Source organism: Oceanimonas sp. MB9, assembly GCF_011319775.1.
In the GTDB taxonomy this organism is placed as follows: Bacteria; Pseudomonadota; Gammaproteobacteria; order Enterobacterales; family Aeromonadaceae; genus Oceanimonas; species Oceanimonas doudoroffii.
In genome coordinates, this window is record NZ_VFBE01000005.1 from 847,434 (window position 1) to 903,558 (window position 56,125).

The 56,125-nt window shown below is 61.6% G+C and carries 51 protein-coding genes and 2 tRNA genes (1 of these 53 running past the window's edge); 29 read left to right on the forward strand and 24 right to left on the reverse strand.

Translation table 11 applies throughout. The features are described 5' to 3' along the window. A protein-coding gene (locus OJHNALOF_RS07245; RefSeq protein WP_094199759.1) for a tellurite resistance TerB family protein crosses the window boundary here: on the forward strand, positions 1-191 show its end. Its footprint begins 451 nt before the window's first position; only the last 191 of its 642 coding nucleotides appear in the window; its start codon lies beyond the left edge, outside the window; it ends in the stop codon at positions 189-191. 46 nt (positions 192-237) lie between these two features. On the opposite strand, the gene OJHNALOF_RS07250 is transcribed toward OJHNALOF_RS07245, so the two are convergent. The 7 genes from OJHNALOF_RS07250 to OJHNALOF_RS07280 all read right to left on the reverse strand — a co-directional run bounded on the left by OJHNALOF_RS07250 (position 238) and on the right by OJHNALOF_RS07280 (position 3,600). After that, a tRNA-His gene (locus tag OJHNALOF_RS07250) sits at positions 238-313 on the reverse strand. A gap of 221 nt (positions 314-534) precedes the next feature. Next, positions 535-1,020, reverse strand: a complete 486-nt coding sequence (locus tag OJHNALOF_RS07255) for a hypothetical protein (RefSeq protein WP_094199758.1) — start codon at positions 1,018-1,020, stop codon at positions 535-537. 1 nt (position 1,021) lies between these two features. After that, complete coding sequence (locus OJHNALOF_RS07260; RefSeq protein WP_165661603.1) at positions 1,022-1,582, reverse strand: GNAT family N-acetyltransferase; 561 nt, start codon at positions 1,580-1,582, stop codon at positions 1,022-1,024. Beyond that, positions 1,582-1,935, reverse strand: a complete 354-nt coding sequence (locus tag OJHNALOF_RS07265) for a hypothetical protein (RefSeq protein WP_094199756.1) — start codon at positions 1,933-1,935, stop codon at positions 1,582-1,584. The genes OJHNALOF_RS07260 and OJHNALOF_RS07265 overlap by 1 nt, the downstream gene beginning before the upstream one ends. Positions 1,936-2,002: 67 nt before the next feature. Continuing rightward, entirely contained in the window at positions 2,003-2,617 is a 615-nt protein-coding gene (locus OJHNALOF_RS07270; protein WP_165661604.1) for a phage tail protein, read from the reverse strand. A 25-nt stretch (positions 2,618-2,642) separates the two neighbouring features. After that, entirely contained in the window at positions 2,643-3,245 is a 603-nt protein-coding gene (locus OJHNALOF_RS07275) for a phage tail protein (protein ID WP_165661605.1), read from the reverse strand. Between the two features lie 278 nt (positions 3,246-3,523). Then, a tRNA-Arg gene (locus tag OJHNALOF_RS07280) sits at positions 3,524-3,600 on the reverse strand. Positions 3,601-3,751: 151 nt separating this feature from the next. Here OJHNALOF_RS07280 and folD point away from each other — a divergent pair. Continuing rightward, a complete protein-coding gene (gene folD, locus OJHNALOF_RS07285; RefSeq protein WP_094199753.1) occupies positions 3,752-4,609 on the forward strand; it encodes a bifunctional methylenetetrahydrofolate dehydrogenase/methenyltetrahydrofolate cyclohydrolase FolD in 858 nt (285 codons plus the stop codon). A gap of 18 nt (positions 4,610-4,627) precedes the next feature. Further along, complete coding sequence (locus tag OJHNALOF_RS07290; protein ID WP_165661606.1) at positions 4,628-5,449, forward strand: ion transporter; 822 nt, start codon at positions 4,628-4,630, stop codon at positions 5,447-5,449. Positions 5,450-5,500: 51 nt separating this feature from the next. Here the strand turns inward: OJHNALOF_RS07290 and OJHNALOF_RS07295 are convergent, their stop codons facing one another. The 3 genes from OJHNALOF_RS07295 to cysS form a co-directional block, all read right to left on the reverse strand. Further along, the gene (locus OJHNALOF_RS07295) at positions 5,501-5,899 is read right to left on the reverse strand and encodes a variable large family protein (RefSeq protein ID WP_165661607.1); all 399 of its coding nucleotides are present in this window, start codon (positions 5,897-5,899) and stop codon (positions 5,501-5,503) included. A gap of 252 nt (positions 5,900-6,151) precedes the next feature. After that, entirely contained in the window at positions 6,152-6,430 is a 279-nt protein-coding gene (locus OJHNALOF_RS07300) for a hypothetical protein (RefSeq protein ID WP_165661608.1), read from the reverse strand. A 116-nt stretch (positions 6,431-6,546) separates the two neighbouring features. Continuing rightward, positions 6,547-7,926 (reverse strand): cysteine--tRNA ligase, encoded by a 1,380-nt coding sequence (cysS, locus tag OJHNALOF_RS07305; RefSeq protein ID WP_165661609.1) that lies wholly within the window; start codon positions 7,924-7,926, stop codon positions 6,547-6,549. A gap of 153 nt (positions 7,927-8,079) precedes the next feature. Between cysS and OJHNALOF_RS07310 the strand changes: the two genes are divergently transcribed. The 6 genes from OJHNALOF_RS07310 to OJHNALOF_RS07335 all read left to right on the forward strand — a co-directional run bounded on the left by OJHNALOF_RS07310 (position 8,080) and on the right by OJHNALOF_RS07335 (position 14,498). Continuing rightward, positions 8,080-8,577, forward strand: coding sequence for a peptidylprolyl isomerase (locus OJHNALOF_RS07310; RefSeq protein WP_094199731.1), 498 nt, complete (start codon positions 8,080-8,082; stop codon positions 8,575-8,577). Positions 8,578-8,647: 70 nt separating this feature from the next. Next, the gene (lpxH, locus tag OJHNALOF_RS07315) at positions 8,648-9,379 is read left to right on the forward strand and encodes a UDP-2,3-diacylglucosamine diphosphatase (RefSeq protein WP_165661610.1); all 732 of its coding nucleotides are present in this window, start codon (positions 8,648-8,650) and stop codon (positions 9,377-9,379) included. A gap of 5 nt (positions 9,380-9,384) precedes the next feature. After that, the gene (locus OJHNALOF_RS07320) at positions 9,385-9,756 is read left to right on the forward strand and encodes a diacylglycerol kinase (RefSeq protein ID WP_165661611.1); all 372 of its coding nucleotides are present in this window, start codon (positions 9,385-9,387) and stop codon (positions 9,754-9,756) included. Positions 9,757-9,980: 224 nt separating this feature from the next. After that, complete coding sequence (locus tag OJHNALOF_RS07325) at positions 9,981-11,192, forward strand: M24 family metallopeptidase (RefSeq protein WP_094199723.1); 1,212 nt, start codon at positions 9,981-9,983, stop codon at positions 11,190-11,192. 302 nt (positions 11,193-11,494) lie between these two features. Next, positions 11,495-12,958 (forward strand): sodium:solute symporter, encoded by a 1,464-nt coding sequence (locus OJHNALOF_RS07330; RefSeq protein WP_094199722.1) that lies wholly within the window; start codon positions 11,495-11,497, stop codon positions 12,956-12,958. Positions 12,959-13,115: 157 nt separating this feature from the next. Further along, a complete protein-coding gene (locus OJHNALOF_RS07335) occupies positions 13,116-14,498 on the forward strand; it encodes a DASS family sodium-coupled anion symporter (RefSeq protein ID WP_240919648.1) in 1,383 nt (460 codons plus the stop codon). A gap of 13 nt (positions 14,499-14,511) precedes the next feature. On the opposite strand, the gene OJHNALOF_RS07340 is transcribed toward OJHNALOF_RS07335, so the two are convergent. Both OJHNALOF_RS07340 and OJHNALOF_RS07345 read right to left on the reverse strand, forming a co-directional pair. Further along, the gene (locus OJHNALOF_RS07340; RefSeq protein WP_165661612.1) at positions 14,512-15,750 is read right to left on the reverse strand and encodes an FAD-binding oxidoreductase; all 1,239 of its coding nucleotides are present in this window, start codon (positions 15,748-15,750) and stop codon (positions 14,512-14,514) included. A gap of 210 nt (positions 15,751-15,960) precedes the next feature. Next, positions 15,961-17,382 (reverse strand): sodium:solute symporter, encoded by a 1,422-nt coding sequence (locus OJHNALOF_RS07345; RefSeq protein WP_165661613.1) that lies wholly within the window; start codon positions 17,380-17,382, stop codon positions 15,961-15,963. A gap of 145 nt (positions 17,383-17,527) precedes the next feature. Here OJHNALOF_RS07345 and OJHNALOF_RS07350 point away from each other — a divergent pair, with 145 nt between their 5' ends. After that, positions 17,528-18,469: a LysR family transcriptional regulator gene (locus OJHNALOF_RS07350; protein ID WP_165661614.1), complete on the forward strand. Its 942-nt coding sequence runs from the start codon at positions 17,528-17,530 to the stop codon at positions 18,467-18,469. A gap of 22 nt (positions 18,470-18,491) precedes the next feature. Here OJHNALOF_RS07350 and OJHNALOF_RS07355 read toward each other — a convergent pair whose 3' ends face one another. Further along, on the reverse strand, positions 18,492-19,349 hold the full coding sequence (locus OJHNALOF_RS07355; protein ID WP_094199717.1) for a LysR substrate-binding domain-containing protein: 858 nt from the start codon (positions 19,347-19,349) through the stop codon (positions 18,492-18,494). 95 nt (positions 19,350-19,444) lie between these two features. Next, a complete protein-coding gene (locus OJHNALOF_RS07360; protein WP_206063581.1) occupies positions 19,445-20,827 on the reverse strand; it encodes a DEAD/DEAH box helicase in 1,383 nt (460 codons plus the stop codon). A 205-nt stretch (positions 20,828-21,032) separates the two neighbouring features. Between OJHNALOF_RS07360 and OJHNALOF_RS07365 the strand changes: the two genes are divergently transcribed. The 6 genes from OJHNALOF_RS07365 (at position 21,033) to OJHNALOF_RS07390 (ending at position 28,562) form a co-directional block, all read left to right on the forward strand. Next, a complete protein-coding gene (locus OJHNALOF_RS07365) occupies positions 21,033-22,463 on the forward strand; it encodes a sigma-54-dependent Fis family transcriptional regulator (protein ID WP_165661616.1) in 1,431 nt (476 codons plus the stop codon). Between the two features lie 213 nt (positions 22,464-22,676). Then, positions 22,677-23,747, forward strand: a complete 1,071-nt coding sequence (locus OJHNALOF_RS07370) for a TRAP transporter substrate-binding protein (protein ID WP_094199715.1) — start codon at positions 22,677-22,679, stop codon at positions 23,745-23,747. Positions 23,748-23,806: 59 nt separating this feature from the next. Beyond that, on the forward strand, positions 23,807-24,403 hold the full coding sequence (locus OJHNALOF_RS07375; protein ID WP_094199714.1) for a TRAP transporter small permease subunit: 597 nt from the start codon (positions 23,807-23,809) through the stop codon (positions 24,401-24,403). A gap of 2 nt (positions 24,404-24,405) precedes the next feature. Next, a complete protein-coding gene (locus OJHNALOF_RS07380) occupies positions 24,406-25,776 on the forward strand; it encodes a TRAP transporter large permease subunit (RefSeq protein ID WP_165661617.1) in 1,371 nt (456 codons plus the stop codon). 26 nt (positions 25,777-25,802) lie between these two features. Then, the gene (locus OJHNALOF_RS07385; protein WP_165661618.1) at positions 25,803-26,582 is read left to right on the forward strand and encodes a 3-hydroxybutyrate dehydrogenase; all 780 of its coding nucleotides are present in this window, start codon (positions 25,803-25,805) and stop codon (positions 26,580-26,582) included. Between the two features lie 9 nt (positions 26,583-26,591). Continuing rightward, positions 26,592-28,562, forward strand: coding sequence for an acetoacetate--CoA ligase (locus OJHNALOF_RS07390; RefSeq protein WP_165661619.1), 1,971 nt, complete (start codon positions 26,592-26,594; stop codon positions 28,560-28,562). A gap of 17 nt (positions 28,563-28,579) precedes the next feature. On the opposite strand, the gene OJHNALOF_RS07395 is transcribed toward OJHNALOF_RS07390, so the two are convergent. The 3 genes from OJHNALOF_RS07395 to OJHNALOF_RS07405 all read right to left on the reverse strand — a co-directional run bounded on the left by OJHNALOF_RS07395 (position 28,580) and on the right by OJHNALOF_RS07405 (position 30,259). After that, positions 28,580-28,843, reverse strand: coding sequence for a DksA/TraR family C4-type zinc finger protein (locus OJHNALOF_RS07395; RefSeq protein WP_094199710.1), 264 nt, complete (start codon positions 28,841-28,843; stop codon positions 28,580-28,582). Between the two features lie 81 nt (positions 28,844-28,924). Beyond that, the gene (locus tag OJHNALOF_RS07400) at positions 28,925-29,737 is read right to left on the reverse strand and encodes a class III extradiol ring-cleavage dioxygenase (RefSeq protein ID WP_165661620.1); all 813 of its coding nucleotides are present in this window, start codon (positions 29,735-29,737) and stop codon (positions 28,925-28,927) included. A gap of 57 nt (positions 29,738-29,794) precedes the next feature. Next, the gene (locus OJHNALOF_RS07405; RefSeq protein ID WP_165661621.1) at positions 29,795-30,259 is read right to left on the reverse strand and encodes a DoxX family protein; all 465 of its coding nucleotides are present in this window, start codon (positions 30,257-30,259) and stop codon (positions 29,795-29,797) included. Positions 30,260-30,379: 120 nt separating this feature from the next. Here OJHNALOF_RS07405 and OJHNALOF_RS07410 point away from each other — a divergent pair, with 120 nt between their 5' ends. Then, positions 30,380-31,261, forward strand: coding sequence for a LysR family transcriptional regulator (locus OJHNALOF_RS07410; RefSeq protein ID WP_165661622.1), 882 nt, complete (start codon positions 30,380-30,382; stop codon positions 31,259-31,261). 51 nt (positions 31,262-31,312) lie between these two features. Here the strand turns inward: OJHNALOF_RS07410 and OJHNALOF_RS07415 are convergent, their stop codons facing one another. After that, positions 31,313-32,548 carry an MFS transporter gene (locus OJHNALOF_RS07415; RefSeq protein WP_094199706.1) on the reverse strand — a complete coding sequence of 412 codons (1,236 nt, stop codon included), beginning with the start codon at positions 32,546-32,548 and terminating at the stop codon, positions 31,313-31,315. A gap of 97 nt (positions 32,549-32,645) precedes the next feature. Between OJHNALOF_RS07415 and OJHNALOF_RS07420 the strand changes: the two genes are divergently transcribed. Further along, positions 32,646-33,419, forward strand: a complete 774-nt coding sequence (locus tag OJHNALOF_RS07420) for a helix-turn-helix transcriptional regulator (protein ID WP_165661623.1) — start codon at positions 32,646-32,648, stop codon at positions 33,417-33,419. Between the two features lie 82 nt (positions 33,420-33,501). On the opposite strand, the gene OJHNALOF_RS07425 is transcribed toward OJHNALOF_RS07420, so the two are convergent. The 4 genes from OJHNALOF_RS07425 to betI form a co-directional block, all read right to left on the reverse strand. Continuing rightward, positions 33,502-34,101 carry a 2-hydroxychromene-2-carboxylate isomerase gene (locus OJHNALOF_RS07425; RefSeq protein WP_165661624.1) on the reverse strand — a complete coding sequence of 200 codons (600 nt, stop codon included), beginning with the start codon at positions 34,099-34,101 and terminating at the stop codon, positions 33,502-33,504. 224 nt (positions 34,102-34,325) lie between these two features. Then, positions 34,326-36,008: a choline dehydrogenase gene (gene betA / locus OJHNALOF_RS07430; protein WP_165661625.1), complete on the reverse strand. Its 1,683-nt coding sequence runs from the start codon at positions 36,006-36,008 to the stop codon at positions 34,326-34,328. A gap of 21 nt (positions 36,009-36,029) precedes the next feature. Further along, positions 36,030-37,493, reverse strand: a complete 1,464-nt coding sequence (gene betB / locus OJHNALOF_RS07435; RefSeq protein WP_165661626.1) for a betaine-aldehyde dehydrogenase — start codon at positions 37,491-37,493, stop codon at positions 36,030-36,032. After that, a complete protein-coding gene (gene betI / locus OJHNALOF_RS07440) occupies positions 37,484-38,089 on the reverse strand; it encodes a transcriptional regulator BetI (RefSeq protein WP_094199701.1) in 606 nt (201 codons plus the stop codon). The genes betB and betI overlap by 10 nt, the downstream gene beginning before the upstream one ends. 248 nt (positions 38,090-38,337) lie before the next feature. Between betI and fdhA the strand changes: the two genes are divergently transcribed. From fdhA to fdhF, 4 genes are all read left to right on the forward strand, one after another. Next, on the forward strand, positions 38,338-39,525 hold the full coding sequence (gene fdhA / locus OJHNALOF_RS07445; protein WP_306763660.1) for a formaldehyde dehydrogenase, glutathione-independent: 1,188 nt from the start codon (positions 38,338-38,340) through the stop codon (positions 39,523-39,525). A gap of 143 nt (positions 39,526-39,668) precedes the next feature. After that, positions 39,669-40,160, forward strand: a complete 492-nt coding sequence (locus OJHNALOF_RS07450) for a formate dehydrogenase subunit gamma (protein ID WP_165661628.1) — start codon at positions 39,669-39,671, stop codon at positions 40,158-40,160. Beyond that, positions 40,160-41,701 (forward strand): NADH-quinone oxidoreductase subunit NuoF, encoded by a 1,542-nt coding sequence (locus OJHNALOF_RS07455; RefSeq protein ID WP_165661629.1) that lies wholly within the window; start codon positions 40,160-40,162, stop codon positions 41,699-41,701. The genes OJHNALOF_RS07450 and OJHNALOF_RS07455 overlap by 1 nt, the downstream gene beginning before the upstream one ends. Then, positions 41,701-44,556: a formate dehydrogenase subunit alpha gene (gene fdhF / locus OJHNALOF_RS07460; protein WP_165661630.1), complete on the forward strand. Its 2,856-nt coding sequence runs from the start codon at positions 41,701-41,703 to the stop codon at positions 44,554-44,556. The genes OJHNALOF_RS07455 and fdhF overlap by 1 nt, the downstream gene beginning before the upstream one ends. 187 nt (positions 44,557-44,743) lie before the next feature. Here the strand turns inward: fdhF and OJHNALOF_RS07465 are convergent, their stop codons facing one another. Continuing rightward, positions 44,744-45,556, reverse strand: coding sequence for a helix-turn-helix transcriptional regulator (locus tag OJHNALOF_RS07465; protein ID WP_165661631.1), 813 nt, complete (start codon positions 45,554-45,556; stop codon positions 44,744-44,746). Positions 45,557-45,745: 189 nt separating this feature from the next. Between OJHNALOF_RS07465 and OJHNALOF_RS07470 the strand changes: the two genes are divergently transcribed. Then, positions 45,746-47,143, forward strand: a complete 1,398-nt coding sequence (locus OJHNALOF_RS07470) for an aspartate ammonia-lyase (protein WP_094199696.1) — start codon at positions 45,746-45,748, stop codon at positions 47,141-47,143. 78 nt (positions 47,144-47,221) lie between these two features. Here OJHNALOF_RS07470 and OJHNALOF_RS07475 read toward each other — a convergent pair whose 3' ends face one another. Further along, positions 47,222-47,932: an aspartate/glutamate racemase family protein gene (locus OJHNALOF_RS07475; RefSeq protein ID WP_165661632.1), complete on the reverse strand. Its 711-nt coding sequence runs from the start codon at positions 47,930-47,932 to the stop codon at positions 47,222-47,224. A gap of 271 nt (positions 47,933-48,203) precedes the next feature. On the opposite strand from OJHNALOF_RS07475, the gene OJHNALOF_RS07480 reads away from it, so the two are divergent. The 6 genes from OJHNALOF_RS07480 to OJHNALOF_RS07505 all read left to right on the forward strand — a co-directional run bounded on the left by OJHNALOF_RS07480 (position 48,204) and on the right by OJHNALOF_RS07505 (position 56,108). Beyond that, positions 48,204-49,121 (forward strand): LysR substrate-binding domain-containing protein, encoded by a 918-nt coding sequence (locus OJHNALOF_RS07480; RefSeq protein ID WP_165661633.1) that lies wholly within the window; start codon positions 48,204-48,206, stop codon positions 49,119-49,121. Continuing rightward, positions 49,118-50,794, forward strand: coding sequence for a transporter substrate-binding domain-containing protein (locus OJHNALOF_RS07485; RefSeq protein ID WP_165661634.1), 1,677 nt, complete (start codon positions 49,118-49,120; stop codon positions 50,792-50,794). Before OJHNALOF_RS07480 ends, OJHNALOF_RS07485 begins: the two co-directional genes overlap by 4 nt. Beyond that, on the forward strand, positions 50,791-52,212 hold the full coding sequence (locus OJHNALOF_RS07490; RefSeq protein WP_370462300.1) for a sigma-54-dependent transcriptional regulator: 1,422 nt from the start codon (positions 50,791-50,793) through the stop codon (positions 52,210-52,212). Before OJHNALOF_RS07485 ends, OJHNALOF_RS07490 begins: the two co-directional genes overlap by 4 nt. 316 nt (positions 52,213-52,528) lie before the next feature. Further along, positions 52,529-53,806, forward strand: a complete 1,278-nt coding sequence (locus tag OJHNALOF_RS07495; RefSeq protein ID WP_094199693.1) for a dicarboxylate/amino acid:cation symporter — start codon at positions 52,529-52,531, stop codon at positions 53,804-53,806. A 374-nt stretch (positions 53,807-54,180) separates the two neighbouring features. Further along, the gene (locus OJHNALOF_RS07500) at positions 54,181-55,350 is read left to right on the forward strand and encodes a BCCT family transporter (protein ID WP_094199692.1); all 1,170 of its coding nucleotides are present in this window, start codon (positions 54,181-54,183) and stop codon (positions 55,348-55,350) included. 104 nt (positions 55,351-55,454) lie between these two features. Continuing rightward, the gene (locus tag OJHNALOF_RS07505; RefSeq protein ID WP_165661635.1) at positions 55,455-56,108 is read left to right on the forward strand and encodes a thiopurine S-methyltransferase; all 654 of its coding nucleotides are present in this window, start codon (positions 55,455-55,457) and stop codon (positions 56,106-56,108) included. Positions 56,109-56,125 lie beyond the last annotated feature (17 nt).

Genomic DNA, 56,125 nt, shown 5'->3' on the forward strand with positions numbered 1-56,125 from the left:
CCATGAGCGAGATAGTGGCCTCGGCCAGGGGCCCGGAGCAGGCGGCGGAGCTGTATCTGGCTTCCCGGCTGGTGATCGATCCCGATCAGGCCGCGGAGCGCGTTTATCTGGACGCGCTGGCCCACCGGCTGCAACTGCCGGCCGAGCTGGTGGCACACCTGGAACAACAGGCCAGAAAGGGGCTGGAATAAAACATTAAGAAATATTGAAATTGCGTGCGAATAACGCAGGGAGAAATGGGGTGACCGACGGGGCTCGAACCCGCGACAACCGGAATCACAATCCGGGACTCTACCAACTGAGCTACGGTCACCATTGTGGCGGGCGTTGCAGGCGTTTATGTCCCCGGGCGGGGTAGCCTCAAACGCAGATGAACGGTGAATGCTGGCACGCCAGACCAGAGGTTAACAGCCGGTCCGCTCATCGAGTGGCGCGCATACTAGCACCCTGTTTTTGCATTTTCAACCAGAGTGGCAAAAAGTTACGGCCGCCCGTCGTGCCGGCGGGCGGCCGGGCATGGGAGGGGGATGGCGCTCAGGCCGGTCTCAGCCAGTGGCACATGGCCGGAAAGCCGGTGTCCCTCTCTTGGTCCGGTGAGTCCGTCATACCGAAATACACCAGCAGGGGCACTCCCAGGCGGCCCTGCCGGCTTTCCCGGAAATGCTCCCTCAGCCAGGCCGCCTGGCCCCGGTAGCCCTGCTCGTGAAACAGCACTTCCAGGGGCAGCGACAGCGACTCGGCGGCGGCATAGGACCAGGCGATGGCCGCCATTTCCTCGCCACCGTCGCTGCTGACATCGCCGTCCGCTTGTAGCCGCTGGGCCGGTGCCATCACCGCCAAGTGGCCCGCCTCGTGCAGCAGGTCGCCGGGATGGCTCAGCCTGGCGGTGTCCACCACCAGGCCGCCGCCGCGAATGGCGATGCCGGGCAGAAAGCCGGCGATCACCTCGCCCTCGTGCACGGGCAGGCCGAGGTCGCGCAGGAAGCCGACGATGCGATCAACGAGATGCAGGTCCGCCATGTCAGAGGGTGCCGCCGCCGGCGGTCCGGGGCCGAATGTCGGCGCCGCCGTGCATCTCCGCCTGGTTGGGAAACCAGATCATGCGGGCGTAAACCGAGTCGGAGAGTTGTTCCTCCTCCACGAATCCGTAGCGGCGCAAAAAGGTCATCAACCCGGTGAGATCCCGGCGGGTGGGGGCTACCAGGGGTTTGCGGGTCTGGGCCGCCGCCTTCATCACCCACAATATGATGGCCGGGCCAAAGCCCTTGTCCCGGGCCTTGGGAATAAAGGCGAGATCGATGATGCGCAGCTCGACCGGCCCAATGTCGAGGGTCAGCTTGCCGATGCGGCTGCCGTTTTTCTCCAGGATCAGGTAGATGGCGTTGGGAAACTGGCCGCCATAGCCCTGGGTCTGGGCCTTGAGCTGCAGTTCAAGGGTCATTTCGATGAAGTCCTGCTCCGCGTTCAGTTGGGTCAGCTCGGGCCGGCTGTCCTTGTGCAGCGTGGTCAGAAATGCCTTGTCCGCCGGCCGGGCGGGGCGCGCCGTGATGCCGTGAGGCAGCTGAACATTGCCTGCAATCATCAGTTGAATACCGCTTGGAAATAGACCCCTGGTCCCATGCCCACCGGACGCAACACCCGGGTCAGCATGATGCCGTCGGCGAGGGTGTCTGACGCGTCATTCAGCGTGACCAGCAGGCTCTGCACTTGCTGAAAGGGATGCTCCGGCAGATCGTCGGCCCGAAACAACAGACTAAAGGGGACTCGGGTGCTGTCGGGGCCGGCCGCCTGCGGGTTTTCCCGGCACTGGGCCAGGGTAACGGTGAGGCGGATATCCCCGTTCACCAGCTCGAACGGGACTTCGTCAACCCGCCCGGCAAACTGCGCCGCGTTGAGCGCCGCCAGGGCACCGGCCTGATCGCTTGCGTGTTCCATGGTTTTTCCTGTGAATTCGTTGGGTGTCGTGCATGACGGCGTCCGACCCGGACGCCGTCATGAGTCCTCAGCTGCGTGACGGATAGATTCCATCCATGCAGATGCAGTAATTGATCACCTGGTTGGGCTGTTCGAGTGACACATCGCCGTTGTCGCCGGAAACGTCAATCGTCAGGCCAGCGTTGATGAAGCCTTGGCCGGGATCATCGACCAGGCTATTCACGGCGACCAGGGGCTGTGAATCGGCCGGTGCAAACAGGTTGCCGGCCGGGCGGCCCCGCCGAGACGGCCCCGCCAGATAGTCGCCGGTGGAGGGGGCATCCTGGCTCCCGAGCTGGCCGGCCACCTGTACATCAATGCTCCCGTTTTGCCCGCCGTAAGCATGGCCGTGGCTGTGCACGGGCAGCATCGATATAGGAAGATTTCCACCTTCCAGGCCCAGGTGCTGGCCTATCATACGAGTGCTGAGGCCGGGGCCTTGGAACTGGCCCACCGGAACGCGGCCCCGCATATCGGGCAAGGCGAAGACGGTTCTGTCATCACCGCCGTAAATACTGCCCAACAGGGAGTACAGCGCCGTGTTTTGTTGAATGGGGATGAGGCCGCCGGCGCAGTAGCCCCAGTTTTCGGGGGCGAACTGAAACCCCAGCGCCTGAATGACGCCCATATATGAATCAAACATGTGTCATGCTCCTTGGCCAATCGCCTCAGCTGCGCTGCGGGAATATACCTTGCGTGCAGATACAGAAGTTCACCACCAGTGAAGGCTGCATGATGGGGAGCGGCTGACTGCCGCCGGCGTTTTGGATTGCGAACTGGCTGTTGTCGAAGCTGCCACCGCCGGAAACGCCGCCGAGGGAGACGGTGGCGGTGACGTCACTGGCGGGCAGATACATGTTGGTCCCCGCCACGCTGGCGATCACGTCGCCGTCCTCCGGCACGGCGCGGGTGCCGGGGTCGGTGCTGACCCGAAGAGTGGCCGCGGAGGCCGGGCCGGAGCCGGCATAGGAGTGAGTATGGGTGTGCGCCGGCATTTGGGCTTCGGTCAGGGTGACGGTTTCCGCGCCCAGTCTCTGGCCAATGACACGGTTGGTTAGACCCGGGCCCTGGAACTGGCCCATTGGAGTGCGGCCGCGCAGATCGGGCAGGCCGAAGCTAGTGTGGCCGTCGCCGCCGTAAATGTCGCCCAGTAAGGCGAACAGGGCCTGGTTTTGGCTGATGGCGATAACGTTGCCGTTACAGTAACTCCAGTTCAGCGGGGCAAACTGAAACCCCAGCGCCTGAATGACGCCCATATAACCCTCGTTCATGGCTCCTCCTTGAGTGTGAACCCTTCCTGTGAAATGGACTCTATTGATTCCAGAATGGGGTGGGCTTGTCAAACCGAATAACCGTTTATCAAGGCGATGACCGCGGATGTTTGCCCTAACCCATGCCTGGGGGGTTGGCCTTATGAGGAGCAGGTGGCGGAATAGAGACTGCGTACGGGATTTCTGGGGACGCAAGACGAGCGCAAGGATGACCGACGGGCGAACGAGCCGGGGAATCAATGGATGAAGCGAACGATGAAATAAAGCAGGGAGAAAGGTGGCGCGCCCTGCAGGACTCGAACCTGCGACCATCCGCTTAGAAGGCGGATGCTCTATCCAGCTGAGCTAAGGGCGCATGTTGCGTGGCATGGCCGAAAGCAACGGGGCGGGATAATACCGATTTGAGCCCGAGGGGTCAACGGCTTTATCCGCGCGGCGCTTGCTTATCAAAGCCTCGAAAAAATGCGACAATCGCCACAGGTTTATAAAGGTGAGAAATAACGCAGATGTCAGCTCAAATAATCGATGGAAAAGCGATTGCACAGGCGGTGCGCAACCAGGTGGCCGAGCGGGTGAGCGCCCGCAAAAGCGCCGGCAAACGGGCCCCCGGCCTGGCGGTAATACTGGTAGGTGCCAACCCGGCCTCTCAGGTGTATGTGGGCAGCAAGCGCCGGGCCTGTGAGGAAGTGGGCTTTGTGTCCAAGTCTTACGACCTGCCCGAGCAAACCAGCCAGCAGCAGTTGCTGGATCTGATCGATGAGCTGAACCGGGACGGCACCATAGATGGCATTCTGGTGCAGCTGCCGCTGCCGGCCCACATCGACACCACCCTGGTGGTGGAGCGCATTCATCCCCATAAAGACGTTGACGGCTTTCATCCCTACAACGTGGGCCGGCTGGCCCAGCGCATCCCGGCCCTGCGCCCCTGCACACCCAAGGGCATCATGACCCTGATTGAGCGCAGCCACATCAAGACCCACGGTCTCAACGCCGTGGTGGTGGGTGCCTCCAACATCGTGGGCCGGCCCATGACCCTGGAGCTGTTGCTGGCCGGCTGTACCACCACCACCTGTCACCGCTTTACCGAAGATCTGCGCGGCAAGGTGGAAGGGGCCGATCTGCTGGTGGTGGCGGTGGGCAAGCCCAACTTTATTCCCGGTGACTGGATCAAGCCCGGTGCCGTGGTGATTGATGTGGGCATCAACCGTCTCGACGACGGTCGCCTGGTGGGCGACGTGGAATACGCCGTGGCCGCCGAGCGTGCTGCCTATATCACTCCGGTGCCCGGCGGTGTGGGCCCGATGACGGTCGCCTCGCTGATTGAAAACACCCTGATTGCCTGCGAGCGTTATCACGACAACTAAACCACACAGGGGAATGGCATGAAGTGGCTCGACAAGGATGTCCTGTACACCGTCATTTTCGGCACCGAGACCCCGGCGGGGCGTCGTTTTGACATTGCCCTGATCGTTGCCATTCTGCTGTCCATGGTGGTGCTGCTGCTGGATTCCATCGGCAGCATTCGTGCCCAATACGGCCCCTGGTTGTATGGCCTGGAGTGGGGCTTTACCCTGCTGTTTACCGTGGAGTTCGGCCTGCGCATCTGGTGCGCCCAGAGCCGGTCGGCCTATTTGCGCAGTTTTTACGGCATTATCGACCTGCTGGCGGTATTGCCCACCTACCTTGCCATCTTCATTCCCGGCGCCAGCTTTCTGCTGATGGTGCGCCTGCTGCGGGTGCTCAGAGTGTTTCGGGTGCTCAAGCTGATCCGCTATGTGGACGAAGCCAACCTGCTGATGCGCTCGCTCTACCAGAGCCGGCGCAAAATTCTGGTATTTTTCAGCAGCCTGTTCATTCTGGTGACCCTGTTTGGCTCGTTGCTGTATGTGGTGGAAGGACCGGAAAACGGCTTTACCAGCATTCCTACCGGTATTTACTGGGCCATCGTCACCATCACCACGGTCGGTTTTGGCGATATCACGCCGCAAACCTGGCTGGGCCGGGGCATCGCCGCCGTCACCATGCTGATGGGCTATGCCATTATTGCCGTGCCCACCGGCATTATTACCGCCGAGCTGGGCCGGGAAATGCGCCGGGAGTATTCCCGCCGCCACTGCCCCCAGTGCGATCGCAGCGGCCACGAGCGGGATGCGAAATTCTGCAACCACTGTGGCGCCGAGCTGGAACCACCGAATAATCAGTGAGGTATAAAAAAGGGGAGCAGTCGCTCCCCTTTTTACAGTTCCGTTTGGCGCTTATTGCTGGCCGTCTTCCACCAGCTCGTTGACCTTGCGCTCGGCTTCGTCGGCCGCTTCGGCCATGGCGTCGGCGGCGGCATCGGCCTGCTCTTCAGCGGCATCGGCGGCGTTGCTCAGGGCTTCGCCGGCGGCATCGGCCTGTTCACTGGCGGCCTGGGCGGCTTCGTCCATGGTTTCGTCAATGGACTCGCCCAGTTGTTCCATGGTGCCTTCTTCTTCCATGCCCAGGGCTTCCTGAGCCTCGTCCATGGTTTGCTCGGTCTGCTCCTGTACCTGCTCCACGGCGTTATCCACGTTTTCACCGGCCTGCTCCGCCGGCCCCTTGTTGTCACAGGCAGCCAGGCCAAAGGCGGTGATGGAAGTAAACAACAGAATATTCAGCAGTGACTTGTTCATAGGTTCTCCCAGTTTTCTGTAGTGGGGTGCGGAAAATTCCGCCTTTCGGTAATGACATAAACAGTAATAGTTCATGTCCGGCCCTGGCAATAGCGAACGACCTGCCCGGCTTGCCGCCCCATCATTAAAAACCTTTTTAAATCAAAAGTTAACAGAAAAAAGCGAAACAGGCTGACGCAACGAGCATTGTCTTGGGTGCATCGTATATGACGAAGTCTGTCCTGAAGTGGTAATTGTTCATCCGCTTTGTCGTCAGCCGGCCGGCTGTGTGGCCTCGAGAATGTCGGCCAGCCTGTTTTCCGCTTCCTGCGAGGCCTGCTCCACCACTTGCTGGTGCTGCTTTTTCTGCTGCTCGATCACCTCGGGCTCGGGGCGGGCCTCGGCGGGCAGCTTGGGAGAAGGCTCGGTGTTGAAGCCGGCTTGCACCACTTCATCAATATGGTCTTCCACGTCGGCGGCGGGGCCTTGCGGCTCGCAGCCGGCCAGCAGGGCAAGGGACAAGGTGAGGGCGGTAAGGGTCAGAGTTTGCATATTCAGGCTCCTGTAAACTGCACATCGGCCACGGTCATTCCAGTCAATAACCGTCGGTATATAAACATCAAGGGCACCATATTGGTGCCCTTGGCGCAAATTTCAACCGTTTTGCCTTATTTACGGCGCCAGCGGGTACCTTCGGGTCCGTCTTCCAGCACAATGCCCATGGCGGTAAGGCTGTCGCGGGCGGCGTCGGCGGCGGCCCAGTCCTTGGCCTTGCGGGCATCGAGGCGGGCCTGGATCAGGCGCTCAATCTCGGCGACCTCATCGTCGGCACCGGCATTGCCGCGCAAAAAGGCCTCGGGCTCCTGCTCCAGCAGGCCCAGCACGCCCGCCAGCTCGCGCAGGCGGCCGGCCAGGCCGGCGGCGGCGGTGTCGTCCTTACCCTTCTGGCGGTTGATTTCCCGGGCCAGATCAAACAGCACCGAGTAGGCCTCGGGGGTGTTGAAGTCGTCGTCCATGGCGGCAGTAAAGCGGGTGACAAAGTCGTCGCCACCGGCGGCGTGAACCTCGGGCAGATCCCGTAACGCGGTGTAAAGCCGCTCCAGGGCGGTGCGCGCCTGTTTCAGGTTTTCGTCCGAGTAGTTCAGCTGACTGCGATAGTGGCCCGACAGCAGGAAGTAACGAATGGTCTCGCCGTCGTAATGGCCCAGCACGTCACGAATGGTAAAGAAGTTACCCAGCGATTTGGACATTTTCTCCTGATCCACCATCACCATGCCCGAGTGCATCCAGGTGTTCACGTAGGGGCTGTGGTTGGCGCAGCAGCTCTGGGCGATTTCGTTTTCATGGTGGGGAAACTGCAGATCCGAGCCGCCGCCGTGAATGTCGAAGTGTTTGCCCAGGTGCTTGCCGTTCATGGCCGAGCACTCGATGTGCCAGCCCGGGCGGCCCGGCCCCCAGGGAGATTCCCAGCTGGGCTCACCGGGCTTGGACTGCTTCCACAGCACAAAGTCGAGGGGGTTGCGCTTGGCCTGCTCCACTTCCACCCGGGCGCCCGCTTGCAGCTGCTCCAGGTTCTGGCCCGAGAGCTTGCCGTAGTCGGCAAAGCTGTTGACCTCAAACAGCACATCGCCGTTGTCGGCCACATAGGCGTGGCCGTCTTTGATCAGGGTGTCGACCATATTAATGATTTCGGCAATGTGGTCGGTGGCCTTGGGCTCGATATCGGGGCGGGCAATGTTGAGGGCATCAAAGTCCCGGTACATTTCCCCGGTCAGGCGCTCGGTCAGGGCCTGCCAGTCTTCGCCGTTTTCGGCGGCGCGCTTGATGATTTTGTCATCAATATCGGTAACATTGCGCACAAAGGTCAGATCGTAACCGGCGTAGCGCAGGTAACGGGTGACCACGTCAAAGGCCACAAAGGTGCGGCCGTGGCCGATATGACAGAGATCGTAAATGGTCACACCACACACATACATGCCGACCTTGCCGGGCACCAGGGGTTTGAATTCTTCTTTTTGACGGGTCAGGGAATTGTATATTTTCAGCATGTTTCCGTGTCTTGGTGGTGGTGAGTGGTATATCAAGATAGCGCTTATTGAACCGTTTATGGCCACTCTGTGCAAGCCCGGCGGCGCGGGGGTTCGCTATCGCCGCCGCTTGCGCTAAACTCGGCACCTGAACTCACTACGGAATGAACGAACATGGTTACACTGCACACTACCTACGGCGACATTACCCTTCAGCTGTTTGCCGACAAGGCGCCGGAAACCGTTGCCAACTTTCTGCAATACTGCCGCGACGGCCACTACGACAACACCCTGTTCCACCGGGTGATTGACGGTTTCATGATTCAGGGCGGCGGCTACGGTCCCGGCTTTGAAGAAAAGGAAACCCGTGCCGCCATCAAGAACGAAGCCGACAACGGCCTGACCAACAAGGTGGGCGCGATTGCTATGGCCCGTACCATGGAGCCGCACTCGGCCACCGCCCAGTTCTTTATCAACGTCAACGACAACGACTTCCTCAACTTCAAGTCTGCTACCACCCAGGGCTACGGCTACTGCGTGTTCGGTGAAGTGAGCGAAGGCATGGACGTGGTCAACAAGATCAAGGCTGTGGCCACCGGCACTCGCGGTTACATGCATCAGGACGTACCGGTAGACGACGTGTTGATCACCGGCGTCACCGTCAGCGAATAAGACGCTCGGCCGTTTGTTGCAATGCCCGCCTCGGCGGGCATTGTTGTCTTTGAATCCCGGATTTTCATTCATGCCCCATACCCTGTTTATTGCCGATCTGCACCTGAGTCCCGGCCGGCCCGACATTACTCATGCCTTTCTTGCCTTTATGCGTGATGAAGCGCCCGAGGCCGACGCCCTTTATGTGCTGGGCGACCTGTTCGAGTTCTGGATTGGGGACGATGAGCCGAGTGTGCTTAACCGGCAAGTGGCGGCGGCATTCCGGGCCTGCAGCCAGGGCGGCACGCCGGTGTATTACATTCACGGCAATCGGGATTTCATGATTGGCCGGCGTTTTGCCGCCGAGGCGGGCATGACCCTGCTGCCCGAGCATAAGATCATTGACCTTTACGGCACGCCTACGCTGATCATGCACGGCGACTCCCTGTGCACCGACGACGCCGGCTATCAGCGCTTTCGCCGCATTACTCGACTCGGCTGGCTGCAATGGCTGTTTCTGCGCCTGCCATTGAAAAAACGGATGGGCATTGCCGAAGGCATTCGTGGCCGAAGCGCGCGCTCCAAGCAGGAAAAGAGCCTGACCATCATGGATGTGAATCAGGGAGAGGTAGAGCGACAACTGCGCAATGCCGGCGTGCAACGGCTGGTGCACGGACACACCCACAGGCCGGCCATTCATGAATTTGCGCTAGACGGCCAGCCCGCACAACGCCTGGTGCTGGGAGACTGGTACACTCAGGGCAGTGTGTTGCGTATCGGTCCTGCCGAGGCCGAGCTGCAAAGCCGAGAACTGGAGGGATAAACCAGATGAAACCGGGTAAAAGCGGACTGCAACGGGTGCTGGCGGCACTGGGTTATTCCCGCCAGGGGCTGGCCAGTGCTTACCAACACGAGGCGGCCTTTCGCCAGGAGTGCTGGCTGGCGCTGGTGCTGGTGCCCTTTGCCTTTTGGCTGGAGTTGCCCCTGGATCACACCCTGTGGCTGGTGGCGAGTATGGTGATGGTGCTAGTGGTAGAACTGCTGAATTCCGCCATTGAGGCGGTGGTGGACCGCATTGGCCCTGAGCACCATGAGCTGGCCGGCCGGGCCAAGGATACCGCCTCGGCGGCGGTGCTGCTGACCCTATTGCTGGCGGTACTGATCTGGGGTTGTGTGTTGTGGCACCATTTTCTGAGTTGAGGCCCCCTGAAGGTCGCCAGGGCAATAGGCACCATATTGGGGCCCAGCGAGGTGGCAATTGCGCCAATGTGGTTACATTGCATTAACAATCCAAATGCGGTGATTTAAAGTATTCATTTCTGTTATGGGCGGCCAGCCTCTAGCATCAGGGACATGCGCTAATCAGCCATTCATGGGGCGCAGTTAACAACCCTGTTACCAAGCTAGAAGGAAGGAGCCTTACCATGCAGATGCCCAACACCCTGACCATTCCCAACGGTGAAAAAGTTCGCGGCATGTTTTCCGAGGCGGAAATGCGTTCCCGCCAGCAGAAGCTGCGCCAGTACATGGCCGCCAACGACGTGGACGCCGTGCTGTTCACTTCCTATCACAACATCAACTATTTCAGTGATTTTGTGTACTGCCGTTTCGGTCGGGATTATGGCCTGGCGGTGACCCAGGACATTCACACCACCATTACCGCCAACATCGACGGTGGCCAGCCTTACCGCCGCAACGCCCTGGGCGACAACCTGGTGTACACCGACTGGCAGAAAGACAACTTTTTCCGGGGCGTGCAGCAGCTGATCGGCGGCGCCCGCCGCGTGGGGGTGGAATTTGACCACCTGAGCCTGCAGAACCTCGACAAGCTCAAGGCTGCGTTGCCGGAAGCCGAGTTTGTGGACATCGGCGTGCCCACCATGAAGATGCGCATGATCAAGTCCGCCGAAGAAATTGCGCTTATCAAGCAGGGAGCCCGCGTGGCCGATGTGGGCGGTGCCGCCATTCGTGACGCCATTGCCGTGGGCGTGCCGGAATACGAAGTGGCCCTGGCCGGTACTCAGGCCATGGTGCGCGAAATTGCCCGCACCTTTCCCCATGGCGAGCTGATGGACACCTGGGTGTGGTTCCAGTCCGGCATCAACACCGACGGCGCCCACAACCCGGTCACCAGCCGCAAAATCGAGGCCGGCGACATTCTCAGCCTGAACACCTTCCCGATGATCGGCGGCTACTACACCGCGCTGGAGCGGACCCTGTTCAGCGAGCACGTATCCGACCGCCACCTGGAGCTGTGGGAAATCAACTGCAAGGTGCACCGCCGCGGCCTGGAGCTGATCAAGGCCGGCAACCGCTGCTGCGACATCGCCGCCGAGCTCAACGAGATCTTTGCCGAGCACGACGTGCTGCAGTATCGCACCTTTGGCTACGGTCACTCCTTCGGCACCCTGAGCCACTACTACGGCCGTGAAGCGGGCCTGGAGCTGCGGGAAGACATTGAAACCGTACTGGAGCCGGGTCATGTGGTGTCCATGGAGCCGATGATCATGCTGCCAGAAGGCCTGCCCGGTGCCGGTGGTTACCGCGAGCACGACATTCTGGTGATCAGCGACAGCGGTGTGGAAAACATCACCCGCTTCCCCTTCGGCCCCGAGCACAACATTATCAAGGGCTGATAAAGAGCAGGCTCGCCGGTCCGGTGAGCCTGTCTTGTTTCAACGGCAATGAAGGGAACATTGTTGCCGTCTACTTCTGGTGAGGCCGGCCACGGCCGGTGGAATCAGTGCCATTAAACCCGCTTCGCAAGAAGCCGCTCAAAGAGGTAGCAGTCATGTTGATTGAATCCTGGACCATGGAATGGTTTGCCTATCTGAACGCCATCATTCTCGCATGGGCCACTCTGGCTTACGTCTACCGGCAACATGCCGGCAAAAGCGACCGCTGAGTTAACAGACCCCACGATCAAAGGGAACGAGTGATGGAAAACTATTCATTGTTGAACTGGGCCCTGCTGTTGGGCTCCTTCGGTGTGCTGATCCTGATTGGTTACCTGTCCAGCCGGGTAGTCAAAGACAGCGACGAAACCGGCTTTCTGGTGGCCGGCCGCAGCCTGGGGCCCTTTGTGGGCGCCGGCACCATAGTGGCCACCGGCTTCAGCGGCTGGGGCTTTATGGGCTCCCCCGGTGTGGCCTACGAGTTTGGCTCGGTGGAAGTGCTGGGCAATTTCTTTTTCGCCCCGGCCATGGTGATCGCCGTGCTCTATTTTGCCCACTTTCTGCGCCGGCGCGCCGAGGAGCTGGGCAGTTGTACCATTCCCGAGTATGTGTCTCAGGTGCATGGCGGTGGCGACCGGCTCGAACGCTGGGTCAAGGGTGTGGCGGCCACCATTACCATAGTGCTGCTGCTGGTGTTTCTCACCAGCCAGATCAAGGCGGTGGGCCTGCTGGGCGCTTCCTGGCTGGGCATTGAACTCACCGAAAGCGCCTTGCTGATGATCTCGGTGATCATTCTCTACACCATGCTCGGTGGCCTGGCCGCGGTGGCCTGGACCGATACCCTGATGGTGGCGGGCATGGGCATCGGCGCCGTGGTGATGATGGTGCAGATCTTTACCGACATTAGCCTGAGCGAGATGATTGACCGTCTCAATGCCATCGATCCGGCGCTGCTCAACCCGAGCACCTCGGCGCCTTACGGCGAAAGCAAGGGCTCGGTGTTTCTGGTGTTGCCCTATGCCTTTCTGTTTACCGCCGTGTTGCCTTATATGGCGGTGCGCTTTCTGGCCTTTAAACCGACCGTGAAGATGCACCAGGTGGCGATCTGGGTGGCGCCCATGGGCTGTTTGCTGAGCCTGGTGCCCATCGTGGGCATGTATGTGCGGGTGGCACACCCTGAGCTGGCGGAAGCGGATCAGGCCATGCCGGTGTATCTGGCCAACTTCCTGCACCCGGCACTGGCGGGCGTCATCACCCTGTTTATTCTGTTCGCCATGAAGTCCACCGCCAACTCGCTGTTGCACACGGTGTCGAGCGCCGCCTCCCACGACCTGCGTACCGCGCTGTTCCCTCACAGCACCGCGTCCGGCGCCCGTATTCTGTGGATCAACCGTATCTGGGTGGCCATTCTGGGCTTTGTCGGCTTTTTGATGATGCTGTATGCGCCGCCCTTTATGCTGTCCTGGCTGGGTATTCTTGGCTCCGGCACCCTGCTGGCGGTGATGATAGGTCCGGTATTCATCTCCTCCTTCTGGCAGGGCAATGGTTACGGCGCCCTGGCCGCCATGGTCACCGGCTTTGTCACCAGCGGCAGCTTCCTGCTGTTGACCGATGTGGGCTGGGTGGAAGGCCCGCTCTACGGCTGTCTGGCCTCGTCCGTCATCTATGTGGCGGTGAGCAAGCTGACCCAGGGCGCTACCGCCGGCACCCTGGCCCGCAGTTGCTGAACCGTGGTCGAAACATAGCTGTAACAAGGCCCGGCATGTCCGGGCCTTTTCGTGCCTGGCGGCGGCGAACAGCGGTGGCCAGGATCACGTTTTGAGCATCGTCGTATATTCCTGCCGCTTGGCTTTCTGATAAGCTCCCGCGCCTTATTTGAAACCCATGGCAGATGAACGTATGGTTAACGACGCCCTTCAGCAAGATAATAAACTGAGCATTAAGGGGTGGATATTGCTGGCCGATATCGCCCTGTTTGTCCTTTTACTGATGTTTCTGCCCTTTGAGCCCGGTGTCAACAAGGGCCTCAGCCTGCTGATCTTCATTGCCGTGCTGTGGCTGACCGAGGCCGTGCACATCACCATTACCGCGCTGATGGTGCCGCTGCTGGCGGCGGTGATGGGCATATTGTCCACCGGGGCGGCGCTGGGCAACTTTGCCAACCCCATTATCTTTCTGTTTCTGGGGGGCTTCGCCCTGGCCGCGGCCATGCACAGCCAGGGGCTGGACAAGCTGATCGCCAGCCGCATTCTGCGCCTGGCCAACGGCCGCCTGAGCCTGGCGGTGGTGTTGATGTTTCTTACCGCCGCCTTTTTGTCGATGTGGATCAGCAACACCGCCACCGCTGCCATGATGCTGCCCCTGGCCCTGGGACTGCTCAGCTGCCTGGATCAACAGCAGCACAGGGCCACCTATGTGTTTGTGCTGCTGGGCATTGCCTACAGCGCCAGCATTGGCGGCATTGCCACCCTGGTGGGCAGCCCGCCCAATGCCATTGCCGCCGCCGAAGTGGGCCTGAGCTTCAGTGACTGGATGGCACTCGGCCTGCCCATTACCCTGATGCTGCTGCCGCTGACCATCGTTATTCTTTACCTGTTGTTCCGCCCGCAGCTCGGCCAGCGAATCGAACTGCCCGAGGAAACGGTCAGCTGGACCGGCAAGCGGAAAATCACCCTGGCCATCTTTGCCGTCACGGTGGCGCTGTGGATTTTCTCCACGCCCGTTTCCGCCGCCCTGGGCGGACTGGCGGGCTTCGATACCCTGGTGGCACTGCTGGCCATCACCCTGATTGGCCTGAGCCGGGTGGCCGAATGGCAGCATATTTCCAAGCATACCGACTGGGGCGTGCTGCTGCTGTTTGGTGGCGGCCTGACCCTGAGCAGCGTATTGCGTGATACCGGCACCAGCCTGTTTCTGGCCAACGTGCTGGCGGATCTGCTGGAAAACGCCAGCCCCTTTGTGATCCTGCTGACCGTTACCGCCTTTGTGGTGTTCCTGACCGAACTGGCCTCCAACACCGCCAGTGCCGCGCTGTTGGTGCCGGTGTTTGCGGCAGTGGCCGAAAGCCTGGGGCTGACCCCGGTCATGGTGGCGTCGGTGATTGCGGTGGCGGCCTCCTGTGCCTTTATGCTGCCGGTGGCCACACCGCCCAATGCCATCGTGTTCGGCAGCGGCCTGATCCGTCAGGGACAGATGATGAAGGCCGGTTTTGTGCTGAACCTGGCCTGCATTGCCGTGCTGGCCTGTTACTTCTACCTGCTGGGCTGAGCCAGGCCACACCTTAGAGAAAGCGCGAGGGGGACAGGCTGGCAAGCAGCTTGTCCGTCTGTCGGCCGGCCACGCAGTCGGCCACCAGCCGACCGGTGATGGCGGCCAGGGTCATGCCCAGGTGGCCATGGCCAAAGGCCAGCGTGATCCGTTTGTGCCCTGGCAGCTGGCCGATGACCGGCAGGGAGTCCGGCGTGCTGTGGCGCACCCCCATCCACTGTGACGACACCGACACCGGCTGGCCAAACAGGCTGGCGGCCCATTCCTGCATGTGGCGGTAGCGACGCTGCGCGGCGGGGGCGTCGGGCCGGGCAAACTGGGTGGTGCCGGCGATGCGAATGCCCTGGTCCATGGGAGTGGCGTAAAAGTAACGGGAAAGCCAGCCCACGGGCCGGTTCAGCGTCACCTGTTGCCGGTCCAGCATCAGGTGATAACCCCGCTCACTGACCACGGGCAGATTTACGCCAAGGGGGGCCAGCAGCGCCTGGTTGCCCAGTCCGGCACAGAGCACGACGGCATCGGCACCGAGTGTCTGGCCGCCGGCCAGCACCTGTACCCTGTCTTCGTACGGCGTCAGCCGGTCCAGCTGCGACGGCACATATTCCAGCCCCCGCCGCTGCAACTGCCGAAACAGCCGGACACAGAGACCTTGCGGATCGCGCAATGACCAGGTGTTGGAATACCAGAGCCCGCCGGTCAGGCCCTGCGCGTTCAGCGCCGGCTCCAGTGCCAGTACGGCCTTCGGCGCCAGCGCCTCGCAGGCCACGCCATCCCGCCGTTTGGCGTCGGCCAGGGCGGCCAGTTGCTGCTCCGTTATCGCCGAATCCCGAAATATCTGCAGGCAGCCGGTTTGCTGGTACAGCCCGGGCGAGTTCAGGCTCTCCAGCAGTCCTTTTTGCAGTGCCGTCCCCCTTGAAACCAGGTCCACCAGGGTTTGCTTGTTGTTGTTAAAGGCCTCGCTGGCCATGGCCTGCAGAAAGCGCTGGCCAAAGCCGCCGAGGGCGGCCAGGTAGCGGGGCTTCACCGTGAGCGCGGGCCGGCGGCGAGTCAGCTCCCGCAGCATGGCGCGCAGGCTGTCGGGGTTGGACAACGGCGTGGTGGCATAGTCGGCGATCAGCCCGGCATTGCCGGCAGAGGTGCCGGAGCCGGGGGCGTTGGCGTCCAGCAGGGTAACCCGGCAGCCCTGCTCCAGCAGGGCGTTGCAAACGGCCAGCCCCACAATGCCGGCACCGGCCACAATAATATGTTGCATGGTAAATTAACCACTCAAATGAACCGAAGAAGACAATGTTCCGGCCGGGCGTGCCGGCCGGTTCACGAGTCTGGGTGAGGCAGGGGGAGTGCATCTCCCTGCCGGTCAGTTGTCCTGGTAAAAGCGGTAAGACATGACCCCCACCGCCAGGGCGGTCAGAATGCAAATGGCGGATGTGGCATAAATAACGAGTTCAAACCAGTGCATAACTCAGCTCCTTGCCCAGTCGTTGGCGGTGTGCAGCTTGCCCCGACGGGACTTGCAGATGTGGTAGATGATAAAGAAGGTCAGCAGGTTGGCGGAGACGCCGGCCACCAGCGCCGAGAGTCCGGTGACGTCGGCCAGAGGCCAGGGACCCCATTTCCACACCAGGGTGACCAGGGCACCGGCGAGAATGGCGCCGATGGCCGATTTGCTGCATTTCAGATCCAGCAGCACACCCAGCACAAAGGGAACCAGAATGGTGGGGGCCCACAGTGAGTAGCTGAGCAGCAGGGCGTCGATAATGGAGGTGGCATAAAGGGCAAAGACTATGGCACCGGCGCCGATCAGCAGGTTCATCAGGCGTTCAATCCACAGCTTTTTCCGTTCATCCACCTCGGGGTTGATAAAGCCCTGGTAGATATCCCGTACAAAGATCACCGTGGCCGAGTTGAGATAGGAATCGGCGGTCGACATTACCACCGCCAGCAGCGAGGCGAGCACCAGGCCGGTAATGCCCAGGGGCAGGGCGGTACGGATCAGCTCGGGCATGGCCAGATCCGGGCTGATGTTCGGGTAGAGAATAAAGGCAACCAGGCCAATGGTGGAGCTGACGAAGTAAAACAAAAAGCCGAACAGCCCGGAGACGGTATAGCCAATTTTGGCATGGCGGGAGTCCGGAGCCGACAGCGCCCGCTGGGTATAGGGAGGCACCAGGGTCTCACCCAGCAAAAAGGCGATAAACAGGCTCAGGAACATGCCCGGACCGTAATCGCCCATGATGCTGAAATGGCCGTCGGGCAGGCGGGCGATCAGGGCTTCGGCACCGCCAACTTCATGCACTCCAATCAGCAGGGTTACCGGCATAAAGATGGCCAGCATCAAAAACTGCACCACGTCGGTCTGGATCACCGCCCACATGCCGCCGATGGTGGAATACAGCAACACCACCCCCATGCCCAGCAAAATGCCGGTGGTGATATCGATACCGAGAATGGCGTTGAACACGGTACCCACGGCCAGGGCCTGGGCACCCAGAATACCCACGCAGAAAATCAGTGAAAAGATACCGGTGATCAGCCGGGAGTAGCGACCGAAGTGGTATTCCATGATATCCCCCACGGTCTGGGCGCCGATATAGCGCTTCAGCCGGGGAGCGATGAAGATGCCGGTTAGCACGGTGGCGATGGGAAAAGCGCTGGCGGCAAACATAAAGGCATAGCCGTGATCAAAGGCCTGACCGGCTCGGCCCATGGAGGCGCCGCCACCGAGAAAAGAGGCGGCCAGGGTGGCAAACAGCACGGGCCAGATGATGCGGTTGCCGGCCACGGCAAAGTCGTCGCTGGAATTGACCTTTTTGATACTTCGGTAACCTATGTACCCCAGCAGTATGAAGTAGGCCAACAGGCCTGCTACGTCCAGGTAATGCATAACAATCTCCTACGTCCGTTGTTTGTTGCGAGAGTGTGCTGATTATGTTAATCGTGAGGTCATAAAATCAAATAATGCTTTTTGATGGATGTATAAATGAAATTTTTACCCAACTGGCATGAACAAGGACGCGGAGAAAGTTGCCATGAACCCCAAGGTCAATGCGAAACAACTGCACATTTTTCAGGAGGTGATCCGCAGTGGCAGCATCAGCAAGGCGGCACGCCGGCTGGGGCTGACACAGCCGGCCGTGAGCACCGCCATAGCCAACCTCGAAAGTGACATGGGGTTTATGCTGTTTCGGCGCAACCACTACGGCACCGAGATGACCGCAGAAGCCAAATCCTTTTCCGAGGGAGTGGAGCGTGCGCTCAAGGCCCTGAACAACCTGGAAGAGCTGGCATCAGATCTGAAGCACGGCCGCACCGGCAAGCTGCAGATTGGCTGCATGCCGGGCATGGCCACCCTGGCGCCCGCCATGGTGGCGACCTTTATGGGCCATAACCCCGGGGTCAAGCTGTCGCTGCAGACCTTTCCGTCGGGCAAGGTGGAGGAGTGGGTGGCCGGGGGGCACTTTGATCTGGGGATAGTGGAAAAACCCCAGGCCAAAAACGAGCTGGAAATCTGGCCCTACCGTTTTCGCATGTTGTGCGCGCTGCCGGCGGGCTCACCCCTGGCGGACCGGCGGGAAATCACCATTGACGATCTGGAAGGGCTGCCCCTGATCACCCTGGGGGACGGCCATCAGAGCACCATGCAGCTGCGCAGCCTGGCCCACCGGTACAACCTGGCCCTCAACGTGGTGGCCGAAACCCAGCTGTTTCCGTCGGCCATGGGACTGGTCGACGCCGGCGTCGGCTATACCCTGATCGACCCCATTACCGCCATGGAATACGGCAAGCGCCATGACTGCTCCGTGGTGCTGCGGCCGTTTGCGCCTCAAGTGGAGTTTGAAGTGGCCATTATTCTGCCGCGTTTTCACCTGACGTCACGGTTGTGCCAGCGCTTTCATGTCGCGCTGAAGGCGGAGTTCGACGCCATGGCGGCACGCTTTGCCTCGGCCGGGCAGGATGAAGAGCGAGGCTGAAGCGTTCCGTTCCTGGCTTGGCTTAGAGCGCGTTCAGCCCCTGCCTGAGGTAGTCGAGCAGCATGCGGCCGGCGGAGGTCAGTTCGTTGGCGTCGTAACAAAAGCCGATGGACACGCTGCCCAGATCCGGGCAATAGGCATAGAGGGGGGACGCCTCCAGTCCTTCGGGCACCGTGCTCTTCGACAGGGCGCTGATGCCGAGGCCCGCCTTGATGGCGGAGTGTATGCCCAGCAGGCTGGAAGTGCTGTACACCACGCGCCAGGGCAGATTGGCGCGGGTGAGGGCATTGATGATCGACTTGCGATACAGGCAGCCTTTGGGATAGAGAATGAGCGGCAGGGGCGCGTCCGGCGACAAGATCATGTTGCTGTTGCGCACCCACACCAGGGGCTCGGTAATGTAGTCGGTCAGCTGCGGATGGTGGGCACGGCTTTCCTCAATGGCCATTACCAGATCATAGGCGCCCTTCTTGTAGTCACTCAGCAGGTTGGCGCTGATGTCGCTGCTCACGTCCAGGGTGACGCCGGGATAGGCCTGGGAGAAACGCCCCAGGGTGGTGGCCAGAAACGACACTTCAAAGTCATTGGGAATGCCAAGGCGCACCGAGCCACTGACCCTGGGGGTGCCCAGGCGGGAGATCAGGCCGTCGTTGAGATCCAGCATCTTCTGGGCGCAGCTCAATAACAGCTGACCTTCCTCGGTCAGTTGCAGGCCCTGACCGCGGTTGAACAGTTTGGCGTCAAGCAGCTCTTCCAGCCGTTTCATCTGCAGGCTGACGGCGGGCTGGGAGCGGCCGAGCCGCTCGCCGGCCTGGGTAAAGCCCCCGAGCTGGTTGATGGTGACAAAGGTACGCAGCAAATCCGTGGGCAGGTTCTTCATCCTGAAGCATCGCCATTTGAAAGTTTAATGCCCGTATTATTAGCATTTAGCCAATAAATTTGGAATGACCGGCGCCGGTGATGGCGCCGTTTGCATTATTCCTGTTCAGGTTTTGGCTTTTTGCGTCGGATCGGCGCCATGCCGTCGTCGACGCCACCGGCCGGCGGCTGCCCCTGTCCGGTAAAGCCCGCCGGGCGCTTGGGTGCCGGTTTGCGCCCCGTTTTTTTGCCGGCGGTGGCCGCTCCCTTGCCGCGCGGTGCGCTGGTATCGCCGGCCGGTTTGCCCTTGAAGCCGTGCTTGCGGGCCGGGGGGCGAATGCCCTTGAACTTGCCCTGCAGACCCTCGATGTCGGTAAAGGCGACGGCGCGTTGCAGAAACTTCTCCACCCGCTTGAAGGCATCCCAGTCCCGGGGCCCCACCAGGGAGACGGCGGTACCGCTGGCGCCGGCGCGGCCGGTGCGGCCGATGCGGTGCACGTATTCTTCCGGCTGCTTGGGCATGTCGAAGTTGATCACCAGCGACACCTGCAGCAGATCCAGTCCGCGCGAGGCCACGTCCGTGGTGATCAGCAGCTTGTGCTGGCCCCGGGCAAAGGCATCCATAATGCGGTTGCGCTCGGCCTGGCTCATGTCGCCGTGCAGCGCCGCCGTGGCCAGCCCCTGTTGTTGCAGGCGCTCGGCCAGGCGCTCGGTGTCGGCGCGGGTGGCGGTAAAGATAATGGCCTGCTGATAGGACTCCTTGGTCAGCAGGTGATCGAGCAGCGCCTGCTTGTGATCCAGGTGATCCCCCAGCAAAAAGCGCTGTTCAATGTCCTGGTGCTCGGCATGGGCCTCGCCCACCGCCACCCGTTTCGGGCTCTTGAGCAGGTCGGCGGCCATGGTGTTGGCCTCGGCGTGATCCAGGGTGGCGGAAAACATCAGGGTCTGGCGGCGGCGATGATCGGCGGCCTGGTGAATGCGGGTGAGCTGGGGGGCAAAGCCCAGATCCAGCATGCGGTCGGCTTCGTCCAGGATCAGCAGCTCCAGGCCGTTCAGCATCAGCGAGCGGGCATCCAGGTGGTTGGCCAGCCTTCCCGGGGTGGCCACGATCACGTCCGGCTGGCGGCGCAGTGATTTGAGCTGATCATTGAAGTTCTCGCCCCCCAGCAGCAGGGCAATGTTGAAGCTGCTGCCGGCCAGGGCGCGCAGTTGCACATACACCTGGCGGGCCAACTCACGGGTGGGAGCCAGGATCAGCGCGCGCGGGTCACGCTTGCTCAGGGCCCGGGATTTCATCAGTCGTTGCAGTGCCGGCAGCAAATAGGCGAGGGTCTTGCCGGAGCCGGTCTTGGATGAAGCCAACAGGTCGTGACCGGCCAGCACCACGGGAATGGCCCGTTGCTGAATCTCGGTGGGGGTTTCCAGGCCCTGGTGATCCAATGCTCGAACAAGACGGGTATCCAGTCCAAAATCGCGGAAAGTGTCGTTATATTGCGCCAAGTCGCTGCTCCGGGAATATCGGGAAATTGAGTGGCCATGAACCGGCCTGAAAAAGTTGCCGAACATTGTATAAGAAAGCGGGTCGCTTGTAATGGCCGGTGGACCGCCGGCTTGAACGGGTTGGTCGGGCGGTGCCGGCATGGAGTCGAACTTGCCCTCGGTTTTGGCTACCATCAGGGCTTGTCTGTGTCACGGAGTGACTTGCATGCCCATGCCGTTTGATGCGCGTTCAGGCAATGGCCTGACCCGCGAACTGATCGAAGTGTTGTTTCCCATGTTTGAGCAGGCCAGCGCCGGCGCCATTGCGGTGGACCGCCAGGGCCGTATCAGCTGGATCAATGCCCGCTACGCCCGGCTGCTGGGGCTGGCCGACACTCACTCGGTGATCGGCCGGCCGGTGCGCACCGTCATTCCTCACAGCCGCATGCCGGAAGTATTGGAAAGCGGCCGGCCGCTGCTGGTCGACATCATGGAATACCGCACCCAGCAACTGGTGGTGACCCGGCTGCCGCTGTTTGACGAGCTGGGGGAGGTGAGCGGTGCCGTGGCCTTTGTGCTCTACGACGATCTGCAGCCGCTTACGCCCCTGGTCAGCAAATACCGCCGCCTGCACCAGGATTTGCAGGCGGCAAAGCGTGCCCTGGCCCGCCACGGGCGTCGCACCCGCTACCAGCTCGGCGACTTTGCCGGCGCCACGCCGGCGGCGCTGGAGGTCAAGCGCCGGGCCCGGCTGGCGGCGGGGCGCGACATGCCGGTGCTGCTGCTGGGAGAAACCGGCACCGGCAAGGAGGTGCTGGCCCAGTCCATTCACGCCCTGTCTTCCCGGGCCGAGGGGCCCTTTGTGGGGGTGAACCTGGCGGCCATTCCCGAAAGCCTGCTGGAAGCCGAGTTTTTCGGCGTGGCCCCCGGCGCCTATACCGGTGCCGACAAACGCAGCCGTGACGGCAAGTTCCAGCTCGCCAACGGCGGCACCCTGTTTCTGGATGAGGTGGGCGATATGCCGCTGGCGCTGCAGGCCAAGCTGTTGCGGGCGTTGCAGGAGCAGGAGGTCGAACCCCTGGGCTCTAATCGAGTGGTGCCGGTGAACGTGCGGGTCGTGGCGGCCACCAGCCGGGATCTGGGCGCCATGGTGGCCGACGGCAGCTTTCGCTCCGATCTCTATTACCGGCTCAATGTGCTGGAGATCGCCATTCCGCCGTTGCGCCAGCGGCTGGGGGATCTGGGCATATTGTGCGAAGTGCTGCTGGAGGACATGGGCGCCGGCCAAAGCCGGGTGGAGATCACCGACGCGGGCATCGCCGCTTTGGGCCAGTATCACTGGCCGGGCAATATTCGTGAACTGCGCAACGTGCTGGAGCGGGCCTGGACCATGAGTGAAGAGGCCGAACTGCTGGATGCAGAGCAGATTGCACGGGTGTTGCCCGACGGCGCCGGGCCGGCCATGGGCACCGTACCCGCGCCGGTATTGCCGTCGGCGGCTTTCGGCGTGCGCCCCCTGGCCGAGGTGCTGGCCCGCGCCGAGGCCGAGGCCCTGCATGCCGCCCTGCAGCAGGCCGAGGGCAACCGCACCCAGGCCGCCCGCCTGCTGGGCGTGTCCCGCTCGGTGTTCTACCAAAAGCTTGCCCGCCATTCCTGAAAACCGGACGCCTGTCCGGTTATTAGGACGGTGCTCGCGGCGCAGGTGTGTCCTGTATTCAGGACGCCAAATGAAGGGGTGTTATGTAACTCATTGATTAACATTAATTTAACTTTGTTGGCACATTTTCTGTATAGATTGGCATGAGTCATTGGCCTTCGGGGGTGGTGGGTACCGGGGCCAACGGAGTGAACCATTCAAAAGGATGAACCCATGTCGATTAACCGCAACGTGTCTGCATTGAGTATGGCCGCCCTGTTCTGCGCCGGACTGGCCGCTACCCCCGCCATGGCGGAAAAGGTGCGCTGGCAAGTACCGCTGGCCTTTCCGTCCCACCTGGTGGGTCTGACCACCCCGGTCAAGCACCTGTCCGAGTCGCTGGCGGCCATTTCCGGTGGCGATGTGCAACTGCGTTATTACGAGCCCGGCGAGCTGGTGCCGCCCTTTGAAATCATGGACGCGGTCGGCTCGGGCAAGTACCCGGCCGGTTACACCTGGGTGGGCTACGATCAGGGCACCATTCCGGCCCTGCCGCTCTATTCCGGCGCCCCCTTCAACATGGAGCCGCCCGCCTACCTGGCCTGGTATTACGAAGGCGACGGCAAGGCACTGCTGGAAGAGATCTACGCCGAGCGCAATATTCACCCCATGCTGTGCAGTATTATCGGTCCGGAAGGGGCGGGCTGGTTCAAGCAGCAAATTTCCAGCCTGGATGACTTTCAGGGCCTGCGCATTCGCTTTGCCGGCATCGGCGGCAAGGTGCTTGAAGAGCTGGGCTCCTCGGTGACCATGGTGCCCGGTGCCGAGATCTTTCAGTCGTTGGAGCGCAACACCATAGACGCCACCGAGTTTTCCCAGCCTGCCATCGACAAGATGCTGGGGCTGGATCAGATCGTGAAAAACTACATCATGCCCGGTTGGCACCAGACCCTGACCACGTCTCATCTGCTGGTGAACAAGGACGTGTGGAACAAGCTTGAGCCCGAAACCCGCGCCCTGGTGGAAATGGGCTGCGAGTCCGCCACCCTCAAGGGCTTTGCCCAGAGCGAATGGGCCCAGCCCACCGCGCTCAGGGAATATGAAAAGGAAGGGGTCACCGCCCAGGTGCTGCCCGAGCCGGTGCTGCGTGAGTTGGAAAAAGTCACCAACCGGGTGATGGACGACATCGCCGCCGAAGACGAGATGTTTAATCGAGTGCTGACCAGCCAGCGCGAGTTCATGAAACACCACGCCATCTGGCACGGCAAGGGCTACCTGCCCCGCGACTTCTATCAGTACAACTAATCACGCCGGGGCGGGCACGGTGGTGCCCGCCTTTCACTGATTGAACTGACGAGGTCACCATGTCAAAACCAAACGACGCAACCCAAGTGTTGCCCCATAATCGGCTGTCGGTCCGGCTGGACGCCCTGGTGCTGGGCATCGGCCGGCTCAGCGCCTGGCTGTGGCTGGCGGTGCTGGTGGTTGTGCTTACCAATGTGTTCAGCCGTTTTGTGCTGTCGGCGGGCTCCATCGCCCTCGAAGAGTTGTCCTGGCACCTGTTTGGCATCGCCACCATGCTCTCGCTGGGCTATGCGGTGGTGGAAGACGATCATGTGCGGGTGGATGTGCTGCGAGAGCGGTTTTCCCTGCGCACCCAGGCCCGTATCGAGCTGGCGGGCATCGTGTTGCTGGCGCTGCCGATCATGGCGCTGATGGTGGATGCCCTTATTCCCTACGCCTGGAAGGCCTGGATCTATGATGAGCGTTCCCAGGCTCCCAGCGGCCTGCCCTATCGTTTTATTTTCAAAAGCGTGCTGCCCCTTGGGCTGATGCTGGTGGCCCTGGCGCTGTTTTCCCGCGCCCTGCGCTGCGCCACCCTGCTGTTCGATTTTCCCCGCCGCCTGGGCGTTCACCCTCGGGCCAAATCCGGTGCCTGGCTGGCCAACACGGAGAAATAACCATGGAGCTGGAAACACTGATGGTGGTGGCCATGTTCGCCACCTTTATGGGGTTGTTGCTGCTGGGCTTTCCCGTGGCCTGGGTGCTGGCCGGCACCGGACTGCTGTTTGCCCTGGCCGGGCATGTGATGGTGGAGCAGTTCGACGCCAATCTCTGGTTTACCTGGAACGGCACCATAGGCGTGCTGGACGCACGTCTGTTCGGCATTGTCGCCAACGAGCTGATGGTGGCGCTGCCGCTGTTTATTTTCATGGGGATCATGCTGGATCGCTCCGGCATTGCCGAACGGCTGATGCACAGCCTGGTGCGGGCCCTGGGGCCGCTGCGGGGCGGCTATGCGCTGACCGTGGTGATCGTGGGCATGTTGCTGGCGGCGTCCACCGGCATTGTGGGGGCGTCCGTGGTACTGCTGGGCATGCTGTCCATCGGCCCCATGCTGCAGGCCAACTACAACCGCAGCCTGGCGGTGGGCACCGCCTGCTCGGTGGGCACCCTGGGCATTCTGGTGCCCCCCAGCATCATGCTGGTGCTGATGGCCGACCGCCTGGGCACGCCCTCGGCCTCGGTGGGCAAGCTGTTTATGGGCGCCCTGGTGCCCGGGTTGATGCTGGGGGCCATGTATGTGCTCTATATCGTGCTGCTGGCCTGGTGGAAAAAGGACGCGGCGCCGGCCCCCGAGCGCAAGCAGGCCATGGACGCCCGGGCCTGGGGCGAAGTGGCCCTGGCGGTGGTGCCGCCGCTGGTGCTGATCGGCGCCGTACTGGGCTCCATCTTTCACGGCATTGCCACCACCACCGAGGCCTCGGCGGTGGGCGCGGTAGGGGCGCTGCTGATGGCGCTGTGCAGCCGCCGGCTTGACTGGCAGGTGCTGCGCGACTCGCTCTACCAGACCAGCCGTACCACCGCCTTTATTTTTGGCATCTTTATCGGGGCCACCGTGTTTGCCGCCGTGTTGCGCGGCCTGGGCGGAGACGACGTCATTCGCCAGGCCATTACCGGGCTGCCCTTTGGCACCACCGGCATCATGCTCACCATTTTGTTTATCACCTTTTTACTGGGGTTCTTCCTCGACTGGGTGGAAATCACCCTGATCATTCTGCCGCTGGTGGCACCCGTGGTGTTTTCCCTCGGCGTGGAGCCGGTGTGGTTCGCGGTGCTGTTTGCCCTCTGCCTGCAAACCTCCTTTCTGACTCCGCCGGTGGGCTTTGCCCTGTTTTACATCAAGGGCGTGTGTCCGCCGGAGATCACCACCAAAGACATTTACCGGGGGGTAGCGCCCTTTATCTGCCTGCAGTTGCTGGGCCTGGGCCTGGTGTTTGCGTTTGAACCCCTGGCGACCTGGTTGCCCGCCCATGTGTACGGCGGCCAGTAAACTGCATTTTACGAGGAGAGACTGATATGCGTCTTGAACACAAGGTGGCGTTGATCACCGGCGCCGGCCAGGGCATCGGCCGGGCCATTGCCCGGCATTATGCCCGTGAGGGCGCCCGCGTGGCGGTGGCCGATCTGAGCCTGGCCGGGGCCGAGCAAACCGCACTGGGCATTGTGGCCGAGGGTGGCGAAGCCATTGCCCTGCAAATGGATGTGACCGATGAGCAGGCGGTGAACGCCGGGGTCGAACGGCTGGTACGGCACTGGGGACGGCTCGACATCGCCCTTGCCAATGCCGGTATTCAGCATATAGCGCCGGTCCACAAGCTGGACTACGCTGACTGGCGCCGGGTCATGAATGTGCACCTCGACGGCGCCTTTTTGCTGACCCGTGCCGCCCTGGCGCAAATGTATGAAAACGGTGGCGGCGTCATGCTTTACATGGGCTCGGTGCACTCACTGGAGGCGTCGCCGCTCAAGGCGCCCTATGTGGCGGCCAAACACGGCATGCTGGGGCTGTGCCGCACCGTGGCCCGGGAAGGGGCGGACAGGGGCGTGCGCAGCAACATCATTTGCCCCGGCTTTGTGCGCACGCCTCTGGTGGAGAAACAAATACCCGAGCAGGCGCGGGAGCTGGGCATGAGCGAGGAAGAAGTGGTACGCAATGTCATGCTTAAACACACCGTGGACGGCGAGTTCACCACCCTGGACGACGTGTCCGAAGTGGCGGTGCACCTGGCGGCGTTTCCGTCGGCGGCACTGACCGGCCAGTCGGTGGTGGTCAGCCACGGCTGGCACATTCAATAGGAGGTTTCCATGCAGCAACACCAGGTACTCTGGACGCCCACGTCGTTCCAGCGTGAGCACAGCCAAATGACGCGTTACATCGGTTGGCTGGAAAGCCGGGGCCTCGGCAGTTTTGCCGACTACGCCGGCCTGCATGCCTGGTCTGTTACCGAGCCCGAGGCCTTCTGGCAGTCGGTCTGGGATTTTTGCGAGCTGCATTGTGACACTCCGGCGGAGCGGGTGCTGGGGCGGCGCGACATGCCGGGGGCCGAGTGGTTTCCCGGTATGCGCATGAACTTCGCCGGCAACCTGTTACGCCATGGCCGCGGCCCGCTGGCCGATCACGACGCCGTGGTATGCCATGGCGAGGCCGGCAAGGCCGTTCGTTACAGTTTTGCCCGTTTGTTTCGGGACGTGGGTGCGCTGGAAGCCTGGCTGCGAGCCCGGGGAGTGCAGTGCGGCGATCGAGTGGCCGGCGTGGTGACCCATGGCTACGAGGCGCTGGTGGCCATGCTGGCGGCCACCAGCATGGGCGCGGTGTGGAGCTCGGCGTCGCCGGACTTCGGCGCCGATGCCATTATTGACCGTTTTGGCCAGATAAGCCCCAGCGTGCTGGTGCTGGCCAATGGCTACCGCTATGGCGGCCGGGACTACGACCGGCGTGAGGAGTTTGCCCGTGTGGTGCAGGGGTTGCCGGGGCTGCGTGCGGTGCTCGACATTCCCGTGCTGCCGGGGCTGGGGGAGCAGACCGGGCCGGCCGTGACCTGCTGGTCCCGGGCCCTGGCCGAGGGGCGGGGCCACGAGCCGTCCTTTACGCCGCTGCCCGCCGATCATCCGGTGTACATACTGTTTTCATCCGGTACCACGGGCCGGCCCAAGTGTATTGTGCACGGTGCCGCCGGCATTCTGGTCAATCATGCCAAGGAGCTGGTGCTGCACGGCGACATGGGGCCCGGAGACCGGCTGATGTATTACACCACCTGCGGCTGGATGATGTGGAACTGGCAGGCGTCGGCGCTGCAGGCCGGGGTGACCCTGATCACCGTGGACGGCGCCGTGTCCCACCCGGACCTAAACCGGTTGTGGGCGCTGGCGGAGCAGGAAAAGGTGACCCATTTCGGCACCAGTGCGCGCTTTCTGGCGGAGTGCCGCAAGGCCGGCCTGCAACCGGGTCAGCGTTTTGCGCTGGACTCACTTCGACTGTTGTTTTCCACCGGCTCGCCATTGCTGCCGGAAGACTACGACTGGGTCTATGGCACCCTGCCGGAGCAGGTGCTGCTGGGCTCCGTAGCCGGTGGTACCGACATTTGCGGCTGTTTCGTGGGCTGTTGCCCGCTGCTGCCGGTGCGTCGGGGCGAGATCCAGTGCCGGTTTCTGGGGGTGGATGCGGTGGCCGTGGACGAACAAGGGCGGGAAACCGCCGGTCGGGGCGAGCTGGTGTGCCGGCAGCCGCTGCCGTCCATGCCCGTGGGCTTCTGGCAGGATGACGACGGCCAGCGTTACCGAGCCGCCTATTTCGATACCTTTCCCGGCGTCTGGGCCCACGGCGATTATGTGGCCTTTACCGAGCAGGGCGGAGCCATCATCTACGGCCGCTCCGACACCACCCTCAACCCGGGGGGCGTGCGTATCGGCACCGCCGAGATTTATCGCCAGGTGGAGCTGGATCCCAATATTCGGGACAGCCTGGTGGTGGGTCGCCGCATCGACGGCGACGTGGAAGTGGTGTTGCTGGTGGTGGCAAACGGGGAGCTGAGCCAGGATCAGTGCAGCCTGTTGCGTCAGCGCATTCGCACCGGTGCCAGCCCCCGGCACATGCCCCGCCATATTTTACAGGTGCCGGAGATCCCCTACACCCGCAGTGGCAAAAAGGTGGAGCTGGCGGTGGCCCGGCTGCTCAACGGCGAGGGCCGAAGCGACAACAAGGACGCCCTGGCCAATCCCCAGGCGCTGGATGCCATTGCCGGCTGCCTGCAAACAGCCGGCCTGCTCAAGCCCTGATAAAACCGCGCTGCCGGCTAGCGCAGTTGACTGTCTTTACTGGCGCGGCGGTTAATACCGCTGCTTTGGCGGCGCCTTTCTTCCTTACCCTGGCATTCAATGCACAGCCGTACCCCCGGCACCGCCTGGCGGCGCGCCTCGGGAATGGGGGCATCGCATTCCTCGCAGTGGCTCAGGCTGTCGCCACCGCCGAGCCGGCTTCTGGCATCCTGCACCGCGTCTTCGACGCTGGCGTCAATCTGATCCTGCACGGCGCCGTCCCGCGACCATCCTCCTGCCATGGTGTTCTCCCTTGGTGTGTTGATGCCCACCATGGTGGCACCTGATGGCAAACCGCGCTGTGCGCCCGCCGGCAAAACCGTTTATTGGGCGGCGTTACCCTGCCAGCAGAAAAAGCCCGACTCCTTGCCCAGAATGGTGAGGGACTGATGGTGATCACAGGCCCGCCCGGCCAGGCCGACACACAGGTGAAGGGGCAGCAGATGCTCTTCCCGCGGGTGACAGAAGCGGGCGTGGGGAGCTTGCTCCCAGTGCCGCAGGCGCTGCCGGCGCTCGGCCTCGCTCAGGCCGGCATCGCTGCAGGTTTGGGTCAGCCATTGTTCAAAGGCGTGGTTTTTCTCGTTCGCCTCGGGGCGCTCGGTAAAAAACTCGCGCATATTGTGAAACGAAAAGCCGGAGCCAATCACCAGCAGGCGCTGACCTTCTAGGGCGCGCAGGGCCTCGCCCATGGCCAGGTGAAAGCCGGCGTCGAGGTGGCTGGCCAGCGACAGTTGCACACAGGGAATATCGGCGTCGGGATACATGATCTTCAGGGGCACGAACATGCCGTGATCAAATCCCCGCCGGGCGTCCTGTCGGCAGGGCAGGCCGGCCTTTATCAGCGCCTGCTGAACCCGCGTCGCCAGTGCCGGCTCGCCGGGGCAGGGGTACTCGATGGCATAGGATTCGGGGGGAAAGCCGTAATAGTCGTAAATCAGTCCGGGGGTGGCGCCGGCGGTAACGGTGGGTTCGTCTTCTTCCCAATGGGCGCTTACCAGCAAAATGGCGTCGGGCCGGCGCAGCCGCCCGGCCAGTTTGCTAAGTCCGGCCACCATGTCGGCATGGCCCGGGTCACCCAGCAGCGGCAGCGGGCCGCCGCCATGGGAAATAAACACAATATCAAGGGATGAGTTCATGGGGTATTCCTGAAAAAAGCAGGCCGCGGTGAGGCGGCCTGCGGGGGCTGGAGGAATTCAGGCCGTGGCCGGCTTGGCGATATCCAGCCGTGTCAGCAGCCAGTTATCCAGGGCCAGGCGGCCGCCACCCTGTATGGCCAGGGCCGCACTTACCGCAAACAGGGTAAGGGCATATTCATAACCGTTGTTGGCCATAAACAGGCCGTTGTCGATATGCACGCTGAACAGGGCCACCAGCATGGTAACGGCACTGACCAGGGCCGCCGGTCGGGTCAGCAGACCCAGCAGCAGGGCTAGGCCGCCAAAGAACTCGGCGCTGCCGGCGAGCAGGGCCATCAGGTAGCCGGGCCCCAGGCCAATACTGGCCATCCATTGGCCGGTGCCTTCCAGGCCGTAGCCGCCAAACCAGCCAAACAGTTTTTGGGCGCCGTGGGCGGCGAGAATGATGCCGGTGGGCACACGCAGGGTCAGGGCCGCCAGGCCGGCATGGGATTCAAGCAGGGATTGAGTAAAACGGGTCATGATGACGTCTCCTTCAAGTGATGATGGAGTTACTTTACTTTCGTCACTGCATTGGTTAAATGCCATTATTGTTGTTTAATTATAAACGTTACGTTGTTTATAAGGTTTTCGGGAGGCCTCGTGGATCGCATCGATATTATGCGTGCCTTTGTCACCGTGGTGGCGGAAGGCAGTTTTACTCAGGCCGCGGACCGGCTGGCGCTGTCTCCCCAACTGGTCAGTAAATACGTGGCCCGGCTGGAACAGCGGCTGGGCACCAGGCTGCTGAACCGTACCACCCGCAAGGTGCATGCCACCGAGGAAGGGGTACGCTACGCCGAGCGGGCTCGGCAGTTGCTGCACGACATTGACGAGCTGGAGCTGGGCCTGGGTGATGCACACCGCCAGGCCCAGGGCCGGTTGCGGGTGAGTGCGCCGGTGTCGTTTGCCACTCGGCACCTGGCGCTGCTGTTGTGCGATTTTCAGCAGGCCCATGGCCATGTCAGCGTGGATTTGCAGCTCAATGACCGCAAGGTGGATATTGTGGAAGAGGGCTTTGACGTGGCCCTGCGCATCGGCCATCTCAAGAGCTCGTCACTGATCGCCCGGCGCATTGCGCCCATACGGCTGGTGATCTGCGCCGCCCCCGAATACCTGGAGCGCCACGGCACACCCGGCCGGCCCGAGGAGCTCAAGCAGCATCGCTGCCTGCACTACAGCTACATGGAACACGATGTGGGCCTGCCCGGAGACGGGGCGCTCAGCTGTAACAATGGCGACGTCCTGGTGGAAGCCGCCATTCGCGGCGCCGGCATCGTTATTCAGCCCACCTTTATCGCCGGCCCCGCCATTGCCGACGGCCGGCTGCGTGTGATCCTGCCCGAGCATGCTCCTGCGCCCATGGCGCTTTATGCGGTGTATGCCCACCGCACCCTGCTGCCGGGCAAGATACGCAGTTTTGTCGACTTTATGGATGGCTACTTTGGCGATCCACCCGGGTGGGACGACTTTGCCCAGCATTGAGGATTTATATCTTGTGTCCTTCAGAAACGCTCGGTTGCGTGAGTGGCGCCGTTATATTTTCTTGTGGGTGTTGGGAAGCAACGCCGTCATCAATCCCAGCAGCGGCAGGAACGACGTCAGGGAGTAAACCCAAATGATGCCGTGTTCATCGGCCAGTTGTCCCAGCCCTGCCGCGCCCAGGCCGCCAATACCAAACATCAGGCCAAACATCAGCCCCGACACCAAGCCTACACGTCCCGGCACCGCCTCCTGGGCATAGACCACCAGGGCCGCGAAAGCCGAAGACATCACCAGGCCGATGGTGCTGGCGAAAATGGCGGTCCAGAACAGGTTTGCATAAGGCAGGGCCAGGGCAAACGGAACCACCCCGAGGAACGATGTCCAAATCACGGCTTTTCTGCCAATGCGATCACCAACCGGTCCGCCGGCAAAGGTGCCGATGGCCACGGATGCCAGGAACAGAAACAGGAACAGCTGGCTTTGCTGCACGCCGAGCGTGAACCGCTCCATCAAATAGAAGGTAAAGTAGTTGGTGAACGACGCGATATAAACAAACTTGGCGAACATCAAGACGCAAATGACGGCAATAGCCTGAACCATGGCGGAGCGGCTCAGCCCTTGCTGTTGGCGGTGATCCCACTTTTTCAACTGAGCGTGTCCGTGCGTGAGGGTCCAGCGGGTCAGCCGAAACAGAATGCAGACGGCCAGCAAGGCCGCGATTGTGAACCAGGCCACGGCCGGCTGCCCGTATGGGATCACGATGGCCGCGGTGAGCAAGGGGCCTATCGCCGAGCCGGTGTTGCCGCCGACCTGAAAGGTCGACTGGGCGGTACCGAAGCGACCGCCAGATGCCATTCGCGCCACTCGCGAGGCTTCCGGGTGAAAGGTGGCCGAGCCAATCCCGATCACGGCGGACGCGACAAGCAACATGGGGTAGCTCGCGGCGCACGCCAGCAGCACAATGCCCAGCAAGGTCATCAGCATGCCGAAAGGCAGCAGATAGGGCACGGGGCGCTTGTCGGTATAAAGCCCCACCCAGGGCTGGAGGAGGGAAGCCGTTGCCTGGTAAACCAGGGCAATCATGCCTATTTCACCGAAGCTGAGTGAAAACTGCGTTTTCAGCATTGGAAAAATGGCCGGCAGCATTGCCTGGATCAGATCGTTCAGCAAATGAGCCAGCGCGGCTGCCCCCACAATGCGAGCGTAGAAGGTGCCCCGGGTTTTATCGGTACGAGGTGCAACGGCAGAGGAGGCGCTGTTGTTGAGTGCGGTGGCATCGGTCGTCATTGGGGGTTCCGGAATCAATGGCTGATTGACACCGAGTATAAGCGGAGTAACGTTGGCGTTATCACGTCAATCTGCCACTTCTTGTAGAGTTTCTGCCATGACGAGTCGAGTTCTGAACGATCACAAAGACTTTCATGACATTCCGCGCCGGCTGGTGGCCATGGAGAATCATTGGCCGTCCCATGCGTCTACGGGATGGCACTCCCACCCCAGAGGACAGCTCCTTTATGCCATCAAGGGCGTGATGCTGGTTCAGTCTGACGCGGGGGCCTGGGTTGTGCCTCCCAACCGGGCACTCTGGATGGTGGCGGGGCTGCATCACAACGTCACCATGTCCGGTGATGTGGAGATGCGCACGGCCTACATTGAGGGCGAGGTGATCCCTGACCTGTCCGAGCAGGCCTGTGTGATCAACGTTTCCCCCCTGTTGAGGGAGCTGCTGGTGGAGGCGGTCAGAATTCCTCTGGATAGTGAGCCGAGCGCCAGAGACGAGAGGATTATCGGTTTGCTTATCGACGAGCTGAAGGTGTCCAGCACGGTGGCCCTGCATTTGCCCATTCCCGCCGATCCAAGGCTCAAAAAAATCTGTGATGCACTGATCGAACAGCCGGCCAGCCAGGCAGGTGCGGCAGACTGGGCCAAAGCGGCCGGGCTGGGGGAGCGTACCCTTCACCGGCTTTTTTCCAGGGAAACCGGAATGACCTTCTCACAATGGCGTGAGCAGGCCAGGTTGCTGTCGGCACTCAAAGATATTGCCGCCGGAAAGAAAGGCATCGAGGTTGCGCTTAATTGCGGATATTCAAGTCAGAGTGCCTTTTCCGCGATGTTTCGTCGCCATTTTGGCACGGCGCCTTCCACCTTCTATCGCTAGGGTCGTGTTCGGCCGGCAACCCTCTTCCTGCACACCAGAAAAACACGACGGCCCTCATGCAGGGCCGCCGTGCCGGTTCCTATTACGCCTCTACGGCGTCCAGCGTGTCGGCGAGCAGCTCCAACCGGTCCTGACCCCAGAATTGCTCGTTATCCAGCACCCAGGAAGGGGCGCCGAGAATGCCCTGACCGAGCGCATCGTCGGTATTGCGGTCGTATTGCTGTTCGGTAGCAGGTGAACGGGCGGCTTTGAGCAGGGCGTCGGCATCCAGTTTTAAGTCAACAAGAATGGCGGTAATGACGCTGGCATCGGCAATGTCTTTTTCTTCGGCCCAGCAGGCCGCCAGCACGCGCGCCAGGAACTCACCGGGATGATGCCCGGCCTGTTGCAGGGCAATGACGCAACGGTCGGCCAGCGACGGATCCGTTGGAAAATGCGCCGGTTGCAGGTTGACCGGCAGGCCGCGTTTCTTTGCCCAGCGTTCGATTTCAAGCAAGCGGTACCGCTGGCGACACTGAGGGCGTTCGGCCAGCGGGACGGCCCCGGAGTTGGCAAACACGCGAGGCAGCCTCACCGGTTTGAAGTTGACCTGTGCCTGCCCGGCGATATCGAGAAAGGTGCGATGACCCAGATAGGTAAAGGGGGAAATGCTGGTGAAGTAGTAGTCGATGGTGGTTGTCATTGCTTCCTGCTCCTGAATTGAGCGTGGCCTTGCCACGGTAAAGGGGATTTTGTCGGTCGGGTATCGCTGTGAGTGTAAACCCGGCGGCCGAATGTCACTTGATGTCGATGACGGTAACCGGTTTTGAACGGTCGTTCAAGCATTCATGTGAATGCAATGCGATAGCATAAAAAAACGGGCCAGCCGGCCCGTTAGGTATGAATTCAGGAGCAAGTTGCCGGGGCTCAGCCCAGCTTGCGGGCCGGTTGGCCGGTGCGCTGGCGCTGTTGCCAGTGTTGGTCCATGCCCACGTCCGCCTGTGAGGGAGACAGCGGTGCCTTGCCCTTGATCAGATCCGCGGCCCGCTCCGCCACCATGATGGTGGGAGAGTTCAGGTTGCCGTTGGGAATGGTGGGGAAGATGGACGAGTCCACCACCCGCAGGCCGGCAATGCCGCGCACTTTGGCTTCCGGGTCGACCACAGCCATGTCGTCGGTGCCCATGGGGCAGGTGCAGGACGGGTGATAGGCGCTTTCCACCGCCTGGCGCACAAAGGCGTCAATTTCCTCATCGGTGCGAATGTGCTCGCCGGGCTGAATCTCTTCCGAGCGGTAGGGATCCATCGCCGGCTGGTTGATGATCTCTCGGGTCAGGCGCACACAGGCGCGAAAGCCTTCCCGGTCGTCTTCGTGCTCCAGGTAGTTGAAGCGAATGGTGGGAGCGGCCTTGGGATCGGCGCTGGCCACCTTCACATAGCCCCGGCTTTTCGGCTTGTTGTGGCCGATATGCACCTGAAAGCCGTGGCCGGAAAAGGCTTCACGGCCGTCATAGCGCATGGCGGCGGGCAGGAAGTGATACTGCAGATCCGGCCATTCCACCCCGGCCTTGGAGCGAATAAAGCCGCAGGACTCAAAGTGGTTGGTGGCACCCAGGCCGTCCTTGTTCAGGATCCAGCGAGTGCCGATCTTGAACTTGTTCCACGGGTCGAGCTTGCCGTTGAGGGAGATGGGCTCCTTGCAGCGGAACTGAAAATAGAACTCCAGGTGATCCTGCAGGTTTTCACCCACGCCGGGCAGCTCGTGCCGCACCTCGATGCCGGCCGCTTCCAGGGTGTCTTTGGCACCGATGCCGGACAGTTGCAGCAGGTGTGGCGAGCCGATGGAGCCGGCGCTGAGGATCACCTCCTTGTTCACCCGCACGTCCTGGACCTGGCCCTTGCGTTCAAAGCGCACGCCTACCGCCTGCTTGCCTTCCAGCAGCACCTTGTGCACCAGGGCATGGGTGATCACGGTGAGGTTGGGCCGGCTCATGGCCGGGCGCAGATAGGCATTGGCGGTGGACCAGCGGCGGCCGTTCTTTACCGTCATGTGCATGGGGCCAAAGCCTTCCTGCTGGCGGCCGTTGTAGTCGGGAGTATGCAGGTAACCTGCTTCCACTCCGGCATCCACAAAGGCCTGGTACAGGGGGTTTTGCATGTTGTTGCCGTTGTTTACCCCCAGCGGGCCCTGATCGCCACGGTAGTCGTCGCCGCCAAAGGCCCAGGTTTCGGCCTTTTTGAAGTAGGGCAGGCAGTGGGCATAGTCCCAGCCTTCGGCGCCGTGCTCCTGCCACTCGTCAAAGTCGCGGGCATGACCACGCACATAGACCATGCCGTTGATGGAGGACGAGCCGCCCAGCACCTTGCCCCGCGGGCAGTGCATGCTGCGGTTGTCGAGAAAGGGCTCGGGCTCGGTGTGAAACTGCCAGGCGTACTTCTCGGTGTTCATGGGAATGGACAGCGCCGTGGGCATCTGAATAAAGATGCTTTTGTCGCTGCCGCCGGTTTCCAGCAGCAGCACTCGAGTGGTGCCGTCTTCGGTCAGCCGGTTGGCCAGCACGCAACCGGCGGAGCCGGCGCCCACGATGATGTAGTCAAATTCGTTGCTCATGGTGTTCCTCGTCATCGCCGGTTAAAACGGGCTTTCCAGCTTGTTCATGCCCACATACACCGACTTCAGCTGGGTGTAGTGGTGCAGGGTGACCAGGCCGTTTTCCCGGCCGATGCCGGACAGCTTGTAACCGCCCACCGGCATTTCGGCGGGGGAAGCGCCGTAGGCGTTAATCCAGCAGATGCCGGCCTGCAGCTTGTGAATGACCCGGTGGCCCCGGCGCAGATCATTGGTGAACACGCCGGCGGCCAGACCGGTGTCGGTGTCGTTGGCGCGGGCGATCACCTCATGCTCGTCTTCAAAGGTCAGCACCGACATCACCGGGCCGAAGATTTCTTCCCGGCAGATGGTCATGTCGTCACGGCAGTCGGTGAAAATGGTGGGGGCCACAAAATAGCCGTTGGGGGCCGAGGCCGGACGCAGCGCCTCACCGCCACAGGCCAGGGTGGCGCCTTCCTCAATGCCCTTGCGAATGTAGCCCAGCACCTTTTCATGGTGGCCCTTGGAGATCAGGGCGCCGAAGTTGGTGGCGGGATCCATGGGGTCGCCGGCCACAATGTTGTTGCGGGTGCGCTCCAGCAGCCGCGCCATAAAGTCTGAGTAAATGTGCTTGTGCACAAACACCCGAGTGCCGTTGGTGCAGATTTCGCCCTGGGTGTAGAAGTTGCCCAGCATGGCGGCGGACACGGCGTCGTCGAGATCGGCATCGTCAAAGATGATCAGCGGTGACTTGCCGCCCAACTCCATGGTCACGTCCTTCAGGCTGCTGGCGGCGGCGGCCATGACCTTCTTGCCGGTGCCCACTTCGCCGGTAAACGACACCTTGGCAATGTTCGGATTGCCGGTGAGCCAGGCGCCCACGGCACCGTCGCCCTGCACCACGTTGAATACACCGGCGGGCACGCCGGCCTCAATGAAGATCTCGGCCAGCTTGAGGGCGCCCAGCGGCGTTTCTTCCGAGGGCTTGAAGATCATGGCGTTGCCGCAGGCCAGGGCCGGAGCAGACTTCCAGCAGGCGATCTGCAGTGGATAGTTCCAGGCGCCAATGCCGGCGCAAATGCCCAGGGGCTCACGGCGGGTGTAGTAGAAGTCGCCGCCCAGATCCTGCTGGTTGCCCTCGATAGAAGGCGCCAGGCCGGCGAAAAATTCAATGCTGTCGGCACCGGTGACCACGTCGACCACGGACGCTTCCTGCCAGGGCTTGCCGGTGTCCAGCACCTCGATGCGGGCCAGCTCGTCATTGCGTTCACGCAGCAGCGCCACGGCACGCAGCAAAATGCGACTGCGCTCCATGCCGGTCATGGCCGACCATTGTTCAAAGCCGCGTTGCGCCGAGTCGATGGCCAGCGCCTTGATATGGTCGTCGGCCACTTCCACTTCATAAATGGCCTCGCCGGTGGCCGGGTTGACCACGGTAAAGGTCTCGCCACTGTGGTTGGCCACATAGCGGCCGTCTACAAAGTTCTGGTGTCTGGTCAATGACATGGGGTTACTCCATGGTGCTGTAGCAAATCGGTGATAAAGGCCTTGCACAGTTGCTCGCCGTCGCGGAAATCCTGCTCGGGACTGGCACTGAGGGCACTGCGCAGCCAGAAGCCGTCGATCATGGCGGCGGTCTGGCGGGCGGCAATGCGGCCAGGCTCCGCACCCAGCAGGGGACGGAACGAATAGGTCAGGTTGCTGATCAGCCGCTGGCTGTTCACCTGCTGTAGCCGTGCCAGGCTCGGGTCGTGCATGGCCTGGGCCCAGAAGCTCAGCCACGACTTGGTGGCCGGCCGTGAACGCTGAAACTCGGTGAAGTTGGCTTCCACTATCATCATCAACCGCTGTTGCGGGCTGGTGGGGCCGCCATCGGTACGGGACAGCAGCGCCTGCTTGAGCTCGTCCAGCAACTGGCGTACGGTGGCTTCAATCAGCCCCTGCTTGCCGCCGAAATAATGGCTGATAATGCCGGACGACATGCCGGCCAGCCGGCTGATACTGTTGATGGTGGTGTTCTGCAGGCCGTACTCGGCCACCGACGCCAGGGTGGCGTCGATCAGCTGTTTCCTGCGAGTATCTTTTATTCCGGTAATGGGCATGGCTTTTTCTTAATTGAACGTTCAATAAAAATAAGGTTAGGGGTTTTGACGCCGATGATCAAGGGGACTCGGCACGGAATTCCCCCCATGTCTTGTTTTGGCAAATCGGTGTCTTAATCAGCAATGTGGCCAAATGCATTCGGCAGTCTACTGGGAGCCGGCCTGTGAACCAGATGTTGCCGCAGGCCGGGTGCGCTCATTGGTGAGCGCGACACTCGTCAAGAACAAGGATGCTGAATATGTGCGCAATACACGGTAACAGAGGGGTGGTCTACACCGGGCCGGGCAAAGTCGAAGTACAGTCCATTGCCTTTCCCGAACTGTCTCTGGGCAACCGGGCCTGCCATCACGGCGTTATTCTCAAGGTGGTGTCCACCAACATCTGCGGCAGCGACCAGCACATGGTGCGCGGGCGCACCACGGCGCCTTCCGGCCTGGTGCTGGGCCACGAAATCACCGGCCAGATCATCGAGTGCGGCCGCGACGTGGAATTCCTCAAGGTCGGCGACATTGTCTCTGTGCCCTTCAACATTGCCTGCGGCCGCTGCCGCAACTGTAAGGAAGGCAAGACCGGCATCTGCCTGAACGTGAACCCCGCCCGTCCCGGTGCCGCCTACGGCTATGTGGACATGGGCGGCTGGGTCGGCGGCCAGTCCGAATACGTGATGGTGCCCTACGCCGACTTTAACCTGCTGAAGTTCCCGGATCCGAATCAGGCGCTGGAAAAGATTCGCGACCTCACCCTGTTGTCCGACATTTTCCCCACCGGCTTCCACGGCTGCGTGACCGCTGGCGTGGGTCCGGGCTCCACCGTTTACATTGCCGGTGCCGGCCCCGTGGGCCTGGCGGCCGCCGCTTCGGCCCAATTGCTGGGCGCGGCCTGCGTGATCGTGGGCGACATGAATCCGGAACGTCTGGCCCAGGCCCGCAGCTTTGGTTGTGAGACCATCGACCTGCGTGAAGACGGCTCCATGGAAGACAAGCTGGAAGTCATTCTGGGCGAGCGGGAAGTGGATGCCTTTGTGGACTGCGTGGGCTTTGAGGCTCATGCCTGCGGCTGCAACCACGGCAAGGAGGCGCCGGCCACCGTGCTCAACTCCGCCATGCAGGTGACCCGCGCCGGCGGCCAGATTGGCATTCCCGGCCTGTACGTGACCGAAGATCCGGGCGCGGTAGACGAGGCGGCACGGGAAGGGGCACTGAGCATGCGCTTCGGCCTGGGCTGGGCCAAGTCCCACTCCTTCCACACCGGTCAGTGTCCGGTAATGAAGTATCACCGCCCGCTGATGCAGGCCATCCTGTTCGACAAGGTGCAGATCGCCAAGGCCGTGAACGTGCAGGTGATTTCCCTGGATCAGGCGGTGCAGGGCTATGCCGACTTTGACGGCGGCGTGGCCAAGAAATTTGTGATCGACCCCCATGGCATGGTGGCCTGACAACAGATAGGGTGAACCCTGCACCCTCAATAAGGGCGTGCAGGGTTGTCACCACGCCCGGCCAGGAGCGGCCGGGCCTTACGCACTGTAAATGGCGGTGGTTCGATGCACCGCCAGCACCGTTTTACAAGGTTGATACTGTTATGGATGAGACTCAAGCAGGCGTTCTAGACACTGTTGAAACAATAGTGACGTCACTCAAACACAAACCCGGCGCCCTGTTGCCCATCCTGCATGGTATTCAGGATCATTTTGGCTACATTCCCGATGCCGCCATCGGGGTGATTGCCCGTCATTTACGCAGCACTGCCGCCGATGTGCACGGGGTGGTGAGCTTTTATCATTATTTTCGTTCCGAACAGCCCGGCCGCCATGTGGTGGAACTGTGCCGGGCCGAGGCCTGCCAGGCCCGGGGCGCCCGCGCGCTTGAAAGCCACGCCAAAGCCAGGCTGGGCGTGGACTACGGCCAGACCACGGCCGATCGCAGCATTACCCTTAAACCCGTGTACTGCCTGGGCAACTGCGCCACCGGCCCCTCGGTGCGGGTAGGGGAGCAAATAAAGGGCCGTATGGACCCGGCCCGTTTCGACCGCCTGGTGGATGATCTGACCACCTACAAACTGGAGCTGAACTGATGAGCCTGCGTGTCTTTGTTCCCTGTGAGACCACGGCGCTGTCATTGGGCGCCGAGGATGTCGCCACCCTGATAAGCCGTGAGGCCGAGGCCCGTGGCCTGAAGATTGAGCTGGTGCGCAACGGCTCCCGCGGCCTGTTCTGGCTCGAGCCCCTGGTGGAAGTGGACGACGGCACCGGCCGCCGCGCCTTTGGCCCGGTAGAGCCCGGCGACGTGGCCTCGCTGCTGGACAGCCACTTCGGCGATGATCACCCCCTGGCCCTGGGGCCAACCGACGAGCTTCCCTGGCTGAAGAAACAACAGCGGGTCACCTTTGCCCGTCTGGGCGTAACCGATCCGGTGTCGCTGGACGATTACCGCGCCACCGGCGGCTTTGACGGCCTGCATCACGCCCTTGAACTCACTCCGCAGCAACTGGTGGACAGGGTCAAGGCATCGGGCCTGCGCGGCCGGGGCGGGGCGGCGTTCCCCACCGGCATCAAGTGGCAGACGGTGCTGGATACCGCCGGTGTACAAAAATACATTGTCTGCAACGCCGATGAAGGCGACTCCGGCACCTTTGCCGATCGGTTGGTGATGGAATGCGACCCCTACATGCTGATTGAGGGCATGATTATCGCCGGCCTCGCCGTGGGCGCCACTCAGGGCTATATCTACCTGCGCGAGGAATACCCGCTGGCCCACCGCCACCTTGACCTGGCCATTGCCCGGGCCGAGGCCGCCGGCTATCTCGGCAACAATATTCAAAACAGTGGCCGCGCCTTTGCGCTGGAAGTGCGCCTGGGCGCCGGCGCCTATATTTGCGGCGAAGAAACCTCGCTGCTGGAAAGCCTGGAAGGCAAGCGCGGCATGGTGCGGGCCAAGCCGCCGCTGCCGGCCATCGAGGGCCTGTTTGGCCTGCCCACCGTGGTCAACAACGTGCTCAGTCTGGCGGCGGTGCCGTCCATTTTGCGGGACGGCCCCGAGCACTACGCCGGCTTTGGCGTGGAGCGCTCCCGGGGCACGCTGCCGTTTCAGCTGGCCGGCAACATCGCTCAGGGCGGCCTGGTGGAGCTTGCCTTTGGCCACAGCCTGCGCGAGCTGATTGAAGACTTTGGCGGCGGCAGCGCCAGCGGCCGCCCGGTGCGGGCGGTGCAGGTGGGCGGCCCTCTGGGGGCCTATCTGTCGCCGGCGCAGTTTGACACCGCCCTCGACTATGAGGCGTTTTCCGCCATTGGCGCCGTGCTGGGCCACGGCGGCGTGGTGGTGTTTGATGACAGCGTCGACATGGCCGAGCAGGCGCGCTTTTCCATGGAATTCTGCGTGGAGGAGTCCTGCGGCAAGTGTACCCCCTGCCGCATTGGCTCGACCCGGGGCGTGGAGGTGATCGATCGCATCATGCGGGGCGAGAACCGCGATGCCAATATGGCGCTGCTGGAAGATCTGTGCGACACCATGATTCAGGGCTCGCTGTGCGCCATGGGCGGCATGACACCCTTTCCGGTGAAAAGCGCCTATACCCTCTTTCCCGAAGACTTTCAGCGCCAGGGAGGCGAAGCCTGATGGTTGAACATTTTTTTCCCGAAAAGGATCTGGGCACCCCGGCCCGCCTGTCGGACGTACAGGTCAGCCTGACCATAGACGGGGTGGAAGTGACGGTGCCCGAAGGCACCTCGGTGATGCGCGCCGCCGCCCTGGTGGACATTAACATTCCCAAACTCTGTGCCAGCGACAACCTGGAGGCCTTTGGCTCCTGCCGGCTGTGTACCGTGGAAATTGAAGGCCGGCGCGGCATGCATGCGTCCTGCACCACGCCGGTGAGCGAGGGCATGGTGGTACGCAGCCAGACCGAGGCGCTGGCCAAGCTGCGCCGCAACATCATGGAGCTGTATATCTCCGATCATCCCCTCGATTGCCTGACCTGCCCGGCCAACGGCGACTGCGAACTGCAGGACATGGCCGGGGCCGTGGGCCTGCGCGAGGTGCGTTACGGCTTTGCCGGCGAGAATCACCTGAGCCTGCCAAAGGATGAGTCCAACCCCTATTTCACCTTTGACGCCAGCAAGTGCATTCTCTGCTCCCGCTGCGTGCGCGCCTGTGGCGAGGTGCAGGGCACCTTTGCCCTGACCGTGGAAAAGCGCGGCTTTGACTCCAAGATTTCCACCGGCAAGGGAACGGACTTTCTTAATTCCGACTGTGTGTCCTGTGGCGCCTGCGTGCAGGCCTGCCCCACCGCCACCCTCAGCGAGAAGTCGGTGATCGACAAGGGCCAGCCCGAGCACAGCGTGATCACCACCTGCGCCTATTGCGGCGTGGGCTGCTCGTTCAAGGCCGAAATGAAGGGCGATGAGCTGGTGCGCATGACCCCCTGGAAGGGTGGCCAGGCCAACCACGGCCACTCCTGCGTGAAGGGGCGGTTTGCTTTTGGCTACGCCAGCCACAAGGACCGGCTGAAGCACCCCATGATTCGCGAGTCCATCGACCAGCCCTGGCGGGAAGTGGGCTGGCAGGAGGCCATTGAATTTGCCGCCCGGCGCCTGCGCGAGGTGCAGCAACAGCACGGCCGCAACAGCGTGGGCGGCATTACCTCGTCGCGCTGTACCAACGAAGAAACCTACCTGGTGCAGAAGCTGGTGCGGGCCGCGCTCGGCACCAACAACACCGACACCTGCGCCCGAGTGTGCCACAGCCCCACCGGCTACGGCCTGAAAATGACCCTGGGCGAGTCGGCGGGCACCCAGGACTTTGATTCGGTGATGCAGTCCGACTGCATTCTGGTGATCGGCGCCAACCCCACCGACGCCCACCCGGTATTCGGCTCGCTGCTGCGCAAGCGGCTGCGCCAGGGCGCCAAGCTGATTGTGGCCGACCCCCGTTACATCGATCTGCTGGACAGCCCGCATACCGACGAGGCCCTGCACCTGCCCATTCGCCCGGGAGCCAACGTGGCCCTGGTGAACGCCCTGGCCCATGTGATTGTGACCGAAGGGCTGGAAGACCAGGAGTTTATCGCCACCCGTTGCGCCCCGGAAGAATACGCCGCCTGGCGCGACTTTATTATCGATCCGCGCCATGCCCCCGAGGCCATGAGCGCCGTGATCGGCGTGCCGGCGGAGAACCTGCGCGAGGCCGCAAGGCTTTACGCCACCGCCGGCAACGGCGCCATCTATTATGGCCTGGGCGTCACCGAGCACAGCCAGGGCTCCACCACCGTCATGGGCATTGCCAACCTGGCCATGGCCACCGGCAACATTGGCCGGCCCGGCGTGGGGGTAAACCCGCTGCGGGGCCAGAACAACGTGCAGGGCTCCTGCGACATGGGCTCCTTCCCCCACGAGCTGCCGGGCTACCAGCCGGTGACCGACGGCGCCGTGCGTGCCCGCTTTGAAGCGGTGTGGGGCGCCGGGCTGGACGCCGAGCCGGGGCTGCGCATTCCAGGCATGTTCGACGCCGCCATCGAAGGCCGCTTCAAGGCCATGTATGTGCAGGGGGAGGACATTGCCCAGTCGGACCCGAACACCCAGCATGTGGAGGCGGCACTGCGCTCCCTGGAGCTGCTGATCGTGCAGGATATTTTCCTCAACGAAACCGCCAAGTTCGCCCATGTGATTTTGCCGGGGGCCAGTTTCCTCGAGAAGAACGGCACCTTTACCAACGCCGAGCGGCGCATCAACCGGGTGCGCCGAGTGATGGCGCCCCTGGCGGGCAAGGAAGACTGGGAAGTGACCATGGCGCTGTCCAACGCCCTTGGTTACCCCATGGACTACCGGCACCCGTCGGAGATCATGGACGAAATAGCCTCGCTGACGCCGTCCTTTGCCGGGGTCAGTTACGACCGGCTGGAGCGCATGGGCAGCATTCAGTGGCCCTGCAATGACGAGCATCCCGAGGGCATGCCAATCATGCACGGTGACAGCTTCCCCATCGGGGAAGGGCGCATGGTGGTGACCGAGTTTATTCCCACCACCGAACGGGTGAGCGAGGCGTTTCCGCTGCTGCTGACCACGGGGCGTATCCTCAGCCAGTACAACGTGGGGGCCCAGACTCGGCGCACCGACAACAACGTGTGGCACAGCGAAGACGTGCTGGAGATCCACCCCCACGACGCCAGTGCCCGGGGTATTGCCGACGGCCAGCCGGTGAATATTCAGAGCCGCACCGGCAGCACGGTGCTGCGGGCCAGGCACAGTCAGCGCATGCAGCCGGGGGTGGTGTACACTACCTTTCACTTCCCCCACAGCGGCGCCAACGTGATCACCACCGACAACTCCGATTGGGCCACCAATTGCCCGGAATACAAGGTGACGGCGGTGCAGGTAACCGGCACCACCGATCTGACCCTGTCGGACTGGCAGCAACGCTTTGAAGCTTTTACAGAAAAGCAGCTGGCCTATGCGGGGCAGGGGGAGACTCACTAAGAGGTAACAAATAAAAACGCCGGCGAAAGCCGGCGTTTTTTATAGGAGAAAGGCAGAGTCTTGATTTGCTATTTCCGAATTTCATAAGTGAGGATCTGGTGGTATTCCTGCAACTCAGCGTTCAGGTAACCAAGACATTCGTCCTTTTCTGTATAACGCTCCGCTTGATGATGCAGGCTGTAGGGTTTCAGAAATAATGCCGGGCCCGAAAGTGGTGCTCGTGGGGGGCCATGTCGTTGCCGATGGCGTTAAGAATGGCGCCGGAGATCTGGCCGCTGTCGGCATCAAAGGTGCTGCACAGGGAGAGGGTGCGGCGAATGTCCACCTGCCGGCCCAGGTATTCCAGCACCACTCGCGTACAGCTGGGAATGCGCTCGCCGCTGGCGGAGGCGCCCAGGCGCAGGCCACTGAGCCGGCCCACCCGGCTTTTAAAGGTGGGGATCAAAATGGTCTGAGTGATCTGGTTGCCGGTGAGCGATTCGTAGTCCACCAGAAAAATGCGATCCGCCAGCAGATGGGCCATGCCCAGATATTTGCTGTGAAACACCCGCTCGCCCGGGGCCTGTTGCAGGCGCTCGGTGCGCTGGTAATACACGCCGCCGCCCCGGCGCTCCAGGCACAGCAGGTTGCGCAATATCTTGCCCGGAAAGGCCATGGAGTAGTGGTATTCAAAGTAATAACCCAGGTATTTTTCCAGCCCCTGAGAGTTGGCCTGCAGCAGGCTCATGTGCTCGGCTTCCGGGTGCGCCTCTTCCGCAACCTGGGGCTTGGGTCGCACCTGGATCAGCAGTTCAAACTGGCTGTGGGGCATCAGAATTTCGTGCTCTTCCACCCCGAAAAAGTCGCACAAACGGCGCAGGCTATGGGCTGAGGGCTTGTAGCGACCACTCAAATAGCGGTTGAACTGGGGGCGGTTTATCTTAAGCCGGCGACATACCTCAGCTACTGACTTGTAGTAACTGCAGAGCAGACGCAGGTTTTTGGCAAAGTCTTGGTGCATAGAGGCTCCGTGAAACTGGGGTCAGTATACCTAACGTTATTTTTCTGCAACAGGGTGCAACAGTCTCTTTATGATGCACTAACTGCGCCAATCAGCATCAGTTTGAGACAGTGCGTCAAATTTTCAGTGCCTGTGTGCACTGCTGTAATAGGGCCTTGAACCGCACAAACTCCACCAAGCAGGTAACCAATGCAAACACGTATTGAAAAAGATCTTTTGGGTGAACAGCCGGTGCCGGCCGAGGCCTGGTACGGCATTCAAACCCAGCGCGCGCAGCAGAACTTCACCATTACCGGTGTGCCCATCAGCCACTTTCCCGAGCTGATCAACGCCCTGGCCATGGTCAAGGCCGCCGCCGCCCGCGCCAACCGAGATCTGGGCCAGCTGGAGCCGCACAAGGCCGAAGCCATTAACGCCGCCTGTGCCGATATCATGAACGGCGCCCTGCACGATCAGTTTGTGGTGGATCTTATTCAGGGCGGGGCGGGCACCTCCACCAACATGAACGCCAACGAAGTCATTGCCAACCTGGCGCTGGCCAAGCTGGGCCATGCTCGGGGCGACTACAAACACCTGCACCCCAATAATGACGTGAACCGCTCCCAGTCCACCAACGACGCCTATCCCACCGCCGCCCGGCTGGCCATCGTGTTTGCCGCCCAGCCGCTCAAGCAGGCCATTGCCGGTCTGCAACAAAGCCTGGCGGCCAAGGCCGAGGAGTTTGCCCACATTCTCAAAATGGGCCGAACTCAGCTGCAGGACGCCGTGCCCATGACCCTGGGTCAGGAGTTCGAGGCCTTTGCCGTCAACCTGGGTGAAGAAGACGCCCGTATCGACGACGCCTGCCGGCTGCTGTGCGAGGTGAACCTGGGCGGCACCGCCATCGGCACCGGCATTAACGCCCACCCCGACTACGCGCCGCTGGCGGTAAATCACCTGGCCGAGGTGTCTGGCCAGCCGGTCAGCCTGGCCAGCAATCTGGTGGAAGCCACCTCCGACATGGGCGCCTTTGTTACCTTCTCCAGTGTGCTCAAACGGGTGGCGGTGAAGCTGTCCAAACTCAGCAACGATCTGCGCCTGCTGTCCAGCGGCCCGCGCACCGGCCTGGGCGAAATTCAGCTGCCCGCCATGCAACCCGGTTCGTCCATCATGCCCGGCAAGGTGAACCCGGTCATTCCCGAGGCGATGAACCAGACTGCGTTTCAGGTGATCGGTGCCGATCTGGCGGTCACCCTGGCGGCGGAAGCCGGCCAGCTGCAGCTGAACGCCATGGAGCCGCTGATTATCTATAACCTGCTCAACTCCAGCCGCATGCTGGGTGAAGCCATTCGCATGCTCGACACGCGCTGTGTGCGCGGCATCAAGGCCAACGAGGAGCAGTGCGCCGCCCACCTGCATAACAGTATCGGCATCATTACCGCCCTGGTGCCCCATATCGGTTACGACAACGCCAGCCGCATTGCCAACCAGGCATTGATGACCGGCGCCACCGTGGCCGAGCTGGTGCGCGAAGAGCAGCTGCTCAGCGAAGAGCGCCTGGCGGCGGTGCTCAGCCCGGCGTCCATGGTGACGCCCTGCGTCGCCTGATTGGCAAACGCAAATCGGCCCGGGGCCGACGCCGTCATGGCATCAATATCCCGGGCCGTCATAAAAGTGGCGGTGCGATCAGGCCGCCACCGCCATTTGCTGCTGGCGGTGCCACTGCACACAGGCCGCCGCCAGCGCCCTGGTGGCGTCCATGCCCAGATGGGCATGGGCCGAGCCAATGGAGTCCAGCGCGAAAGGAATTTCGGTGCATCCCAGAATGACCCGCTCTACCCCTTGTTGCAGCATGTCGGCCATGCAGCCATCCAGCACTTGAGCACCCTGCTTTACGGCGCCGGACTTGACCAGATAAATGCCTTCCATCACTCGGTGCTGCAGTTCGGGCCGAGGCGTGGTGAGGGCAATGCCAAATTCCGCCAGCTCTCGAGCATAAAAACCGGCCTTCAGGGTACCGTCGGTGGCCAGCAGGCCAACCGAACCGACCTTTTCACCTGCAAGCGCCGCGGCGCAGGCCCGAGCAATGTGCAAAATGGGCACGCTGCTCGCCTGGGCCAGCGGCTCATACCAGTAATGGGCGGTGTTACAGGGAATGGCAATGCAGCCGGCGCCGCCGCTTATCAGGGTGTTCAGCCCTTTCAGCAGGGCCTCGAGGGGAGACTCCTTGTTCTCCAGCAGGCAGGCGGTGCGGTCGGGAATTTGCGGCACCGAATGCACCAGCAGCGGCAGGTGATCCTGATCCCGGCTGGCCGGGGTCTGGTGAATGATCTTGGTCACAAAGTCGACGGTGGCAAGCGGGCCCATGCCGCCAAGAATGCCAATCAGGGAACTCATAAGCTGTCTCCAGGCTGTTTTTTTGCAGCCTAAAGCAGCCGGCGAGGGCACCGACAATGCCGTTTGAGTACCCCCTATGCGCAAGCCGCATAACCCCCGTGCCGCAGTTGCAATATCAATAAGATGGCGCCGTTATGCCGCTTTGTTATCGCCGGTGCCAGATTGGCATGGTGCAACAGGGCCCTGAGCATCGGCGCCGGCGAGTGATATAATGCCACCCTGACCGGTCAGCGGGCTGACCAAGCTGTGGGTATCAAGCCAAGGGTGGTGCATGAACATAGAAACAAAATGGCTGGAAGACTTTCTTTCATTGGCCCACACCCAGAGCTTTTCCCGCTCCGCCCAGGAGCGGCACATGACCCAGCCCGCCTTCAGCCGGCGCATTCGCGCACTGGAAACCGCCCTGGGCTGCGAGTTGGTCGACCGAACCAGCACGCCGGTGCAACTGACCGATGAAGGCCGGCTGTTTCGCATTACCGCGCGCAACCTGGTGATCCAGCTGGCCGACAGCATCGGCCATCTTCGCTCCATGAAACAGCGTGGTGCTCACACCATCGACTTTGCCGTGTCTCACACCCTGTCACTGTCTTTATTTCCCGCCTTTTTGCAGTCGTTTCACCGAGAGCTGGAGGGCATCAGTACCCGCCAGCTGGTGGCCAATGTGGATGACAGCGTGCAGGCCCTGAAAAACGGCATTTGCGACTTTTTGCTGGCGTTTGAAGATCCCACCCTGGCACCGGGGCAGTTTCACCGTTTTGAGCTGCAAACCGAGCAACTGGTGCCGGTGTGTCGCGCCGATGAGGACGGCCAGCCCGTTTTCAACCTGGACGCCGCCCATGGCGCCATCCTGCCTTATCTGGGGTACCCCGAAGAAATTTTTCTCGGCCGCTGTGTGGAGCGGTTGCTGCGCAGCCGGCCGCGCACCGTGACCCTGCGTCAGGCGTTTGAGTCACCCCTGGCCGACAGCCTGAAGGTGATGGCCATGCAGGGCATGGGCATTGCCTGGGTGCCGAGCTTTGCCATTCGGGAAGAGTTGCGTCAGGGCTTTCTGGTGATCTGCGGTGACGACCGTTGGCAGTTGCCGCTCAATGTGTGTCTCTATCGCTGCAACCGGCCCCTGTCCGACACCGCCGAAGCCTTCTGGCAAGTGTGTGAGCAGAATTACGGTCGGGCGGAGCCCACGGCATGAAATGGCTTCAGGCGTGCCTGTTGTTGTGGGGACTGGCCCTGGGCGGCGCCATGGCGGCAGAGCCCTATCGGGAAGGCATTATTCGCGTGGGCGGCGATCACGACTATCCGCCCTATGAATTTCTCAATGAAGACGGCGAGCCCGACGGCTACAACGTGGAGTTGACCCGTGCCATTGCCGAAGTCATGGGCATGCAGGTGGAGTTTCACCTCGGTGACTGGAATCGCATGCGCCAGGCCCTGGATACGGGCGAGATGGATGTGCTGCAGGGCATGATTTTCTCCAGCGAGCGCAGCGATGATTACAGTTTCTCGCCACCACACGCCATTGTGTATCAGTCCATTTTTGCCCGCAAAGGGGAAGACGAAGCCAGGGAGCTGGCCGATCTGCGCGGCAAGGAGGTGGTTGTGCAGCGGGGCGGCATTATGCACGATCACCTGCTGCACAATAACGTGGGAGACAACCTGGTGCTGGTCGACACCCATGCCTCGGCGCTGCGGTTGCTGGCGGCGGGCAAGCACGATTATGCCCTGGTTGCCAACCTGCCGGGGTTGTATCTGGGCCGCGAGCTGGAGTTGTCCAACATAGTGCCGGTGGGCCAGCCTTTTCAGCCCCAGCGCTACGGCTATGCGGTATCAAAGGGGAACGAGGCGCTGCTGGCGGGCTTCAGCGAAGGGCTGGCCATTCTCAAGAACACCGGCCGCCTGCAACAGATTTACGACAAGTGGCTGGGGCCGCTGGAGCAGGGCGGCTGGCCCTGGAAGAAAATCGGCCTGGCCGCCGCCCTGGTGTCGGCGGTGTTGCTGGTGGTGCTGGGGGGGATTGTCATCTGGAACCGCATGCTGGCCCGGGAAGTGGCCCGGCGCAGCGAGAAGCTGCAACTGCAGCATCAGCAATTGATCCAGGCCGACAAGATGTCGTCCCTGGGCATTCTGGTGTCGGGAGTGGCCCACGAAATCAACAATCCCAGCAGCCTGCTGCTGCTCAACCTGCCGGTGCTGAAAGACGCCTTTGCCGATCTGGAAGCGCTGCTGGAGGCGCAATATGAGCAGCAGGGCGATTTTTACCTAGCCGGGTTGCCCTACAGCCGCATGCGCGAGGAGCTGCCCGCCATGCTCGATGACATGCAGGCCAGCGCCGGGCGCATTCGCCGCATTGTGGATGATCTGCGCGACTTTGCCCGTCAGGGCCCGGCGGAGCTGAACGAGAACGTGGATCTCAATGCGCTGGTGGCCACGGTGATCCGTCTGGTCGACAACACCATTCGCACGTCCAGTCATCGCGTGGAGGTGCATTGCGAGCCCGGGTTGCCGCACTTCAGGGGCAACGCCCAGCGCATTGAGCAGGTGCTGATCAACCTGGTGGTGAATGCCTGTCAGGCCCTTACCAGCCCGGAGCAGGGCATTGTTATTCGCACCGGACACCGGGCGCCACGCAACGAGTTGTATCTTGAAATTACCGATCAGGGCGTGGGCATATCGCCCGGCGATCTGTCCCGGCTGAAAGATCCGTTTTTTACCACCAAGCGCGAACAGGGCGGCATCGGGCTGGGTTTGTCCGTGTCGGCCGGCATCGTACAGGAGCATGGCGGCCGGCTGGAATATGAATCCGAGCCGGGCCGGGGAACCCGCGCCACCCTGACGTTACCCGCGATCGAAGGAACCCCATCGTGATCAAAAGCAATTCCTACCCCAGCTTTGGTGTGCTGCTGGTGGATGATGAAGCCCCCTTCCTGCGCAGCCTCAGCATTGCCCTGGAGCGGCGGGGCGGCATTAATCACATTTATCGCTGCGAAGACAGCCGGGAGGTCATGGGCATCATTGCCCGTGAGCCCATTGGCCTGGTGCTGCTGGATCTGACCATGCCGCACCTGTCGGGTGAGACCCTGTTGCAACAGATAGTGGAAGAATATCCCGAGATAGCCGTGATCATCATCAGCGGGCTGAACCAGCTGGAGACGGCGGTGAACTGCATTCGCCTCGGCGCCTATGACTATTTCGTCAAGACCACGGAAGAAGACCGGCTGATCGGCGGCATTCGCCGGGCCATTGCCAGCCAGGAAATGCGTCTGGAAAACCAGGAGATGCGCCGGCGCTTTCTGACCGATACCCTGGAGCGCCCCGAGGTGTTCGCCGGCATCATTACCCAGGACAAGGGCATGCGCTCGGTGTTTCAGTACCTGGAGGCGGTTTCCGCCAGCAGCCAGCCGGTGTTGATCTGCGGTGAGAGCGGGGTGGGCAAGGAGCTGATTGCCCACGCCATTCATACCCTGAGCAACCGAAGCGGCCCCGTGATCAGCGTGAACGTGGCGGGGCTGGACGACAATGTGTTCGCCGATACCCTGTTCGGCCATCACAAGGGGGCCTTTACCGGTGCTGACCGGGCCCGGGCCGGCATGATAGAGCAGGCCGCGGGCGGCACCCTGTTTCTGGACGAGATTGGCGACCTGAGCCTGACTTCCCAGGTCAAGTTGTTGCGGCTGCTGCAGGAAGGGGAGTATTACCCCTTGGGCAGCGACAGGCCCAAACGCATCAGTGCCAGGGTGGTGGTGGCCACCCACCAGGATCTGGCCCGCAAGCAGCAGGAAGGCAGTTTTCGCAAGGATCTTTACTACCGGCTGCGTACCCATCAGGTGGAAATTCCGCCGCTGCGCCAGCGCAAGGGCGACATTCCCCTGTTGCTGGAGCATTTTCTTGCCGAGGCGGCGGCGGAGCTGGATAAAACCGTGCCCACCCTGCCGCGGGAATTACCGGTGCTGCTGGCCAACTACGCCTTTCCCGGCAACGTGCGGGAGTTGCGGGCCCTGGCTTATGACGCCATGAGCCGGCACAAGTCGAAAATGCTGTCGATGGAGGTGTTCCGTCAGGCCCTTGGACAACAGGAGCTGCCCCTGCTGACCGAGGGGGAAGACGAGCCGAGCCCCTTTCGCCGAATGCAGACCCTGCCCAGGCTGACCGAAGTGGGCGATCTGCTGGTGGCCGAGGCCATGCGCCGGGCCGAGGGCAATCAGTCACTCGCCGCCCGGCTGCTGGGTATTTCCCAGCCGGCGCTGAGCAAACGGCTGAAAAAGGCCGCGGCCGACGAGGCCTGACAACCCCTATAACCCGGGTGATGGGTTATAACCCGGGTTACCCCTTCTATCTTATTGATAAAAGAGTGTTTTTCCGTTTTCTACTGGTTCCCTTTATAGCCCTGGTTATACCCCTTTCATTCGGCGCAGCCACTCAAATTTCATTAAAAATTAATTAAAAAACAGTTGCTTAACTGTTTTTCAAAAGCTGGCACGGCCTTTGCTCTTATTACGTCAGGGATTGGCGAGTGAGCGCCAGATACCGATGGTTCGGATGTGCACCCGCACAGGGCCGCGTCCGGCTGTATACCTCGACATCAGTAACAAGGAACTGACGATGGAACAGACAGTAGTAGATCAGGGCCGTAGCGGCTTTTGGAGCGGACTGGCGCTCTGGAAAAAAATTCTCGTAGGTATGGTGCTGGGTGTGATCGCGGGCACCCTGATGGGGCCGGACGCCGAAGTGTTGAAGCCGATTGGCACGCTGTTTATCAACGCGATCAAGATGCTGATCGTGCCGCTGGTATTCTGCTCCCTGGTGGTGGGCGTGACCTCCATGCAGGACACCCGCAAAATGGGCCGCATTGGCTTGAAGTCGGTGGTGCTCTATCTGGGTACCACGGCGGTGGCCATTACCATTGGCCTGATGCTGGCGCTGCTGTTCACGCCGGGGGCCGGCATGAACATGACCATTACCGAGCCGGTATCGGCAAGCGAAGCCCCTTCCCTGGTGGAGACCCTGCTGGCACTGATCCCGCAAAACCCCATCGGCGCCATGGCTGCCGGCAACATACTGCAGATCATCGTGTTCGCCCTGGGTCTGGGCATTGCCCTGACCCTCTGTGGTGAAAAGGCACAGCCGGCCATTCGTCTGTTTGAGAGCTTGGCCGAAGGCATGTACAAGCTGACTGAAATTATCATGAAGTTGGCCCCCTATGGTGTGTTTGGCCTGATGGCCTGGGTGGCGGGCAAGTATGGCCTGGAGGTGCTGCTGCCGCTGATCAAGGTGGTGGCCCTGGTGTATGTGGGTTCGCTGGTGCATGTGCTGGTGGTTTACAGTGGCCTGATCAGCGTGCTGGGTCGCCTGAACCCGGTGCGTTACCTGAAAGGCCTGATCAACCCGGCCGCGGTGGCTTACACCACCACCAGCAGCTCCGGCACCCTGCCGGCCACCATCAAGGCGGCCCGCGAGGAAATGGGGGTGTCTCAGGGCGTGTCCAGCTTTGTGCTGCCCCTGGGCGCGACCATCAACATGGACGGCACCGCCCTGTATCAGGGTATTTGCGCCGTGTTCGTGGCCCAGGCCTTTGGCGTTGATCTGGCCATGTCCGATTACATTCTGATCATCATGACCGCCACCCTGGGTTCCATTGGTACCGCCGGTGTGCCCGGCGCCGGCTTGATCATGCTGTCGCTGGTGCTGACCACAGTGGGGCTGCCCCTGGAAGGCCTGGCCATTGTGGCCGGTATCGACCGTATCCTCGACATGGCCCGTACCAGCGTGAACGTGTGCGGTGATCTTATGGTGTCCGTGCTGATCGGCAAGAGCGAAAACGAGCTGGACGAAACCGTATACAACAGCACCAAGCCTGCGGCCGAGGTGCGCAGGGGCTAATCGCCCCGACTCGACAAGGACGGCGCCATGCCGTCCTTTTTTTCGATATCCCCTTTGAGCGCATTTGCTATTGGCGCCCCCTTTCTGGCTCCGGTAAATGCCTGGCCTGCTGCACGGGCCTTCGGCAATACAACCGCCGCTGACAGACCCCTCTTTTCGACCCATTCCACCTTGTCGCGAACAGGCATGCCTCGGGTCGCAACAGATACCTATTGATTTTTTTTCTGCATATAAAGTTAATCATTGATTGAATGTTCAATAAACGTGGTGTCGCCGGCGCCAATGATGCTTGTCAGGAGGTAAAGCCAACCAGCCACAAACCCGTTGCCTTTGGGCATGAATTGATTGATGGAACCAACAAAAGAGGATTCTCCATGGATATGGTGTTGTCTGTTGCCATTGTGCTGACGTTGACCGCGTCGGTGTGGATATTGCTGCGTTACGGCCGTGTGCCCTGCAAGGGGGAGATGCCGACTTCCCTGTTTACCTTTATCGCCATTCTGTTTACCTCGGGCCTGGATGTGGGCCTGGTGATGTTTCCGCTGACCGAGTTTCCGGTCTACGTTAGTGAGTCTGTCTACGGCTTTGCCAGCCCGCTCGCCATCGAGTTTGGCTTCTGGGGCTTTCTGGTGTGGGGTTTTTACTTTTTCACCACCTTTTACTTTGTGCTGATCGAGCCCAGGGTGAGGCTGTTTGAGTTGCCTCTGGTGCGTTTTATCAACAATCTGGTGATCATCGGCACCTGTGCCTTTACCGGTTATCTGTTTCTCAGCTACCTGCCGGACTATGTGACGGGGATTACGCCGGCGCTGCGCTATGGTCTGGTGGCCCTGGTGGTGTTGTGCGCCGTGTGGTCGAGCTCGGACGTGCGATATGTGAAGTTTCTAAGCGTGGCCTCCACCTGGCTGTTTGTGGCACTGATCGCGGTTATGGCGGTGAACTCGGGCGCCGGTGTGCCGGCGCTGGCGGGCACCATGGCGGAGATTGGCGACTACTTTGGCAATTTGCACCGTTTTGTGACGCCCATGAGTGATTACCATGCCTTTTACCTGTTCTGGTGGTTTTCCTGGAGCATCATGATTGGCCAGTTTGTGGCCCGCTTTGCCGGCGGCCTGCCGGCCTGGCAACTGTGTTTGGCCATGCTGGTGGTGCCTTCCATTCCCATCGCCATCTGGTTCTCCGTGCTCTATCTGCACTTCAGCGAGGCCATTGCCATCGGCAACGAGCTGCGGTTGGCGATGGTGGTGGTGGGCGTGATTTTCGTGATTAACTCCCTCGACTCGTTGATCCGTCTCTACACCACCAACCTGGGCATGGAAGCGGAAAAGCTCGGCAAGGGGCGTTACCTGGTGCTGAACTGGACATTGATGTTCGTGCTGGTGCTGCTGTTCCAGTTCACGCCGCTCAAGATTGAATGGGTGGGCCTGGTGGTAATCGGCCTCTATGCTCTGATCGCCGTGCTGCTCTGGCAGCGCCGGGCGCAATGCCGGGAACTAGGGCGAGGAGTCGATCTGCCGGCCAGGGCCGCCAGCAGTGGCAGATGAAGGGCAGTGATGCCATACATGGGAGTCGGTGACTGAGGCTCTTTCCCTTGAGAATAAAAAACCGGACTGCCATAGTCCGGTTTTTTATTGGCGAGAGAACCATCATGGACGCGAACTTCTGGCATCAACGCTGGCAATCATCCCGCATCGGCTTTCATCAGAGCGACATTAATCTGCATTTACGTACCTGTTGGCACCACACCGGTGCCGGGCCAGGCACCGAGGTGCTGGTTCCCCTGTGCGGAAAAAGCCTGGACATGCACTGGCTGGCGGAGCAGGGCCATACCGTGGCCGGCTTTGAGCTGTCGCCCCTGGCGGTGGCAGGCTTTTTCGAGGAAGCCGGGCTCACTCCCGAGCGCACTGCCGAGGGGGCTTTTGAACACTGGCTCTGTGCGCCCTACCACCTGTATGCGGGGGACTTTTTTGCCGCCGAACAGCTGGGTCGTCAATTTAATGCCGCCTACGACCGGGCGGCATTGATTGCCCTGCCGCCCGCCATGCGGGCGGACTATGTCGATCTGATGGCCCGGTTAATCACTTCTGGCGGGCGCGTGCTGCTGGTGACCCTGAACCATGACTCGGCCAAGGATCAAACGCCTCCCTTTGCGGTGGATGAGACGGAAGTGCGTACCCTGTTTGAGTCGCGCTTCGAGGTCACCCTGCTCGACAGGCAGCAGCAAGGGCGGCAACACCCCAGGGTGGCGGCGGGTGACTGCACCTTTTTTGACGAGCTGTGCTTTTTGCTGACGAGGCGATAACCCGCTGTTATGGGTCT

Excerpts from the sequence above, each read along its gene's own strand:
- OJHNALOF_RS07255 (WP_094199758.1), bottom strand. The coding sequence starts at position 1,020 with ATGGCGGACCTGCATCTCGTTGATCGCATCGTCGGCTTCCTGCGCGAC.
- OJHNALOF_RS07260 (WP_165661603.1), bottom strand. The coding sequence starts at position 1,582 with ATGATTGCAGGCAATGTTCAGCTGCCTCACGGCATCACGGCGCGCCCC.
- OJHNALOF_RS07265 (WP_094199756.1), bottom strand. The coding sequence starts at position 1,935 with ATGGAACACGCAAGCGATCAGGCCGGTGCCCTGGCGGCGCTCAACGCG.
- OJHNALOF_RS07270 (WP_165661604.1), bottom strand. The coding sequence starts at position 2,617 with ATGTTTGATTCATATATGGGCGTCATTCAGGCGCTGGGGTTTCAGTTC.
- OJHNALOF_RS07275 (WP_165661605.1), bottom strand. The coding sequence starts at position 3,245 with ATGAACGAGGGTTATATGGGCGTCATTCAGGCGCTGGGGTTTCAGTTT.
- folD (WP_094199753.1), top strand. The coding sequence starts at position 3,752 with ATGTCAGCTCAAATAATCGATGGAAAAGCGATTGCACAGGCGGTGCGC.
- OJHNALOF_RS07290 (WP_165661606.1), top strand. The coding sequence starts at position 4,628 with ATGAAGTGGCTCGACAAGGATGTCCTGTACACCGTCATTTTCGGCACC.
- OJHNALOF_RS07295 (WP_165661607.1), bottom strand. The coding sequence starts at position 5,899 with ATGAACAAGTCACTGCTGAATATTCTGTTGTTTACTTCCATCACCGCC.
- OJHNALOF_RS07300 (WP_165661608.1), bottom strand. The coding sequence starts at position 6,430 with ATGCAAACTCTGACCCTTACCGCCCTCACCTTGTCCCTTGCCCTGCTG.
- cysS (WP_165661609.1), bottom strand. The coding sequence starts at position 7,926 with ATGCTGAAAATATACAATTCCCTGACCCGTCAAAAAGAAGAATTCAAA.
- OJHNALOF_RS07310 (WP_094199731.1), top strand. The coding sequence starts at position 8,080 with ATGGTTACACTGCACACTACCTACGGCGACATTACCCTTCAGCTGTTT.
- lpxH (WP_165661610.1), top strand. The coding sequence starts at position 8,648 with ATGCCCCATACCCTGTTTATTGCCGATCTGCACCTGAGTCCCGGCCGG.
- OJHNALOF_RS07320 (WP_165661611.1), top strand. The coding sequence starts at position 9,385 with ATGAAACCGGGTAAAAGCGGACTGCAACGGGTGCTGGCGGCACTGGGT.
- OJHNALOF_RS07325 (WP_094199723.1), top strand. The coding sequence starts at position 9,981 with ATGCAGATGCCCAACACCCTGACCATTCCCAACGGTGAAAAAGTTCGC.
- OJHNALOF_RS07330 (WP_094199722.1), top strand. The coding sequence starts at position 11,495 with ATGGAAAACTATTCATTGTTGAACTGGGCCCTGCTGTTGGGCTCCTTC.
- OJHNALOF_RS07335 (WP_240919648.1), top strand. The coding sequence starts at position 13,116 with ATGGCAGATGAACGTATGGTTAACGACGCCCTTCAGCAAGATAATAAA.
- OJHNALOF_RS07340 (WP_165661612.1), bottom strand. The coding sequence starts at position 15,750 with ATGCAACATATTATTGTGGCCGGTGCCGGCATTGTGGGGCTGGCCGTT.
- OJHNALOF_RS07345 (WP_165661613.1), bottom strand. The coding sequence starts at position 17,382 with ATGCATTACCTGGACGTAGCAGGCCTGTTGGCCTACTTCATACTGCTG.
- OJHNALOF_RS07350 (WP_165661614.1), top strand. The coding sequence starts at position 17,528 with ATGAACCCCAAGGTCAATGCGAAACAACTGCACATTTTTCAGGAGGTG.
- OJHNALOF_RS07355 (WP_094199717.1), bottom strand. The coding sequence starts at position 19,349 with ATGAAGAACCTGCCCACGGATTTGCTGCGTACCTTTGTCACCATCAAC.
- OJHNALOF_RS07365 (WP_165661616.1), top strand. The coding sequence starts at position 21,033 with ATGCCCATGCCGTTTGATGCGCGTTCAGGCAATGGCCTGACCCGCGAA.
- OJHNALOF_RS07370 (WP_094199715.1), top strand. The coding sequence starts at position 22,677 with ATGTCGATTAACCGCAACGTGTCTGCATTGAGTATGGCCGCCCTGTTC.
- OJHNALOF_RS07375 (WP_094199714.1), top strand. The coding sequence starts at position 23,807 with ATGTCAAAACCAAACGACGCAACCCAAGTGTTGCCCCATAATCGGCTG.
- OJHNALOF_RS07380 (WP_165661617.1), top strand. The coding sequence starts at position 24,406 with ATGGAGCTGGAAACACTGATGGTGGTGGCCATGTTCGCCACCTTTATG.
- OJHNALOF_RS07385 (WP_165661618.1), top strand. The coding sequence starts at position 25,803 with ATGCGTCTTGAACACAAGGTGGCGTTGATCACCGGCGCCGGCCAGGGC.
- OJHNALOF_RS07390 (WP_165661619.1), top strand. The coding sequence starts at position 26,592 with ATGCAGCAACACCAGGTACTCTGGACGCCCACGTCGTTCCAGCGTGAG.
- OJHNALOF_RS07395 (WP_094199710.1), bottom strand. The coding sequence starts at position 28,843 with ATGGCAGGAGGATGGTCGCGGGACGGCGCCGTGCAGGATCAGATTGAC.
- OJHNALOF_RS07400 (WP_165661620.1), bottom strand. The coding sequence starts at position 29,737 with ATGAACTCATCCCTTGATATTGTGTTTATTTCCCATGGCGGCGGCCCG.
- OJHNALOF_RS07405 (WP_165661621.1), bottom strand. The coding sequence starts at position 30,259 with ATGACCCGTTTTACTCAATCCCTGCTTGAATCCCATGCCGGCCTGGCG.
- OJHNALOF_RS07415 (WP_094199706.1), bottom strand. The coding sequence starts at position 32,548 with ATGACGACCGATGCCACCGCACTCAACAACAGCGCCTCCTCTGCCGTT.
- OJHNALOF_RS07420 (WP_165661623.1), top strand. The coding sequence starts at position 32,646 with ATGACGAGTCGAGTTCTGAACGATCACAAAGACTTTCATGACATTCCG.
- OJHNALOF_RS07425 (WP_165661624.1), bottom strand. The coding sequence starts at position 34,101 with ATGACAACCACCATCGACTACTACTTCACCAGCATTTCCCCCTTTACC.
- betA (WP_165661625.1), bottom strand. The coding sequence starts at position 36,008 with ATGAGCAACGAATTTGACTACATCATCGTGGGCGCCGGCTCCGCCGGT.
- betB (WP_165661626.1), bottom strand. The coding sequence starts at position 37,493 with ATGTCATTGACCAGACACCAGAACTTTGTAGACGGCCGCTATGTGGCC.
- betI (WP_094199701.1), bottom strand. The coding sequence starts at position 38,089 with ATGCCCATTACCGGAATAAAAGATACTCGCAGGAAACAGCTGATCGAC.
- OJHNALOF_RS07450 (WP_165661628.1), top strand. The coding sequence starts at position 39,669 with ATGGATGAGACTCAAGCAGGCGTTCTAGACACTGTTGAAACAATAGTG.
- OJHNALOF_RS07455 (WP_165661629.1), top strand. The coding sequence starts at position 40,160 with ATGAGCCTGCGTGTCTTTGTTCCCTGTGAGACCACGGCGCTGTCATTG.
- fdhF (WP_165661630.1), top strand. The coding sequence starts at position 41,701 with ATGGTTGAACATTTTTTTCCCGAAAAGGATCTGGGCACCCCGGCCCGC.
- OJHNALOF_RS07465 (WP_165661631.1), bottom strand. The coding sequence starts at position 45,556 with ATGCACCAAGACTTTGCCAAAAACCTGCGTCTGCTCTGCAGTTACTAC.
- OJHNALOF_RS07470 (WP_094199696.1), top strand. The coding sequence starts at position 45,746 with ATGCAAACACGTATTGAAAAAGATCTTTTGGGTGAACAGCCGGTGCCG.
- OJHNALOF_RS07475 (WP_165661632.1), bottom strand. The coding sequence starts at position 47,932 with ATGAGTTCCCTGATTGGCATTCTTGGCGGCATGGGCCCGCTTGCCACC.
- OJHNALOF_RS07480 (WP_165661633.1), top strand. The coding sequence starts at position 48,204 with ATGAACATAGAAACAAAATGGCTGGAAGACTTTCTTTCATTGGCCCAC.
- OJHNALOF_RS07485 (WP_165661634.1), top strand. The coding sequence starts at position 49,118 with ATGAAATGGCTTCAGGCGTGCCTGTTGTTGTGGGGACTGGCCCTGGGC.
- OJHNALOF_RS07495 (WP_094199693.1), top strand. The coding sequence starts at position 52,529 with ATGGAACAGACAGTAGTAGATCAGGGCCGTAGCGGCTTTTGGAGCGGA.
- OJHNALOF_RS07500 (WP_094199692.1), top strand. The coding sequence starts at position 54,181 with ATGGATATGGTGTTGTCTGTTGCCATTGTGCTGACGTTGACCGCGTCG.
- OJHNALOF_RS07505 (WP_165661635.1), top strand. The coding sequence starts at position 55,455 with ATGGACGCGAACTTCTGGCATCAACGCTGGCAATCATCCCGCATCGGC.